Origin of the sequence: Streptomyces sp. NPDC057002 (assembly GCF_042673825.1) — a bacterium.
GTDB lineage: Bacteria > Actinomycetota > Actinomycetes > Streptomycetales > Streptomycetaceae > Streptomyces.
Window position 1 is genome coordinate 113,224 of sequence record NZ_JBHURZ010000001.1, and the last position, 55,718, is coordinate 168,941.

Sequence of the window (55,718 nt, forward strand, 5' to 3'; positions counted from 1 at the left end):
GCGGGCGGCCCGCCCGGCAGCGTCGCCACACTGCGCGACTCGACGGAGCTGCGTGCCCTGTCCGGCCGGGCCGAGACCGCGCGGGAACGGCTCAACATGCTGTACGACGCCGGGGTGGGCATCGGGACGAGCCTGGACGTGACCCGTACCGCCGAAGAGCTGACCGAGCTGGCCGTGCCCCGGTTCGCCGACTTCGTCACCGTGGACCTGTTCGACGCGGTGCTGGGCGGCGGGCAGCCGAACGCGGCCGCCGCGCTGAGCCGTACGGCGATGAGCGGGATCCGCAAGGACGCTCCGCTCTACCCCGTCGGCGAGCGGATCAGGTTCGTCGCGTCCTCTCCGCAGGGCCACAGCCTCGACACCGGGCGGGCCGTCCTGGAACCCCGGCTCGGTGAGGCCCCCGGCTGGCAGGCTCAGGACCTCGAGCGCTCCGCGCACATCGTGGAGTACGGCATCCACTCCCTGATCACCGTGCCGCTGCGGGCCGGCACCCTGGTGCTGGGCGTGGTGAGTTTCTGGCGCTTCGAGAAGCCCGAGCCCTTCGACGCGGACGAGCTGGTCCTGGCGGAGGAGCTGGTCGCGCGGGCCGCCGTCTCGATCGACAACGCGCGCCGCTACACCCGCGAGCACAGCATGGCCGTGACGCTCCAGCGGAGCCTGCTCCCCCGGAACCTGCCCGAGCAGGGGGCGCTGGAGATCGCCTACCGCTATCTGCCGGCGCAGGCCGGGGTGGGCGGCGACTGGTTCGACGTACTGCCGCTGTCGGGGGCCCGGGTCGCACTCGTGGTCGGGGACGTCGTCGGTCACGGGCTGTACGCCGCGGCCACGATGGGGCGACTGCGTACCGCCGTGCACAATTTCTCCGCCCTCGACCTCCCCCCGGACGAACTCATCGCCCTGCTGGACGAGTTGGTGGGCCGTATCGACCAGGACGAGACCGAGGAGGACGGCAGCGCCCCGGTCACCGGCGCGACCTGCCTGTACGCCGTCTACGACCCGGTCTCCCGGCGCTGCACCGTCGCGCGGGCCGGGCATCCCCCGCCGGCGCTGGTCCACCCCGACGGCAGTGTCGAGTTCCCGGAGGTGCCCGCCGGTCCCCCGCTCGGGCTCGGCGGTCTGCCGTTCGAGACGGCGGAGCTGGAGCTGGCCGAGGGCAGCCGGCTCGTGCTCTACACCGACGGGCTGGTCGAGGACCGGGAGCGGGACATAGACGTCGGCCTGGAGATGCTGCGCGAGGCACTGGGCCGGGCCGGTCAGTCCCCGGAGGACACCTGCCGGGTCGTGCTGGACTCGCAGCTCACGGCCCGGTCCAGCGACGACATCGCCCTGATCGTCGCGCGCACCCGGGCGCTCGCCGCCGACCAGGTCGCCGAGTGGCCGGTGCCGGCCGACCCGGCGGCCGTGGGCGAGGTGCGGGCCGCGGTCACCCGGCAGCTGACCGAGTGGGGGCTGGACGAGTTGTCGTTCACCACCGAGCTCATCCTGAGCGAGCTGGTCACCAACGCGCTCCGGTACGGCGACGGTCCCATCCATGTACGGGTGCTGCGCGACCGCAACCTGATCTGCGAGGTCTTCGACAGCAGCAGCACCTCGCCGCATCTGCGGTACGCGACGATGACGGACGAGGGCGGGCGGGGCCTGTTCCTCGTCGCCCAGCTCGCGGAACGCTGGGGGACGCGTTATCTGCCCGCCGGAAAGGTGATCTGGGCGGAGCAACCGCTGCCATAAGCAGCCATGGGGGGTGCTCATAAAATTGCCTTATGAGCTCATAGACCGGACCCGCGTACCGACTTAGGCTTGCCTTAGTTTAGGCTTCCCGACGAGATCGCTTGTCGCCGCTCGAAGGGAACCTGACCATGCCCCGCCCCCTGCGGGTAGCCATCGTCGGATCCGGCCCCGCCGGGATCTACGCCGCCGACGCCCTGCTCAAGTCCGAGGTGGCCGCCGACCCCGGTGTGTCCATCGACATCTTCGAGCGCATGCCGGCGCCGTTCGGACTGATCCGCTACGGCGTGGCGCCCGATCACCCGCGGATCAAAGGCATCATCACGGCCCTGCACCAGGTCCTCGACAAACCGCAGATCCGGCTCTTCGGCAACGTGGACTACCCCTCCGACATCAGCCTGGACGACCTGCGCGCGTTCTACGACGGTGTGATCTTCGCCACCGGCGCGACGGCCGACCGGGCGCTGCCCCTGCCCGGCATCGAGCTCGACGGCTCGTACGGCGCCGCGGACTTCGTGTCCTGGTACGACGGCCACCCCGACGTGCCGCGCACCTGGCCGCTGGAGGCGGAGAAGGTCGCCGTGCTCGGCGTCGGCAACGTCGCCCTCGACATCGCGCGCGTCCTGGCCAAGACGGCTGACGAGCTGCTGCCGACGGAGATCCCGGCCAACGTCTACGAGGGTCTGAAGGCCAACCGGGCCAAGGAGATCCACGTGTTCGGCCGCCGGGGCCCGGCGCAGGCGAAGTTCAGCCCGATGGAGCTGCGGGAGCTGGACCACTCCCCCAACATCGAGGTCATCGTCGACCCCGAGGACATCGACTACGACGAGGGCTCGATCGCCACCCGGCGCGGCAACAAGCAGGCCGACATGGTCGCCAAGACCCTGGAGAACTGGGCGATCCGCGACGCCGGCGACCGGCCGCACAAACTCTTCCTGCACTTCTTCGAGTCGCCGGTCGAGGTCCTCGGCGAGGACGGCAAGGTCGTCGGCCTGCGCACCGAGCGCACGGAGCTGGACGGCACGGGCAACGTCAAGGGCACCGGCACCTTCAACACCTGGGACATCGGCGCGGTCTACCGTGCCGTGGGCTACCTGTCCGACAAACTCCCCAAGCTGCCCTGGGACATCGACTCCGGCACCGTCCCCGACGAGGGCGGCCGGGTCATGCAGGAGTCCGGCGAGCACCTCCAGTCCGCATACGTCACCGGTTGGATCCGGCGCGGCCCCGTGGGCCTCATCGGACACACCAAGGGCGACGCCAACGAGACGGTGTCCAACCTGCTGGACGACTACGCGAACGGCCGGCTGCAGACGCCCGCCACTCCCGCTCCCGAGGCCGTGGACGCGTTCCTCGCCGAGCGGAACGTCCGCTTCACCACCTGGGAGGGCTGGTACAAGCTGGACGCCGCGGAGAAGGCGCTGGGCGAGCCGGAAGGCCGCGAGCGCGTGAAGCTCGTCGAGCGCGAGGACATGCTGCGGGCGAGCGGCGCCTGACGCCCGTCCTGTAGGCCTGTGGGGCGGGTCCGGTGGCAATGTCACCGGACCCGCCCTTATGCGTGCTTGAAGCGTGTACGATCCGGATGCTTCACCGAATCATCACGCGGCCTTCACAAGAAGGTCTTGCAAGGGGGGACGAACGTCCATGCACATACGCCTTGTCGCCACCACGGCTGCCGTCGCCGGAGCCCTGACCGCCCTGACGGCGGTTCCGGCCCAGGCCGCCGAGTACGACTCCGCACTGAAGATCCGCGGTATCCAGTACGACGCTCCGGGACGCGACTCGAACCGCTGCTCGACGGGAAACACCGACGAGGAGTACCTGACGATCGAGAACTACTCGCGGTCGACGACCGTGAATCTCAAGGGGTACGTCGTCAAGGACGCCGCGGGCAACAAGTTCACCTTCACCGCCAGTCACACGCTTCAGCCCGGTGACTACGTGAAGCTGCGCGGCGGCAACGGGTCCGACTCCGACACGAAGAACGTCGTCTACCGCGACAACTGCAACTTCATGTGGAACAACGACAAGGACACGATCTACGTGTACAAGCCGTCCGGCAGCCGCGCCGACGTGCACTCGTACACCAAGAGCGGCTACGACAAGGACGGCAACGGGTACATCACGTACCACGGCTGAGATGGCATGAACGTGAGGCCTGTTGCCGTTCCGGCAACAGGCCTCACGTCCTTCCCGCCGGGCGCAGCATGATCGGAGGGTCCGAGCATCCAGGGAGGATTCATGCCGCAGACGTCCGCCATCGGCCCGGCCCACCGTCTGGTGCCTTCACCGGCCGGTCGCACACACCTCGTGGAGCAGGGAGACGGACCTCTGGTTCTGCTGCTGCACGGGTTCCCCGAGTCCTGGTACACGTGGCGCCATCAGCTGCCGGCGCTGGCCGCCGCCGGCTATCGCGCGGTGGCCGTCGACGTCCGCGGCTACGGGCGCTCGTCCCGGCCCGCGACGGTGGAGTCGTACCGGATGCGGGAGCTGGTGGAGGACAACGTCGCCGTGGTGCGGGCACTGGGCGAGCGGTCCGCAGTGGTCATCGGACACGACTGGGGTGCGGGCATCGCCGCGACGTCCGCGCTGCTCCGGCCCGAGGTGTTCCGCGCCGTGGGACTCCTGAGCGTGCCCTACACCCCGCCCGGCGGCCCGAGGCCCGGCGAGATCTTCGCCCGGATGGGCGGCGACGAGGAGTTCTACGTCTCCTACTTCCAGGAAGCCGGCCGGGCCGAGGCCGAGATCGAGCCGGACGTACGCGGCTGGCTCGCCGGCTTCTACGCCGCCCTGTCCGCCGACACGATGCCCGGACCCGGCGCCCCCGACCCGCACTTCGTCGGCCGCGGCGGAAGGCTGCGCGACCGCTTCCCCGTCGGCCGGCTTCCGCACTGGCTGGACGAGGCCGACCTCGACGTGTACGCCGGGGAGTTCGAACGTACGGGGATGACCGGCGCCCTGAACCGCTACCGGAACATGGACCGGGACTGGGAGGACCTGGCCGGCCTCGCCGGCGCTCCGGTCACTCAGCCGTCCCTGTTCATCGGCGGCGGGCTGGACGCGTCCACGACCTGGCTGGCCGACGCGATCGAGGCGTACCCGACGACTCTGCCCGGCCTGACGGCTTCTCACATCCTGGACGGCTGCGGTCACTTCCTTCAGCAGGAACGGCCGGACGAGACCAATCGGCTCCTGATCGAGTGGCTCGCCGGTCTTCGCTGACCTAGAGGACCAGGCCCGGCAGCCAGCGCTCGAGGTAGGCGCGCAGACCGGTCAGGTCGTTGCCGCGCGCCACGTATCCCACATAGCCGTCCGGGCGTACGAGGGCGTGGGCGACGTCCGGCCAAGGGCTGTCCGAGCCGAGGTGGTGCACGCTGAGCAGGTCGTGGCGTCCGCGCTCCCGCACATCCGGTGGCCAGAGGTGGGCAGGGCCGGTGAGCAGGAGGTGATAGCCCCGCGCGGCGGTGCGCTCGTGGAGTCCGGGCGGGACATCGGGGAGCCGGTCTCCCGCCCGCGGGCCCTGTCGCGGTCGGTGCGGTCCGCTGGTGGAGACAGGTCCGCGGCGGTAGTGGATGCCGAGTTCGGAGACCGTGCGGAAGAGTCGTGCGCGGGGGCGGGTCGTGCGCAGCAACAGCGGGGCCAGGCGCGGGGCGAGCTGGGTGCGGGCGAACCGGAGGACCGGGCTGCCGCTCGTGCCGACGGTGAACGCGCGGTCGGTGAGCCGGCGCACGCCGTGGCCGACCGGGGCCCGCTCCGCCTCGTACGTCTCCAGCAGTTCCTCGGGCGCCGCGCCCCGGCAGACGTGAGCGAGCTTCCAGCCCAGGTTGAGCGCGTCCTGGATGCCGGTGTTCATGCCCTGTCCCCCGGCCGGGCTGTGGATGTGCGCCGCGTCCCCGGCGAGGAAGAACGGGCCGTTGCGGTAGCGGGTGGCGCCGCGGTTGTGGATGCGGAAGGCGGTCATCCAGACCGGATCGCGCAGGATCAGCCGTTGGTGGTTGTGCCCGGTGTGGTCGGTGCCGACGGTGGTCCAGTCGTCGGCGAGCCGCTGGAGGAGGTCCAGTGTCACCTCGCCCCCGCGGGAACCCGGCGGGCGCATCGCGATCATCCGCCAGGTGGCCGGCGTGCCGAGCGGGAAGAAGAACAGCATCCCGGCCGCGGTCAGGTACGTGTGCGCGGCACCCGGCTCCAGCCCTTCGACCTCGAGGTCGGCGAGGAAGAACGTCTGCGGATAGGCGTGCCCCTCGAAGGCGATGCCCGCCTGGGTGCGCACGGTGCTGTGGGCCCCGTCGCAGCCGACGACGTAGCGGGCCCGCACGGTCTCCTGGCTGCCGTCCGGGCACCGGAGTCGGCAGCTGACGTACCCGCCCTCCCGCTCGGTGCTCACCAGTTCCGTGCCTCGTTCGACGGTCACGTCCCGGGCGGCCAGCCGGGCCGTCAGGACGGCTTCGGTCTCCGACTGCGGGAGGAAGAGCAGGTAGGGGTACGGAGTGTCCTCGCAGCCGACGTCGAACACCGGCACCCGCAGCTCCCGTCGGGGCAGATGCAGGTGGAGCCGGACCGCCGTACTGCCCCGGTCGACCAAGTCGTCCGTCACCCCGAATCCGGCCAGCATTTCCAGGGTCCGGGGCTGGAGGGCCGGCGCGCGTGACTCCCGGGCACGGTCCAGTGAGCGGTCCACGAGCCGGAACGGGATGTCGTACGCGCGCAGTTGTGTCGCGAGCGCGAGTCCGGTCGGGCCCGCGCCCACCACCAGCACGTCCAGGGGTGCCGTCATGACCTCAACGGTAGTCGCGGCCGACCACGGGCCGGGGCCCTCCGACCCGTGTTGCGTCCGGAGGGCTCCCGTGGTGCCGGTTCAGGGTGGTGCTGGCTCAGACCTCCAGGTCGGCTTCGATACGGCGGAGCTGGTGGCGGGCCATCGCCAGGTTGGCCCGGCTCCCGTCGAGCACGAGGTAGAGGAACAGCCCGCTGCCTCCGCGCCCCTTGATCAGGCGGATGAGGTGGTACTGGGTGTTGAGGGTGATCAGGATGTCCTCGATGTCCTCCTTCAGTCCCAGGTGCTCCATGGTGCGCAGCTTGGCTCGTACGACGTCGGTGTTGCCGGCTGCGGCGATTTCCAGGTTGAAGTCCTTGGTACCGCCGAGGGTGCCGAGGGCCATGCCGCTGGTGTAGTCGACGAGGGCTGCGGCCGTGGCTCCCTCGATGGAGCTCAGACATTCCTTCAGCGCGGTCTCGGTGTTGGCCATGCGCTCGGTTCCTTTCGTTCCGTCTTGCTTCGGTGGGTCGTCGTGAGATTCAGCTGGTTCGGGTGGTTCGAACGGCTCAGATGCCGGTGTGCGGGCGTGGCTGGTGGGTGGGCCGCTGCGGTGTGCGGACCGGGAGGGTGCCAATGGGGCGGGCCGTGGCCGGGGGCGCTGCGGCGAGGTGTTCGGCGGGCGGGGGCCGGTCGGCGTGGCGGCCGGTGCCCGGCCCGACGCGCGTGGCCACCAGGTCCGCGATCCGGGCGCCGCTGCGTCGGCCTTCCAGGTGGAGGCGGCCGACGTTGACGCGGTCCTCGGCGAGGAGGGTGAGGACGGCGGTGGTTCCGGCCGCGTAGGTCGCGACGTAGCCACGGGAGCCGCGCACCAGCAGTTCGCGGAAGTCGCCGCGGCCGGCGGCGTCGGTCAGGCGGTATGCGACGCCCAGGGCGGCGGCGGTGAGCGCCGCGAGTCCCTCAGGCTCGGCCTCCGGCACGTCGTGGGCGAGGACGAGTCCGTCGACGGTGGCCGCGAGGGAGCCCGTAAGCCGGGGTATGCGGGTGCGGAGCCGACGCAGTTCGTCCAGGACGTCGGTCTCGACGGCCATGAGCATTCTCCTTTCGGCACGCTGTCTTCGCGCGCGGATCACAGTGCCTCCAAGGCGTGCAGAAGCCGTCGCAGCAGTGCGGTGTCGGGCTCGTCCTGTACCACGGAACGAGGGGCGGGGCCCGGCTCGGCGGACGCGGGGGCTGGGGCTTGGGCTGGGCTTGGAGCGGGGACGGGGGCCGTGGCTACGGGGACGACCATGCCGGCGGCGGCCAGGCGGCGGAGTTCGACGAGGGTGTGGAAGGTGCGGAAGGCGAGGGCCGTGGCTATCTGGACCGCGGTGCGGACGCCGTCGACCTGGGCGAGGGTGCGGCTGCGGCGGGCCGGCAGGTCCGAGGGATCCGCGTCGGGCACCCGGGCGAGCGGGGCGCGGTCGACACAGGGTTCGGGCCATATGCGGTGCAGCAGTTCGCGGCGGCGGCTCGACTCGCGCAGGACGGCGTCCACCGGTACGGAGCGGACCGCGCCGAGCCAGTGCGCGACTCCGGGGCGGAAGCGGAGTGCCGGTCCGTCGTGGGCGAGGACGAAGTACGCCGCGTCGAACAGGGCGCCCAGGTGACACAGTTCCAGCGCGCCGGCGGCGAGGTGGCCGCTGTCGACCAGTTGCCGGCCGACCCCGCAGCGGCGGCCGGCCTGGTCGATCGCGGCCCACCAGCCGTCCGGGGCGAGCGCACCGCTGTGGGTGAGCAGGTCGCCGAGGTCGGGTGTGACGGCGGATTCGACATGGACGACGTGTCCCGAGGCCAGGTAGACGATGCCCGACTCGGTGGACAGGGCGCCGCTCGCGCCCTGCGCGGCAAGGGTGCCGAGCAGGGCCGAGGCCGGTTGGTCCGTGCGTGAGGCGCGGGTCGGCGTGGTCATCCGAGCACCAGTCTGTCCGCCATCTCGGCCAGCCGGATGCGGGCCAGGGCCAGGTTGCCGTCACTGCGGTCGAGCCATAAGTGCACGAACACGGTGCTGTCGAACGTCGTGCTGACGAACCTGAGCAGGTGGTACGAGTCGGCGTTCGTGATGATCAAGTCCTGTACGGGTGGTTCTTTGTCGGACACCTCTCCCTCGTCGCCGGCCGGTGCGAGGAGGCCGCTCTCCGTGGCGAGCCGGGCGAGTTCGGCCGTCTCGGCCGCCGTCGCCTCCAGATCGCCGCCCGGTGCGTCACCCACCGCGCCCAGGGCGAGACCGCTGATCCAGTCGACCACCGATGCCCCTCGCGCGCCGGGCAACCTCATGGCCTCCAGCAGACTCTCGTCAATTCCGGGCACGCCGAATCCCCTCCCCTGCACGGCCGTTCCCGCGAACGTGAGCACGACACTACGGTGTGTGCTCGGTGCAGGTGAACGCTTTGGCATTTTCCAAAGGAATGTGCAGTGGAGTGGGCAAGGGGGCGCACGGGATCGATCCGAAGCGAGCAGGAGGCGCCCCGCCGCGCTCCGAGGCCCTCAATCGGTGTTTTGACCTGGGCTTCAGCGAGTCGGACTCATGTCGACGGGGCGCTTGAGCAGCCTCGTCGCTCGCCCAACCGCCCTGGTTGACCGCATCACTCGTCGTTCACCCAGCGCATGAGGCGTTGCAGTGGGTAGAAGCCGTCGTGGGAGAGGCCCGGCGGCATGCCGCCCGCTCTGCCGAGGGAGACCACGCGCTGGACTCCGGCGCAGGCGAGGGCGTCGCGCAGTTCGGCCTTGCGGGAGTCGGGGTACACGCCGACCGTCTGGGTGGCGACGCCGGCGTGTGCGACGGCGTCGGACAGATCGGCGACCGGGACGACGTCCACGATCTTTCCGTCGGGGTGGAAGTCCACCGGTTCGGGAGAGCGGATGACCAGGCCCCGGCCGTCGTAGCCGCCCCACACCCGGTACTCGGGCGCCAGGGAACGCAGCACGTCGATCTCCTCGCGGAGTTCCGTAGTGACCCGCGGACCGGCCGCCGAGCTGAACTCCCTTGACACGCCCAGGCGTTCGCACAGCAGAGCCGCGTAGCGGTCGGCGTCGTCCCGGGTGCCCTCGACGAACTGGAAGCGGCTGGCCACGCAGGCCTGCTGGTTGAAGAACGTGGCATCGGCTGCGCCCGCGTCGGCGGCCCGGGCCAGGGCCTCCGGCGAGGCGAAGGCCTCACGACCGATCACCGAGATGGAGGTCTTCGGGTCGAAGGAGACGAGCTCGAATCCCGGACCGACGTATCTCAGCGCCCCGCGGATGGTGGCCTCGCCGCCCCAGGCGACCAGCTTGTCGAAGAACTGCGGGCGGAAGAGGACGCCCTCCACAGATTCGTCGCCGCCGCGCCAGTACACCGCCGAGAACGAGCGGACCACCGGGTGGCCGGGGGCCACCGCGGCCATGGTGCGCAGGATCGCGGTCGTGGTGAACAGGTCGTTCGAGGGCAGCTTCAGCAGATTGACGCCCTTGGTGAGGGCGCCGCGCACGACGGACATCGCCGCGACGCCGGGTGCGTTGCCGGCGATGATGTGCACCAGCCTGGGCGGGAACGCGCGGATGGCCGCGGTCCGGTTCTCGGGCAGCCGCACCTCGCGCCAGCCGTCGAGCACGTCGGCACCGCCGAGTTCATGGTCGATCTGGGCGTACAGGCCGGGGCGCTGGAAGCTGCGCCAGAGTGCGGCGTAGGCGCGTTCGAGCACCTCCGCGGGCAGTGGGCTGACCCGGACCATCCGGTCCAGGGCCTCGGCGAGCAGGCCCTCGCGGTCGGCCTGGAGTGCCTCGCCGGTCTCCACCAGCAGGTCGACGATCTCCGCCACGGGCACATCGAAGGCGGGGCCGGGTTCGGTGCGGGGCCAGACGAGGCGGTCCAGGTCAAGGGCCGGTGCGGTGAAGGAGGCACCCGCGCGGCCGTGGGTGGTGTGCGGGCCCGCGTCGACCTCGCCGCGGATCACATGGGCGACGGCCACCGGGCCGGGTGCCGTGGTCGTGGGCGTCATTCGTGGATCATCCCCCGCACATAAGAGTCGAGCGTCGCGGCGCAGGTGATCTTGTCGTCGCCGCCGAGGTCGCCGTACCGCCGGATGTCGGGCAGGACGGTCGGTCCCGCTCTGCCGCAGTCACAGGGGGAGAAGTTCACGAGGACCCGGTCGCCGCTGATCAGCCCGCCCCAGCGGCCTTCCAGGGACACGTCCAGGAAGGCGAACCGGCCTTCCACGACGCCGTGTTCGGTGTTCAGCAGGGTCACGCCGGGCTCGTCCAGCACCAGCGGGAGCACCCACGGCGGCACATGGTAGTCGCCCTTCTCGCAGGCGAGGCAGGAGCCCTGAAGCTCTGTCATGCCATAGCTGCGGACCCGCCGTACCCCGTCGTAGAAGGCGGCGAACTGTGCCTGATAGTCGTCGGGCAGCACACGGCCCTTGTTTCCGCCGCCGCTGAGCACCAGGGTGTCCGGGTGGAGGCCGCCGTCCGGGACGCCGCGTGCGCGCAGGGCCTGGATCAGGGCGAACTGCTGGTTGTTCATCCCGGCGATCAGCAGCGGCTCGTCGCGGTGGGCCGCGATGTCGTCGACGATCCGGTCCACGGCCGCGCCCAGCTCCCGCTCGCGTGCCCCGGAGGCGGTTTCGAAGGAGCTGATCTCCTGCGGGGTCGCGGTGCCCTCCGCCATCCGTCGGCGCAGCAGCGCGCTGCTCATCAGCTCGGACACCCGCATCGGGTCCTCGGTGAGCAGCCGGGTCTCGCCGGGCCGGGCGAAGACCTCCGCGTGCCACCGGAAGCCGTCGATGGAGCGCATCGGGCCGCTCGCGGGTGCGAGCAGATAGGCGCGCCGGGTGGGCTTCGGCGGGAGCGGGTCGGGCCAGCAGGTGAGCTGTTCCAGGATGTCGTGCAGGAAACCCAGGTCGCTCGTGCCGCAGTTGAGGAAGGACACCTTCCCGGAGGTGCCGCTGGTGATGTACGGGCGGTGACCTGCGGCGGTGATGCGCTCGGTCCACTCGTCGATGTCGCGGACGCCGTCCATGTCGACATCGTCCGGTTCGACCGCCGAGACGGTGGTGTACCAGCGCAGGAGCCTGTCCCAGCGGCCGGCGTCGATGAGGGAGACCGGGTACGACTTGTAGCTGGTGTGCGAGAAGAGCAGCGGTACGAGGTCGTCGAGACCGGTGATCTCACGTACGCCGGTCTCCTCCGCCCTGGTGCGCAGCAGCGGGATGCGCTCGCGGTGGGCCGTGAACGCCTCCCGCGCGGCCTCCAGCTGCAACTCACGCAGTTCCGTGGCGGGCTGGTCGAAGGTGCCGGAGAAGACGAGGGATCGGAGCTGCTCACGTGCGCCGGGCACGGCGTTCACCTCAATCGGTTGCATAAGTTGTCTCTTGGGCGAGGTAGGACGACTCGATCGTGTCCAGGTGTCCTCGCAGTTCCTCCGGAGTGCCGGTGAGGGTGACGCGGCCGCGGTGCAGGACGTACACGCGGTCGGCGATGTCCAGCACCTTGCGGACGTGCTGTTCGACCAGCAGCGCCCCGAGGCCCCGGTCCGCCGCCTCGCGTACCGCGCGCAGGAGGCGGTCGACGACGAGCGGCGCGAGGCCGAGCGACAGCTCGTCCGCGAGGAGCAGCTTGGGGGCGCGGCACAGCGCGCGGGCCAGCGAGAGCATCTGCTGCTCGCCGCCCGACAGCATTCCGGCACCGGTCGTGAGGCGTTTTTCGAGCTCGGGGAAGAGTTCGAGTGCCTGCCGCGCCGCCACCCGGCCGACCCGCAGGTTGTCCGCGGTGTCGAGGCCGGTGAAGACCGCTCGTTCACCGACGTACGCCAGGCCTTGGCGGGCGCGGCGGTGCAGCGGTGCGCGTCCGGGCTCGCCCCGCCAGCGCACCTCGCCGTCGATCGGGGCCAGGGCGCCCGAGAGCGCCCTGAGTGTGGTGGTCTTGCCCGCGCCGTTGGGTCCGAGGAGGGCGACGACCTCGCCGGGGCGGACCTCGATGGCGAGGTCCCGTACGACGGGCCGGCCACCGTATCCGGCGGACAGGGCGCGGGTTTCGATCAGGGGTGGTCCGGTGTCGTGCACGGACGTTCTCCTTCGGTCAGCCGGCCGACTTCGCCGTCAGCACCTTGCGGACGTCCACGAAGGTCGCCCCCTCCTTCGCCCACTCGATCTTCCCGTCGCGGATGGTGAGTTCGGTGGCCGTCGTGTTGTGGATGCGGTTCATCCCCTCGATCGGCAGGGCCGTCGACTTGTTCCAGGTCAGGGGCGGGGTCAGTCCGCCGGTGTCGATGCCCGAGGTGGTGTTCAGCTCCTCGACCAGGGCCTTGGCCGTGATCGTCGGCAGCTTCTGGGCAGCCGCGGTGAAGACCTTGAAGGCCACCCAGGTCGTCCCGTTGGCGCCGTTGCTGGTGTCGATCTCCTTGTCGCCCTCGGCGGCCTCGACGAAGTTCTTCCAGGCGGCGTCGGAGGTCGGCGGGTAGTAGCCGGTGATCGAAGCTCCCTCCAGCGGGCTGCCACCGCCGCCGGTGGTCTCGGCCAGTTCCGGGGTGAGGTTGCCGACGACGCTGCCGAGTTCGGTCTTCGAGCCGGACTGCACGTACGCCTTGACGAAAAGGTCGGAGTGCGTGCCCAGGATGACACTCACGCAGTCGCTGCCCTTGGTCGCGGCGGCGACCTGCGGGGCGAGATCGGTGGCGGTGACCGGCACCTTGAGGTCCTTGGGCGCAGCCCCTCCGGCGGCGGTCACGCCGAGTGCGAGGAACTTCGAGACGATCGCGGCGGCGGCGACGTCGTACCGTACGCCGGAGATCTTCTTGCAGCCCTGCTCCACCAGTTGCTGCCCGTGTGCCGCGAACACCGTCGGGGTGCCGCCGTTGACGGGGAAGGACAGCGGGTTGGAGAACTCCGCTGCCGAAACGCCGGTCCCTCCGATGTACGGGATGCCGGCCTTCTGCAGGACGGGCATGTAGCGGTCACCGGCGAGGCTGTACGAGCCCACCACCGCGACCACCTTCTCGGCGACCGCCTGCTGGGCGCACTTCTCTGCCTCGTCGGGGTCGTTCTTCTCGTTGCAGGTGAGCACCTCCAGCGGGCCGCCCTTGATGCCGCCGTTGGCGTTGATCCACTTCTCGTAGGCCTGGGCTGTGTGCCGGACTCCGGGCTGGGCGCTGCCCTGGGTGTCCTCCGGTGCCCAGACCATCACCTTGACGGGCGTGCCCTTCAGGGAGGAGGTCTCCTTCGAGGTGCCGGCGGCCTCTCCCCCGCAGCCCGCGGCAAGCAGGGCTCCGGTCACCGCGAGACAGCTCGCTGCGGCAGTTCTGCGTCGGCGTGAGTCGTTCATGGTCCCTCCGCGGGGCTCGTCATCGAGTTGGCGAACAGCATGGGGTGCGTTTTTGGGTTAGTGAAGTACTCTCGGCACAATTATTTAAATAAATGCGCTGTCTGGCCCTGCCCCCTCGGAGGTTCCTCGATGGACGACATCCTGCGGTTCGCGCTGCTCGGCCTGGGGCTCGGCGCCCTCTACGCGCTCACCGCGCACGGCATCGTGCTGGTCTACCGGGGCTCCGGCGTCCTGAACTTCGCGCACGGCGCGATCGGGATGGCCGGCGCCTATGTGCAGTGGGAGCTCGCCGCCCACCACGGCGTCCCGTACTGGCCCGCCACCGCGTGCGGCGTGCTCGCCTCCGCGGTACTGGGCGTCCTCACCCATCTGCTGGTGCTGCGCCCGCTGCGCCGGGCGTCCACGCTGGCCCGGCTGGTCGGCACCCTGGCGGTGTTCATCGTGCTCACCGCGATCGCCGTCAAGCGCTACGGCGACAGCCTGCAGTTGGTACCGGGCCAGCTGCCCACCCGGCTGCTGACGATCGCCGGGGCGACGATCTCCGAGGACCGCGTCTGGCTGCTCGGCATCGCGGTCGTCGTGACCGCGCTCCTCCATCTCCTCTACAAGCGCACCCTGTTCGGCCTGGGCACCACGGCGGTCGCGGAGAACGAGGGCGCCGCAGCCGCGCTCGGCTGGTCCCCGGATCTGATCGCCACCGGCAACTGGGCGCTGGGCTCGGCCCTGGCCGGGCTGACGGGCATCCTGATCGTGCCGGTGATCGGACTGTCGGTGACCGGGCTGACCACCCTCCTGCTGAGCGCGCTGGCCGCCGCCCTGGTCGGCAGGTTCTCGTCGTTCCCCGTCACGCTGGCGGGCGGTCTGGTCATCGGGATCGTGCAGTCCGAACTGACCCGCTTCGGCTCCCACGTCACCGGACTCGCCTCGTCGGTGCCCTTCCTCTTCATCGCCCTGGTGCTGGTCGCCCGCGGCCGGGCGCTGCCGCTGCGCGGCACGTTCCTGGACCGGCTGCCGGCCCTGGGCACCGGCAGGGTCCGCCCCGTGCCGCTGGCTCTCGCCGTCGCCGTCGGACTGCTGCTGGTGGGCGTGTCGACGCCGTTGTGGGCCGACGCCATCACCACCACCCTGGTGCTGTCGCTGATCATCCTCTCGATCGTCGTGGTCACCGGTTACGCGGGGCAGGTCTCCCTCGCGGCGTACGCCCTCGCCGGGACGGGCGCCTTCATCGCGGGGCACGCGGCGGCCGACTGGGGATGGCCCTTCGAACTCGCCCTGCTGGCGGGTGTGTTGGGAACGATCCCGATCGGTCTGCTGTTCGCACTCCCGGCGGTCCGTACCCGTGGCGTCAACCTCGCGATCATCACGCTCGGGCTCGGCACCACACTCGAGGCGATGATCTTCCAGAACACCGATCTGTCGACGAGCCCGGGCAGCGACGGCATCGCGGTGGGCCGTCAGACGCTCTTCGGGATCAGCGTCTCCGGGGTGGATCACCCCCAGCGGTACGCCGCCGTGGTGCTCGTACTGTTCGTCGCCGCCGCCCTCGTGGTCGCCAACGTACGACGCAGCCGCACCGGCCGCCGGCTCATCGCCGTACGGGCGAACGAACGGGCCGCCGCCGCACTCGGCATCGACGTCCGCGCGGCCAAGCTCTACGCATTCGGCCTCTCGGCGGCCATCGCCGCGCTCGCCGGAGTGCTCACCGGCTTCCGTTCGACCTCGGTGGTCTTCGCCGATTTCGCCTCGTTCGACTCCATCACCGCGCTCGGACTCGCGGTCATCGGCGGTGTCGGCTTCCTCGTCGGCCCGCTGTTCGCCGCGACCTTCGCCGCCGGCACGGTGGGCGCCCGCTTCGGGGACCTGGTGCTCCCCGGGCTGAGCGCATGGATGCCGCTGATCGGCGGGATCATCCTGGTGCTGACCCTCGTGGGCAACCAGGACGGCATCGGCAGGAACATCGGACGGCAGGCGGAGGGCATCCGCCGCAGGCTGTCGCCGCGGCGCGGAGCCGTCACGGTCGCGGCCGCCATGACGGACGAGGCAGCCGTCCCCCGCGCCGCACCGCTCCCCCTCCAGGTCCGAGGCCTGACCGTGCGCTACGGCGGTGTCGTCGCCGTCGACGGACTCTCGCTCGACGTCGAGCCGGGCCGGGTCGTGGGTCTCATCGGCCCCAACGGCGCCGGCAAGACCTCCGCGATCGACGCCGTCACCGGCTTCACCCGGGCCGCGTCGGGCGGTGTCCGGCTCGGCGACCGGGAGGTCACCCGGCTGCCGGTGCACCGGCGGGCCGCGGCGGGGCTGAGCCGGTCCTTCCAGTCGCTGGAGCTGTTCGAGGACATGACCGTGCTGGACAACCTGTACGCGGCCTGCGACCGACCCGGCCGCTGGACGTACCTCACGGACCTGGTACGGCCAGGCACCCGCCCGCTGCCCTCCCATGTCCTCGTCGCCGTACGGGAGTTCGGGCTCCAGGACAGTCTGGACCGGCCGGTGGGCGATCTGTCGTACGGGGAGCGGCGGTTGCTGGCCATCGCCCGCGCGGTGGCGGCCTCGCCGTCCGTGCTGCTCCTGGACGAACCGGCCGCGGGGCTGTCCGACGACGAGACCCGGGAGCTGGCCCGTCTGGTGCGGCGGCTCGCCGAGGACTGGGGCATGGGGGTGCTGCTCGTCGAGCACGACGTCGACATGGTGATGGGCGTCTGCGACCAGGTGGTGGTGCTGGACTTCGGACGTCTGATCTGCGCCGGCACGCCGGAGGAGGTGCGCCGCGATCCGGCTGTCCGGGCGGCCTATCTGGGCGACCTGGAGCCGGAGACGCTGTCCTGAAACAGCTCGGAGGCGCTTCCCTGTACGGAAAGCGCCTCCGAAGCCCGCCGGGCAGCCCCCGAGTCCGCCCGGCAGACGTTCAGGCGTCCCGCAGATCCGCGACATACGGCTGGTGGGACAACAGCCCGCCGTCCACGCGCAGGGTGTGCCCGGTGATGAAGGCCGACTCGTCGGAGGCGAGAAAGACGACCGCCGAGGCGACGTCCTCGGGCCGGCCGAGGCGTGGCGTGAGGTGATGGCGCAGCATCGCCTCCCGGATCGCGCCGTGCGCCGAGCCGGAGCTCGCAGGAGTGACGATGAAGCCGGGCGCGATGGCGTTGCAGCGCACGCCCTGCTTGCCGTACTGGGTGGCGACGTACTGCGTGAGGTTGATGAGGGCGGCCTTGGACGCGCCGTACGCGGGGTTGCGCAGGTCGCCGGCGAGGCCGGACCCGGACGAGGTGTTGATGATCGAGCCGCCGCCCCGGGCGATCAGGTGCGGGACGGCGGTCTGGACGGCGACCATGGTGCCGCGGAGGTTGATCCGCATCGTGTCGTCCCAGACCGCCGGGTCGGCCTCCACCACGGCGAGGTCCAGGCGGGCGGCCAGGTGGGTGGCCGCAGCGTTGTTGTGCAGGACGTCGAGGCCGCCGTAGGTCTCGACCGCTGTGGTGACCATGGCCCGGACGCTGTCTGCGTCCCCCAGGTCGACGGTGACCGCCATTGCGGAGCCCCCGGCGGCACGGATCTCGTCCGTGACCGTCCCGGCGCCGTCGGGGTTCAGGTCGGCGACGACCGTATGCGCGCCCTCCGCCGCCACGCGTCGTGCGGTGGCGGCGCCGATGCCGGAGGCCGCTCCGGTCACGACGACGATCTTGTCCTGGAGTCGTCCCATGGCCGAACCGCCTTTACTGGTCGGTGAGTTCGCTGCCGACGACGGAGACGAAGGAGACGCATTCGCCGGGCCCGCCACCGAGGTTGTGGGTGAGGGCGAGCGAACGCCCCTCGGCCAGGGACTTCACCGTCCGCTCCGGCGGGGTCTCCCCCCGCAGTTGCAGCCACGCCTCGAACATCATGCGCAGGCCCGAGGCGCCGATGGGGTGGCCGAAGGCCTTCAGTCCGCCGTCCGGGTTCACCGGCAGCGAGCCGTCCAGGTCGAACGCTCCGCTGCTCACGTCCTTCCACGCCTGTCCGCGCTCGGCGAAACCCAGGTCCTCCATCAGCACCAGTTCGGTGGGGGTGAAGCAGTCGTGCACCTCGGCGAGGGCCAGTTCGGTGCGCGGGTCGGTGATGCCCGCCTGCCGGTATGCCTCCTGCGCGGAGGCGACGACCTCGGGAAAGGTGGTGAAGTCGTACTCCGGGTCGAGGAGCCCGTCCGCCGGACCGGCGACGAAGGACAGCGCCTTCACGAAGACCGGCTTGTCCGTGTACTTGTAGGCGTCCTCGGCGCGGACGACGATCGCGGCCGCCGAGCCGTCCGAGACTCCGGAGCAGTCGAAGACCCCGAGCATGCCCGCGATGATCGGCGCCGAGCGGATGCGCTCCAGCGGGACCTCCTTGCGGAACTGGGCGCGGGGGTTGCGGGCTCCGTTGACGTGGTTCTTCCAGGCGACACGGGTGATGACGTCCTTCATCTCCTCGTCGGAGAGCCCGTACTTGGCCGCGTAGGCGGGCGCGAGCAGGGAGAAGTTGGCCGGGGCGGTGATCTCGCCGCGGCTGTCGTCGCCCGCGCCCGGGATCGCCGTGCCGGACAGCCCGGACATGCCGGAGTCCTTGAGCTTCTCCACGCCGACGGCCATCGCCACGTCGTACGCTCCGGAGGCGACGGCGTAACAGGCGTTGCGCAGCGCCTCGGAGCCGGTGGCGCACATGTTCTCGACGCGGGTGACGGGCTTGTGGGGCAGGCGGAGCGCCCGGCTCAGGGTCAGCCCGGACACGCCGGAGGCCTGGGTGCCGAACCAGAACGCGTCGATGTCGTCGAGGGTGACGCCGGCCGAGGTCACCGCGTCGCCCACGGCCTCCACCAGCAGATCGTCGGCCGATCGGGTCCAGTGCTCGCCGAAGGGCGTGCATCCCATGCCGACGATCGCGACCCGGTCCCGGATTCCGTGCGAGCTCATACGGCCGTCTCCCCACCCTCGGCGTTCTCGCCCAGCCGCACGGGCCGGGCCTTCCAGAAGTAGTTGTGGACGCCGGCGGCCGTGACGGTCCGGCGGAACGTCATCTCCACCCGGGCGCCGATGACGGCGTCGGCCTCGGTCGCGTCGGTCAGCTGGCAGCGGAACCGGCCGCCGCCGTCGTAGTCGACGACCACGACGAGCATCGGCGGGCTCGGTGTGTGGGCCAGCCGGTCGACGGTGAACGTGGCGACCGTGCCGCGCACCTGCTGCATCGGCTCGTCGGTCATGGCGTCGACACTCCGGCAGGAGGCGCACACCCGGTCGGGCGGCAGCTGCCGGGTGCCGCACTTCCCGCAGCGGGCGGCGACGAAGCCGTACTTCCAGGCGGTGCGGCGGTGCGCGGGCGGCGCGTAGGGCGGCTCGGGGTCCGGCCGGCGGGGCGGTTCACGGTCGAGCAGGCCACGCCAGGAGAGGTAGGTGGCGTACGGCATCGGGGCACTGCCCGCGGCGATCTGGGCGGCGACCGGGCGGGCGGCGCGGTGGGCGGGGAGGGCGTCGGTGGTGCGCAGCAGGAGGACTCCGGCGCCGTCGCCGAGCACGACGAGCGCGATGATCTCGCCGGGCCCGGCCCGGTCGAGGACATCGGCGAGGAGCAGGCCTGGCTGGGCGGTGCCGGCGTTGCCGATCGTCGCGGTGAGGTCCGGGGCCGGCGTCTCGGGGCGTGTGCCCGCCGCGCGCCGGACCGCCGTGCACGCGCGCGCGTGCAGCCCGGAGACGACGAGGTGGTCGATCGCCCCGCGGTCCAGCCCCGCCTGGTCGAGGGCGGCGCTCAGCGCCCTGTCCGCGAGGGAGACGTAGATGCCCTCGGCGAAGCGCTCCTCCCAGACCCGGGAGGCCGGGGCGCCCGGCAGCCGCCAGCGTTCCAGGATCTCGTCGCTGACCGTGTCGTGGGCGAGCAGTTCGGCGATGACGGGCGCGCCGTTGCGGTGGCCGCCGAAGACGAAGGCCGCCGCGCCGTCCCCGCCCGCGATCTCGTCGCTGCCGCCGGGCAGCCCGGTGCGCAGGTCCGACAGCACGGCCAGGGTCGGCACCGCGGAGCGGGCGGCGGTGACCAGGGCGCCGAGGCCGGAACGTACGGCACCGGCCATGTCGACGGCGAGCACGTGCTCGCCGAGACCGAGCGCGGCGTGGACCGCGGTCGCGTTCGTCTTGTCGAGGTAGGCGGGTGCGGCCGTCGCGAGGAAGAGCTGGCCGACGCGGGCGCGCAGTCCGTCGCGGGTCAGGGCGCCGCGGGCCGCCTCGACGGCCATGGACGTGGTGTCCTCGTCGTAGCCCGCGACCGCGCGGGTGCCGCGTCCCGCCGGGGTGCCCAGCGTGGCCGCGACATCGGCGCGGGCGAGACGGTGGTACGGCACATGGGCGCCGTATGCGATCAGTCCGGCCATCAGCGTCCTCCATTGGCGTCGATTGCGTGCGTCGGCCGTTCGAAGACCGCGGCCAGGCCCTGTCCGCCGCCGAGGCACATGGTCTCCAGGCCGTAGCGAGCCTGACGGCGGTCCAGTTCGCGCAGCAGGGTGGCGAGGATGCGGCCGCCGGTGGCGCCGACGGGATGGCCCAGCGAGATGCCGGAGCCGTTGACGTTGAACCGCTCGAAGTCCGCCTCGGTCAGGTCCCATTCGCGGGTGCAGGCGAGCACCTGGGCGGCGAAGGCCTCGTTGAGCTCGATCAGGTCGATGTCGGCGAGCTTCAGCCCCGCGCGCTCCAGGGCCCTGGCCGTGGCGGGCACCGGGCCGATGCCCATCGTCTCGGGGGGCACCCCGACCACGGCCCAGGAGGCCAGGCGGCCCAGCGGGCGCAGTCCGAGTTCGGCGGCGCGCTCGGGGTGGGTGACGATGCAGAGCGAGGCGCCGTCGTTCTGCCCGCTGGCGTTGCCGGCCGTGACGGTGGCCTCCGGGTCCTGGCGGCCGAGGACAGGCCGTAGCTTCGCCAGTCCCTCCAACGAGGAGTTTGGGCGCGGGTGTTCGTCCGTGTCGACGACCGTCTCGCTCTTCCGGGTGCGCACGGTGACGGGCACGATCTCGTCGGCGAAGCGGCCTTCCCGCTGTGCCGCGACCGCCTTCTCGTGGGACCGCAGCGCCAGTCGGTCCTGCTCCTCGCGGGGGATGGCGTACTCGCGTCGCAGGTTCTCGGCGGTCTCCAGCATTCCCCCGGGGACCGGATGGTTGGCACCGCCTGACGTCACACGCCCACGGGCCAGCCGGTCGTGCAGCATGGTTCCGGCGCCGCGCACGCCCCAGCGTGCGTCGGTGGTGTAGAACTCGGCCTGGCTCATGGACTCGACGCCACCGGCCAGTACGAGATCACTCGCGCCGGTCTGCACCTGCATCGCGGCGGTGATGATCGCCTGGAGTCCGGAGCCGCAGCGACGGTCGATCTGGAGTCCGGGTACCTCGACGGGCAGTCCGGCGTCCAGGGCTGCGACGCGGCCGATGGCCGGGGCCTCGCCGTTGGGGTAGCACTGCCCGAGGATCACGTCGTCGACCGCCGTGGGCGGGACCCCGGTGCGGTCCAGGACAGCGCGGACGACGGTGGCCGCGAGCTGAGCCGCCGTGACGTCCCTGAAGACTCCCCCGTAACCCCCGACCGGGGTCCGTATCGGTTCGCAGATCACCGCGTCACGCATCCGTCATGCCTTTCATCAGCGGGTGCAGGGGGTCACATGTACCGGCCACCGGTCACCTCGACCACGGCTCCGGTGACGTAGCTCGCCAGACCGGAGGCGAGGAAGAGGACGACCTGGGCCACCTCGGCGGGTTCGCCGGCGCGGCCCATGGGGATCTCCGCGAGCTTCGCGTCCCAGGCGGCGGGGGGCATCGCCTCGGTCATGGCGGTACGGATCAGACCGGGCTGGACGGCGTTCACGCGGATGCCCGCTTTCGCGAGTTCTTTGGCGGACGCCTTGGTGAGGCCGACGAGGCCTGCCTTGGCGGCGCTGTAGTTGGTCTGGCCGAAGTTGCCGACCTTGCCGGCGATGGAGGAGATGTTGACGATGCTGCCGCCCTGTCCGTGGGCGCGCATCGCCTCGGCAGCGTGCCGGGTACCGTTCCAGGCGCCGGTCAGATGGACGTCGACGACAGCGCGGAAGTCGGCCAAGGGCATCTTGCGCAGGGTCGCGTCCCGGGTGATTCCGGCGTTGTTGACCATGACATCGACCGGTCCGAAGGCGGCGGTGCCATGGGCGACGAGGGCGGCGACCTCGTCCTCGTCGGTGACGTCGCAGCGCAGCGAGGTGGCGGCCACGCCGTTCTCGCTGAGGCGTACGGCGGCTTGTGCCGCTGCGTCCGCGTTGATGTCGCCGAGGACGACGGTCGCGCCCTCGGCACCGAGCACACCGGCGATCTCGAAGCCGATGCCCTGTGCGCCACCGGTGATCACCGCGTTCCGGCCGTCCAGCAGTCCCATGTCAGCCCGCCCCTGGCTCGGCGCTTCCCTCACTATTCCTTGTAAATAGATAACCTATTATGCTGAAACAATCAATACAGCGATCTGCTGTGCGAGCGGGGCCGGACGAGGAGAGTACGCAGGTGGACATCAGCTATCCCCCGGAGACCGAGACGTTCCGCACCGAGGTCGGAACGTTCCTCACCGAGGCGCTCCCGCCGGACTGGAAGGGCATCGGCGCCCTGGACGAGGAGGCGGCCCGCTCCTTCGCCCGTCACTGGCGCCGACGACTCGCCGAGCGCGGCTACCTCTCCCTCACCTGGCCCGAGCGCTACGGCGGCCGCGGGCTGTCCAAGCTCCACCAGGTCGTCCTGATGGAGGAACTCGCCCTGGTCGGCGTGCCGTTCGGGCTGCCGCAGGACACCTTCGGGGTGAAGATGCTGGCGAACACCCTGCTGCGCTGGGGCACGGAGGAGCAGAAGAGCCACTTCCTGCCCCGCATCCTCAGCGGCGAGGACACCTGGTGCCAGGGCTACTCGGAGCCGGACGCGGGCTCGGACCTGGCTTCCCTGAAGACCCGCGCCGAGCGGGACGGAGAGGATTGGGTGATCGACGGGCAGAAGGTGTGGACCTCCGGCGCCCACCACAGCGACTGGATCTTCGTCCTGGCCCGCACGAACCGGGACGCCTCCCAGCACCGCGGCATCTCCTTCCTCCTCGTTCCGCTCGACCAGCCCGGCGTCGAGGTGCGTCCGTTCCGCATGATGAGCGGGCAGCTGCACTTCAACGAGGTGTTCTTCGACGGCGCCCGCACCCGCGCCGATCTCGTCGTCGGCGGCGTCGACAACGGCTGGACGGTGGCCCAGAGCCTGCTGGGCGTGGAGCGCGGGGAGGAGGCGGCGACCAACCCGATCATGTTCAAGGCGGAGGTGGAGCGGCTGATCGAGCTGGCGCGCCTCCACGGCAAGGACCAGGACCCGGTCGTCCGGCAACGGATCGCCTGGTGCTGGTCCAAGGTGGAGATCATGCGCTATCTCGGCTACCGGACACTCACCGGCTGGCTGAAGGGCGCCGAGCCCGGCCCCGAGTCGTCGATCGCCAAGCTGTACTGGAGCGAGTACCACACCCAGGTCACCGACCTGGCGATGGACATCATGGGACTGCACGGCCAGGTACCGGTGGGCCGACCGCCGCTGCGCACCTACCGCGCCGACGATCCCGGCGCCGCCAACTCCTCGGCCTCCTGGTCGACGACGTACCTGATCGCCCGCTCCGGCACGATCTACGCGGGAACGTCCCAGGTGCAGCGGAACATCCTCGCGGAGAAGGTGCTGGGGCTGCCGCGCGAGCCCAGGTGACCCACTGGGTCGTTCTCGTCCGCGGCGCCGTCGTGGCCGGTCGCGCCCACGCGGCGGAGTCGCATATCCATAGCGCCCCGCGCCCCTCAGGGCGTCACCGAACCGCCGGCCGTATCGGTCGGGTCCGCTTCGGACATCTCGAAGATCCTCAGCGCGGGCACCGGACGCGGGCCGGTCCCCGGGCGCCAGCCCGCGTCGAGCTTGCGCAGTCCCACGCCGCCCGGTGCCCAGATGTGGCAGCTGTTCAGCACACCGGCGGTGGAGCGCGGGTCATGGGACGGCCGGCCGGCCATCCGGAGCCCCGCGTTGGCCGAGATGCCGGCCTGGACCACGGCCGGCCCGAGGACCCGCGCCAGCTCGTACAGGTGGGAGCACCCGGAGACACCGCGGAACCGGTCCTGGATGGCGCGGTTGTATCCGGCGGCGACACCGAGCCCGACCAGTCCGTCGAAGACGGGCGTGATCAGCGGGCACTCGGCGTGCGGGAAGCCGCGCATGTCGGCGTCGGCGGCCACGACGACCATGTCCGCGAGACGCACCCGCACCTGGAGCACCATGCTGTGGATGACGGCGGCCGACGGCTCGGCCCAGGGCCGCTCGTCGAGGAGCCGGGCCTCGACCGAGATCTCGTCGTCGCCCTCCCGGTACGCGGAGACGGTGATCGTCCGGCGGTGCAAAGGCAGTTCGCTCCGGGTCACGACGGCTCCTCCTCCCCCAGCGCCGCGAACACGGGCGTACGGTGCTCGATGAAACTGCGCACGCCCTCGCGGTAGTCCGGGGCGCGCTTGGCCACGGCGAGCAACGCGGCCGCGCTGTCGCGGCTCTCGGTGAAGGTCCGCGCCTGGTCGTCGGAGAGCTGCCGCTTGATGAGGGACATCGCGTACGGGCTGGCCGAGCGGGCCAGCTCGGTCGCGTACGCGAGCGCCGCCGGCAGGAGTTCCTCCGGCTCGGCCAGCCGGTTGACCAGGCCCATCGCATGGGCCTCCGTCCCGGTGATCCGGCGCGAGGACAGCAACAGATCGCTCGCGTTGCCGTGGCCGACCAGTCGGGGCAGCAGCCAGGACACTCCGTCCTCGGCCACCAGCCCGCGGGCGCTGAAGGCGGCGGCGAACTTGGCGTGCGGCACGGCGAACCGGACGTCGCACATCAGTGCCTGGTTGAAGCCGATGCCCGCGCAGGCGCCGTTGACGGCCGCCACGACGGGCTTCGGAAAGGACATCGGACGGGTGCGCGCGGGCAGCTGGCCGGTCGGCCAAGGGCGGGCGCCGGAGGACGCCCCGTCCAGCACGCTCATGTCCATCCCCGGGCAGAAGCTGCGCCCGGCGCCGGTGAGCACCACGGCCCGTACGCGTGGATCGGCCTCCGCCCGGTCGAACAGTTCGTTGTAGAGCAGCTCCATCTCCAGCGTCCAGGCGTTGTGCCGCCCGGGCCGATTCAGGGTGAGGAGCATGACCCCGTCGTCGGTGAGTTCGGTGAGGATCACCGGGGTCGGGTTCTCGGTCATCGGGGTCACTCCCACGGAAACCGTCGACTAATAGATAGATGAATCATCTATATCTTATGCACGACGATCATCCAACCCTTGACCTGGTATCCTCGATGCACTAAGACGATTCATTTGGCTATATGAGGAGAGCCCACCGTGGCCGAGGCAGCCCGCGCAGCAGAGACGGCGACCGTACCCGCCCCCTCCCGCAACAGCGTGGGACGCCAGGTACGGGTACCGAAGACCGCCGAACTGGTCGCCGCGCATCTGCGCCGCCAGATCGTCCGGGGCGAGCTCGAACCCGGTGACGCGCTGCCGCCCGAGTCGGGTCTCATGGAGCAGTTCGGCATCTCGCGGCCGACCCTGCGCGAGGCTTTCCGCGTCCTGGAGTCGGAATCCCTGATCACGGTCCGCCGCGGCGCCCACGGCGGCGCCCGGGTGAGCGCGCCCGACGCCGACGTCGCCGCCCGCTTCGCCGGTCTGATCCTCGAATACCGCGGGGCCACGCTGGGCGACATCTACCGCGCGGCCGCCCTCATCGAGCCGCCCTGCGCCCGCCAGCTCGCCGTCAAGCACACCGCGAACGACATCAAGCGGCTGCGCGACGCGGTGGCCGCCGAGAAGGCCGTCCTGGACGACCCGCTGGCCCTCGTCGAGGCCCAGGACGCCTTCCACGCCCTGCTGGTCGAACTCACCGGCAACCAGACCCTGATCCTGCTGTGCGGCATGCTGCGCAACATCATCGACCGGGCCAACGCCTCCTACACCGCGGCCGCCGCCGACGCCGAGACCCAGAAGGCGCAGGCCCTCAAGGGACACCGGGCCCATGTGCGAATGGTCGGCCTGATCGATTCCGGCAAGGCCGACGAGGCCGAGAAGCTGTGGCATCGGCACATCTCCAGCGCCGACGATGTCGTCAACGCCGCAGGCCCCAAGACGGTCCTCGAACTCCTCGACTGACCGACCGGACCGGCTCCCCCGCCCCGACCCCTTGCGCTCTATAAACAGTTAGATAATTATAGAAGGCGTACTGAATAGCTCCTGGGGTCCGGAGGCGACGGCCATGGCCGAACAGCGCAAGCGCATCTTCGACTGCGACCAGCACATGTACGAGGAGCGGGACTCCTTCACCCGCTACCTCCCGAAGGAGTTCCTCGGCGCGGCGGTCGCACCGGTGACCCTGCCGGACGGTCGGGAGGTGATTCTCGCCGGCGACCGGATCGTCGTCTGCCTGGAACCGGAGTTCGGGCAGGTGTACCGCCCCGGCTCACTGAAGGAGATGCTCAAGGCGATGGCGTCGGGCAATCCCGAGGAGACCTATCAGTTCGAGCCGATGCACGAGGCGTACCAGAACCGCGAGGCCCGGCTGCGGATCATGGACGAGCAGGGCCTGGATCAGACGATCATGTACCCGGGCGGCTGGGCACTGGTCGCCGAGGAGTACGTGAGCGGCGTCGAGCCGCTCTACGCCAACTACCACTCGTTCAACCGGTACATGAACGAGGTGTGGGGCTTCAACCACCAGAACCGCATCTACGCCCCGGCCCTGCTCTCGCTGCGCGACCTGGACCACGCGGTGCAGGAGCTGGAGTACGTCCTCAACGAGGGCGCCCGCTTCATCCTGCTGCCCACCGGGCCGATGTACGGCCGCTCCCCGGGCGACCCGTACTTCGACCCGTTCTGGAAACTGGTCAACGAGGCCAAGGCAAGCGTCTGCTACCACATCAGCGAGTTCTACTACAACTCGCAGGTGGCGCCCGCCTGGGGCTTCGACCCCAGTCCCATCCACTTCCGGATGTCTGCCTGGCAGTGGCAGAACACCTACGGTCAGCGGCCCGTCGAGGAGACGCTCTCCGCGCTGATCTTCGACAACCTCTTCGGCCGCTTCCCCGACATCAACATCCTGGTCTCCGAGTTCGGATCCGAGTGGGTGCCGCACTTCGTCCGCCACATGGACAAGAGCCGGGGCATGGGCCGCAACGGCCCCTGGATCGGCGGTCAGCTGGACGAGCGTCCCAGCCAGATCTTCCGCAAGCACGTGCGCGTGGTGCCCTATCCCGAGGACGACATCGTGAACGTGGTCAAGCGCCTCGGCTACCACGAGTCCATCGTGATGGGCTCCGACTTCCCGCATGCCGAGGGCCTGGCCAGCCCGGCCGACTTCCGCAAGCTCATCGCCGAGCTCGACGAGTCCGCCCAGGACGACATCATGTTCCACAACGCCCAGCAGCTGATCAGCCGCTGAGCCCCTGCGCACCATCCGCCTGGCGGCGGGCCCGGTCTAACGGACCAGGCCCGCCGCCAGGTTCGCGATTTCGGTGAGCAGAGCGGTACCGCGCGGGGAGTGGTCGTAGCCGGCGAGCGGGTAGCCGTTGCTCAGGCACGCGAAGGACAGGCCGGACTCCGGGTCCATGAAGCCCAGTTGGTAGGCCGCCCCGGCGCTGCCGAAGAGCGCCGGCGAGCCGGTCGACGGCAGGTTGCTGCCCGCGTCGGGGCCGGCCACGGTCACGAACAGCCCCATGCTCGTGCGGCGGCTGCCGCCGCCCCCGTAGATCTGCTCGCCGTACGGATGGGTGGTCAGCCGGATCCGGACGCCCTCCGCGACCGCCTCCGGCTTCCACAGGCCGGAGTGGACCAGCGCCTGGAAGTAGAGCGCGACATCGGCGGCGGTGGCCACCAGGGCGTGGCTGGGCTCACCGGCCGCCAGCACCCTCGGGTCGGACAGGTACCACGGCCCCCACGGGTCGGGGTCCTGGTCGTCGCCGGTGCGGTCGGTGGCGAGCATCGGAGCGACACTGCCCCGCTGCCTGTCCACCGGCACCCCGAGCTCGATCGACGACAGGCTCAGCGGCCCGGCGATCCGTTCACGCAGGTGGTCGGCGAAGGCCAGGCCCGTGCGCCGCTCGACGATCTCGGCGATCAGCCAGGTCGCCGATGTGAGGTGGAACTGGAAGCGGCTGCCCGGCGGGGAGTCCAGCCGCCAGCGCCCGAAGGCCGCCAGTCGCTGCTCGCGGTCGAGCATCTTCGGGTAGCCGAGCGGGGCGAAGGGGAAGCCGGCGGTGTGGGTGAGCACCTGCTCGACGGTCACCCCCTCCTTCCCGTTCGGCGCGAACTCCGGGATGATCGCGGCGACTGGCTCGCTCACGTCCAGCAACCCATCGCCGATCAGCTTCCACACCACGCCCGCGACGATCGACCGTCCGACGGACTGGAGGATGTAGCGGGTCCCTGGCTCGGCGTCGCCGTAGGTCTCAAAGGCCACCAGGCGGCCGTCGTGGGCGACGGCGACCTGAGCGGACGGCAGGGGGCCGTGGTCGACCTCCCGGCGGATCCGGCTCAGGAGGACGTCGAGTCGCTGCGGGTCGACATGGTCAGGCACGGATTCCTCCTCGGTACGGCTCCCGCAGGTCTCGGCGTAGGACCTTGCCGTTCGCGTTGCGCGGCAGAGCGTCCACGAACCACCAGCGGACGGGGACCTTGAACCCGGACAGACGGTCGCGGGCATGGCTTCTGAGCGCCGCCGGTTCCGGCGGGGCATCGGGGTCGGCCGGTACGACGAAGGCGACGACGGTCTGGCCGAGCCGCTCGTCCGGCACGCCGGTGACCGCCGCGTCCGCCACACCCGGGTGTGCGGCCAGAGCCGTCTCCACCTCCAGCGGATGGACGTTCTCACCACCCCTGATGATCATGTCGCTCTGCCGGCCGAGCAGGTAGAGATAGCCGTCCTCCGCCACCCGCCCCAGATCGCCGCTGTGCAGCCAGCCTTCGGCATCGGTCCGGAAGAGATGGCCGGCGCGGGCGTGGATCTCACCGACACCGTCCGGACCGGCGCCCTCGAGCCTGATCTCGACGCCGGGAGCGGGGCGTCCCACCGACCGCAGCAGCTCGGTGCGTCCCGCGACCGCCTCGCGGTGGTCCTCGGGGGTGAGCACGCTGATCGGCGAGCCCTCGGTCTGTCCGAACATGTTGAGCATGCGAACACCGGGCATCGCCTCGTACGTCCGTCGCAGCGTGCCGGGGCGGACGGGGGCGCCGCCGTACTGGAGGGTCCGCAGGGTCTCGTGGCGTGCCTCGCCGGCCGCCAGCAGGGTCTCCAGCATCGCCGGGACCATGCTGGTGTGGGTGATGCCGAGGTGCCGCAAAAGGGTCCAGCCCTCGACGGTGAAGCGGGGCAGCCCGGTGATCAGCGCGCCCGCGGCGAGGGCGACGGCGATGTTGCCGAGGCCGGCGATGTGATGAAAGGGGGCGCTGCCGCCGTAGAAGCTCTCGGGGTCGAGTCCGCACAGCCGCCCGTTGACGTGGGCTCGGGCGGCCAGGCGTCGCTGGGTGATGGAGACCGGCTTGGGCATGCCCGTGGTGCCGGACGTATGCAGGACGGCGGCGAGTTCGTTCGGCTCGGCGGTCAATTGCCTTGTACTGGCTGGCAGTTCGGGCGCGATGCAGAGCCGCTTGCCGGACAGCTCGGCGACCCGCTTGCCGAGGTCCGAGAACTCGGGTTGCGCCAGGAGAACTCCAGAGCCGGTCGCCTTGACGACTTCCGCGATCTCGTACGCGGTCATACGGACACCGAGCGGAGCGAGCGGGTGGCCCGATCCGGCGCCACCGATCACCAGGGCCAGGGCTTCGGCGGACGTGGCGACCAACGCCGGGACCGGCACGCCGGGTTCCGGGCCGAGGGTGTCCAGCCAGTCGGCGGCGCCGGCCGCACGGTCGAGGAGTTCGCGTCCGGTCCAGGTCAGGTCACCGAACCGGACCGCGGGGCGGGCGTGGTCGTAGGCGCGGCTCACCAGGGCGGTCCAGGTGGCTGCCGTCCCGGCCCGCTGCGCGGCGCCCACCGGCTCAGGGCTCCAGGCGGGCCGCCGCGGTGCCGGTGACCACCTCGACGCCGTCCTGGTTGACCGTGCGTACGGAGAAGTGGGCCACCGGGCCGGTCGGCGTGTCCTCGACCGACTCGACGGTGACCGTGGCCGCGAGGGTGTCGCCGGGCCGGACCTGGGCTTTGAATCGCACGCCGTAGCGCAGCAGTGCCTCGGTGCCGACCCAGTCGGTGAGGACCCGGCCGGTCATGCCCATCGTCAGCATGCCGTGGGCGAAGACACCGGGGTATCCCGCGGCCTCGACGGCGAACCGCTCGTCGGTGTGCAGCGGGTTGAAGTCACCGGAGGCGCCCGCGTACTGGACGATCCGGGTGCGCTTGAGGTCGTCGACGAGGACGCTCTCGCGGGTCTCGCCGGCCTTGATGCCGGCCACGCTCACGCTCATCGGGGGTCCTTCGGGGTCGCGGGGCCTTCGGGCACGACGGCCACGGTGACGGCGCTGACGACGCGTTCGCCGTCGGCGTCCCGGTATTCGGTGACGCGCTCGCTGAACAGCAGCCGGCCGCTGCGGCCCTGCTTCTCCCAGCTGCGTCCGGGGACGGTGCGCGCGTACAGCGTCTCGCCGGCGCGCACCGGACGGTGGTACTCGAAGTGCTGCTCGGCATGCAGCCCGCCGCCGCCCTCGGCCATCGTGCCGGGGCCGCCACCGGACCCGAACCACTCCTCGTCCGGCTTGGGCCGCAGATGGTAGTCCGGGTCGTAGTGGGCGCTCGCCATGGTGAAGGTGGGAGGCGCGAGGGCCGACTCGCCCTGATACGCCGGGTTCTCGTCGCCGATGGCCCGGGCGAACATCATGATGTGCCCGGCCTCGACGGGGAACGGTTGCCCTGTCATCGTCGTGCTCCTCGGTCGCAACAGCAGGTCAGTAGGGCAGGAACGCGTCGCGGGTGGCGTCGTCCGGATCGAAGTCCGGGGGCACTCCCTCGAACTTCGGCTCCCGCTTCTCCATGAAGCTCGCGACGCCTTCCCGGAAGTCCGGTGAGCCCGCGAAGAACTCCATGGCGGAGTAGGAGCGGGCGAGAGCGTCGGTGAAGGTGCGGTCGAGGTCGCCGTACACCTGATGACGTACGACGGCCATGGCGCGCGGTGAGCAGTTGCGGGCGATGTCCCGGGCGTAGGCGCGGGCGGCGTCGAGCAGGTCCTCCGGTGCGACGACCCGGCTGACGAGGCCGAGGTCCTTCGCCTCGTCGGCGTCGAAGACCCGGCCGGACAGCAGCAGGTCGAGCGCGTTCTCCAGACCGATGACGCGCGGCAGCACGTACGGCAGGTTGTACTCGCCTGCCAGGCCGCGGCGGGTGAAGGCAGTGGTGAACCGGGCGCCCCGGGCGGCGAAGCGTACGTCGCAGATGAGCGCCTGGACCATGCCGATGCCGGCGCAGGCGCCGTTGATCGCGGCGATCAGCGGCTTCGGCAGGGTGCGCCTGCTGTACATGGGCACGCGCGCGTGGAGGTCGAGGGACTGGCCGGGTCTGGCGTTCTGCTCCAGGCGCTGGACGTCCATGCCGGGGCAGAAGGCCCGGCCCGCGCCGGTGACGACGACCACGCGTACGGCGGGGTCCTGTGCGGCCTCGTCGAGAAGCGCGAAGAAGCGGTTCTCCATGGGGATGCTCCAGGCGTTCTTCCGCTCGGGTCGGTTGAGGGTGACGGTGGCGACTCCGTCCTCGTCGACTTCGTAAAGCACCAGGTCCTCGGCCATCACGTCACTCCTCGGTCAGCGGTTCGATGGGGTCGCCGACGCCCGGTCGCTCCCCGGAGATGGTCACCACCACCTGCCCCCGCGCGCAGATACGTCCGTCGGTGATCACGTCGACGTCGGCGAAGTGCACCCTGCGGCCGCGCTTGACGCAGCGCGCGTAGGCGACGGCCTCAGGGCCCCGGGCGGGCGCGAGATACTGCACCGATATCGACACCGTGCTGAGCCGGCTCCCCTTGCTGAAGTCGTGCCCGGCGATCACGGCTCCGGAGCCGGCGGTGTCGATGAGCGCCGAGATCACCCCGCCGTGGAAGACGCCCTCGTGGGCGGAGAGGGACTCGGCGAAGGGAAGCGCGATCTCCACCGCTTCCGGGTCCCAGCGGGTCACCCGGATGCGGCAGCGGCGGTTGAAGGCGACCCCGTGCTCCCAGCGGGCCCGGAACCACGCGCGGCGTTCGCGCTGCTCCTGTTCGGTGAGGGTCCTCGCCGCGACGGTCATCAGCACGCCCTCCGGTCTCGGCCTGTCGGCCAGGTCCATATAGTTACATGATTTGGATAGTTAAATCAATGAAGCGGGACTTGATCTCGATGCTAGATGTATTATTTATATAACTCATTAGCTGTCTGTGAACAGAGGGAGACCCCGATGCCGTCGACCGCCCTGGCCGGGATCCGCGTCCTCGATCTGTCCCGCATCCTCGCCGCGCCGCTGGCCACCCAGATGCTGGCCGACCTGGGCGCGGAGGTGATCAAGGTGGAACGGCCCGGTACGGGCGACGACTCACGGACCTACGGACCGCCGTTCGCGCGCGGGACGGACACCGCCGCCTTCTATCTCTCCTGCAACCGCAACAAGCGGTCGGTCACCGTCAACCACGCCACCGCCGAGGGTCAGGAGCTGATCCGCGCGCTCGCCGCCCGGTCGGACGTGCTGGTCGAGAACTTCCGCGCCGGGACTCTGGCGAAGTACGGTCTCGACCAGCAGAGTCTGCGGGAGCTCAACCCGCGGCTGGTCTACCTCTCCGTGACGGGCTTCGGCCAGACCGGGCCGTATGCCTCGCGGCCCGGCTACGACGGCATCTTCCAGGCCATGTCCGGAATGATGAGCGCCTCCGGACACCCCGAGGAACCGATGAAGGTCGGCGTCAGCATGGTCGACATCCTCACGGGCCTGTATGCCTCGACGGCCGTGCTGGCGGCACTGCGGCACCGGGACGCCACCGGCGAGGGCCAGTTCATCGACCTGTCCCTGCTTGACTGCGGACTGGCCTCGCTCTCCCACTTCGCGATGAACTACCTGGTCTCCGGCGAGGTGCCGCGGCGGCGCGGCAACGGCGGGTATGGCGGAATCCCCTCCCAGGCCTTCCTCTGCGAGGACAAGCCGATCTTTCTGGTCGCGGGCAACGACAAGCAGTTCGCCGGGTTCTGCGCGGCGGCCGACCGCACCGATCTGCTCCAGGATCCCCGGTTCGCCACGACGTCCGCCCGGATCGCTCACCGGGAGGAGATCCTGCCGGTGCTCGAGGCGATCCTGCGGACCCGGACGCGGGACGAATGGCTGGCCGTGCTCGACGAACACGACGTTCCGGCGGGGCCGTTCAACGAGCTGCCCGAGGTCTTCGCCGATCCGCAGATACGGCACCGGGAGATGCTGGTCGACATCGCGGACCCCCTGTCGGGGCGACTGCCGCTGCTTGCCAATCCGATCCGGTTCTCGGCCACGCCGGTCGAGGGGTACGGGGCGCCGCCGGCGCTCGGGGAGCACACGGCGGAAGTCCTCGCGGAGCTGGCCGAAGTGACGGACAGTCAGCTTGCGGGGTTGCGGGCGCGGGGTGTCGTGTGACGGCGTTTATCGCCCCCGCCGCCCCTACCCGTCCCATCCCTGGGGCTCCGCCCCAGACCCCGCTCCTCAAGCGCCGGAGGGGGCGACCAGCCACAAAGCCCTGCCCAGCGCCACCCGGTTCACCCGATCAGCGTCCGCCCGCCCTCGAGCATCAGCGTCGCCCCCGTCAGATACGCCATGTCGTCGCTGACCAACGCCGCCACCGCCCGGCCGATGTCCGTCTCCGGGTCGCCCATCCGCCCCAGGGGGATGCCGGCGAGCACGCGTTCGGCCTTCTCGGGGTGGGCCTTGAAGTAGGCCTCCGCCGCAGGGCTCAGTGCGGCCGGGCAGACGACGTTCACGCGGATCCCGTACGGCCCCCACTCCCGCGCGGCGACCCGCGTCAGGCCCCGGATCGCCTCTTTGGCCATGGCGTACGCCGCGAAGTTCACCTCTCCCTGCACCGCGGCCGACGAGCCGAGGTTGACGACGCTGCCCCGCGTGGCCTTCAGATGGGGCAAGGCCGCCCGCATGGCCTGAAAGGTGGCCAACGGGCCGCTGCGGTAGGCAAGTTCGACGTCCTCGTGCGACGTCTCCTCCAGCCGGCGCTGGACGGAGGTCTGCGCGTTGTTGACGAGGACGTCGAGGCCGCCGAACTCCCGTACCGTCTCGGAGACCATGCGGTCGACGTCCGCCCGCTCGCCGACATCCCCCACGACCGCGTGGGCCCGCCCACCGCGCTCCACGATCTCGGCGACCGCGTCCTTGAGTCTGCTCTCCGTACGGCCGGTGATCACCACGGCCGCCCCGTCGGCCGCCAAGGCGAGCGCGATACCCCGGCCCACGCCCTGCCCGCCCCCGGTGACCAGGGCCGTTCTACCCGACAGCCGCTGCATCACGTCTCCTTCCAGAAGGCCGCCCAGGAGGGGAAGGCGCCGGGCAGCGCCGGTTCCCCGGCCCCCTCCCAGCCCTTGAAGCCCACGTCTTGGGGGCGCTCGGTCGTGTCGGCCGCGTACCAGTGCTGCTCACGGCGCCGGGAGAAGTACCACTCGCCGTCCACGCGCGCGTACTCGTCGAGATAGCGGATGGCCATGACGATCCACCGCTCCCCCACCTCGTGCTCGGCCCGGCAGTAGACGGAGCCGGTGGCGGTGTCGCGGCCGGTGAACTCGATCCGGTGGCCGCAGATCTGGTGGACCGACCGGTGGAAGCCGCGGACGAGGGGTTCGATGTGCGCCCGTAGTACGTCTCTCCCGCGACCGTGGCGACCCATGTCGACGTCGGGCCGGAAGCAGCCCGCCCAGGCGTCGAGATCGCGGGCGTCCACGGCCAGGGCGTAGCGAACGGGCAGCTGCTGGACTGCCAGATGGGACTCGATCCGGTCGATGCGCTCCTCGATCGCCGTCACGGCCGTGGCTCCTTCGGCAGCCCGAGGAGCTGTTCCCCGATGATGTTGCGCTGGATCTCGCTCGACCCGCCGTAGATCGTCTCCGCCAGGGAGAGCAGGAAGGACCGCTGCCGGGTGTCCAGGCCGTAGTCCTCGCCCACGATCTGTCCGGCCGGACCGGCCAGCTCCATGGCGAGATGACCGAGTTGCTGGTGACGCGTGGAGGCGTACAGCTTGGCCGTGGTGGCCTGGGCGCCGGGTGCGCGGCCCCCGGTCAGTTCGGCCAGGGTGCGCAGGTTGGTGGTGCGCGTGATCCGTACGGAGATCCAGGCGTCGACGATCCGGCGGCGCAGCATCGGGTCGTCGAGTGCTCCCCGTTCGCGGGCCAGCTCGATCAGTGCCTCGGCCTCCCGTTCGAAGGTGAGCTGCTGGGGCAGGAGCGTGGTGCCGCGCTCGATCCCGAGGGTGGCCATCGCCGTGCGCCAGCCCTCCCCGGCCTCGCCGACGGCCATGTCCGCGCCGGTGCGCGCGTCGGAGAGGAACACCTCGGCGAACTCGTCCTGGCCGGCGAGGTTGCGGATCGGGCGGATCTCCACGCCCGGCTGGTCCGTCGGAAGGAGCAGCAGGGTGAGGCCCTTGTGACGTAGGGAGTCCGGGTCGGTGCGGGTGAGGACGTAGAGCCAGTCGGCGTGGACGCCGAAGGAGGTCCACAGCTTCTGGCCGTTGACCACCCACTCCTCGCCGTCGCGTTCGGCCCGGGTGCGGACCGACGCGAGGTCGGAGCCGGCGCCGGGTTCGCTGAAGCCCTGGCCCCACAGTTCCTCGACGGCGAGGATCGGTGGCAGGAAGCGCTTCTGCTGCTCCCCGGTTCCCATCCTGAGGAGCATCGGCCCCAGCAGGTCGAGGGCGTTGACCGTGGCCCGGTAGGGAGCGTTCACGCGGGCGTACTCGTACTCGAAGACGATCTCCTCGAGGAGTCCGAGTCCTCTGCCCCCGTACTCCTCGGGCCAGCCGACGCCCAGCCAGTGCCCGGCGGACAGCTCGCGGTCCCAGGCGAGGCGAACCTCCCAGGCCGCGCCGTCGGTGGGGCCGCCCACGCCCCGGTGCTCGGCGAACTCACCCACCAGGTGATCGGCGAGCCAGTCCCTCAGCTCGTCGCGGAAGTCGCGTACCGCGGGCCCGAAGTCCACTTCCATGTCTGCGTTCTCCCTGGGGTCTCAGAGGGGTCTCGGAGAGGGCTCAGATGCCGAGCCGGGCAGCGAGCAGTTCCCGGTGGTGCGACGGCGTGCCGAGCAGCACCTCGGAGCTCTTGGCCCGCTTGAGGTAGAGGTGGGCGGGGTGTTCCCAGGTGAAGCCGATCCCGCCATGGACCTGGATGTTGTCGCCGGCGACCCTGGTGAACGCCTCCGAGCAGAAGGCCTGGGCCAGGGCCGCCGCGATCGCGATCTCGGTCTCGTCGTCCGCGTCCAGGGCCCAGAGGCCGCCGTACGCGGCCGAGCGGGCGGACTCGATGTCCACCAGCATGTCGGCGCACTTGTGTTTGATCCCTTGGAAGGAGCCGATGGGCCGGCCGTACTGCACGCGGATCTTGGCGTACTCCACGGCGGCGTCCAGGGCGGCGGCCGCTCCCCCGGCCTGTTCGGCGGCGAGCAGGACGGAGGCGGTGGCGAGGGTGCGTTCGAGGGCGGGCCATGCCGTGCCCTCGGTTCCCAGCAGGCGGGCGGGGGTGTCCGTGAACTCCAGCCGTGCCTGTTTGCGGGTCTGGTCCAGGGTGGGGAGGGGCGTACGGACGAGGCCTGGCGCGTCGGCGCCGACCGCGAGGAGGCTGATGCCGGAAGGGGTCCGTGCGGCGACCAGGAGCAGGTCGGCGAGATGGCCGTCGGGGACGTAGGTCTTCGCGCCGGTCAGCCGCCATCCGGTGGCGGTCTCGCGGGCGGTGAGCCCGATGCCCGGCGCGTCCCAGCGGCCGCCGTCCTCGGTGAGCGCCAGGGTGGCCACCGTCGCGCCCGAGGCGATGCCCGGCAGGAGGTCGCGTCGTGCCTGTTCGTCGTCGCAGCGCAGCAGGGCCTCGGCGGCCAGGGCGACGGTGGCGAAGTACGGCCCGCACAGCAGGGCGCGGCCCGCCTCCTCGAAGACGATGCCGAGGTCGACGTAGCCGAAGCCCGAGCCGCCGTACTCCTCCGGCACGACGAGTCCCTGCAGGCCGAGTTCGCCGGCCATCCGCCGCCAGACGAAGGGGTCGTGGCCGCGCGGATCGGCGGCCAGCCGGCGTACGGCCGCCTCGTCGGAGTACTTGGCGAGGAACGACCGTACGACCTTGCGCAGTTCGTCCTGTTCCTCGCTGAAGCCGAGATCCATGCCGGGCTTCCCCTCCTCGCTTGCCGACCGCTTGCTCACTCACTCCACGATACAGTTAGATAATTATAGTATCCGCACTGATTGCACCAGGAGGGCGACGTGACCGATCCGTACGCAGCGTTCAGGAGCCTGACCTTCGAGCGGCCCACGCCGGGCGTGCTGCGCGTGGTGCTCGACGGACCGCACCTCAATGCGGTGGATCCGAAGATGCACGGCGAGCTGGCCGACATCTGGCGGGTGATCGACCGGGACGAGCAGACGCGTGCCGTGCTGATCCAGGGGGCCGGCCGCGCCTTCTCGGCCGGCGGGACGTTCGACTCCATAGAGGCGCTGACCGAGGACCACGCGGTGCGGGCCCGGGTCATGCGCGAGGCGCGGGACATGGTGTACGGAGTGATGAACTGCTCCAAACCCGTGGTGTCCGCCCTCCACGGTCCAGCGGTCGGCGCCGGGCTGGTCATCGGGATGCTCGCGGACATCTCGATCGCCGGGCGCACCGCGAAGATCGTCGACGGGCACACCCGCCTCGGGGTCGCGGCCGGTGACCACGCCGCGATCTGCTGGCCGCTGCTGTGCGGCATGGCCAAGGCCAAGTACTACCTGCTGACCTGCGAGACCCTCACCGGCGAGGAGGCCGAGCGGATCGGGCTGGTGTCGAAGTGCGTGGACGACGAAGACGTCCACGCGGAGGGCCTGCGTGTGGCGACCGCCCTGGCCGCCGGTCCCGCCAGCGCCCTCAGCTGGACCAAGCGGTCCCTCAACCACTGGTACCGCACCGCCCAGCCGATCTTCGAGGCCTCGCTGGGGCTGGAGTTCTTCGGGTTCGGCGGACACGAGGTCGTCGAGGGACTGGCGGCTCACCGTGAGAAGCGCGCCCCGGACTTCGAGGCGGTGGCGAGCAAGCACCCGCTCGATCTCTGACCATCTCCGAAAGGAACCGATCATGACGTCGGACCAGACCACCGAAGTTCCCCCACTGGTCCGGGGGCTGACCTACGAGGAGATGCCGGTGGGACAGGTCTTCAGGACCGCCCGCCGGACCGTCACCGAGACCGATCTCGTCAACTTCGTCACCTGGGGCGGCTTCACCGAGCCGCTGTTCTGGGATGCCACGCACGCGGCGGAGGGCGGGTACACCGGCCGGCTGGTCCCGGGCGGCCTGACGTACTGCCTCGCCGAAGGACTCGTCCTCCAGACGAACGTCCTGCACGGCACGGGCCTCGCCTTCCTGCACATGGAGCTGACCGTGCGCGGGCCGGTCTACGTCGGGGACACCCTCCACGCGATCGTCGAGACAACGGGTTGCCGGCCGTCCAGCAAGCCCGGACGGGGCGTGGTGACCAGCCGGATCACCGTACGCAATCAGCGGGACGAGGACGTCCTGGTCTACTGCCCGGTACGGCTGATCCGCGGCCGGGACTACGAGGCTCCGACGCCCTGAGCACGGGGCACGAGGGTCAGCCCGGCCCCGGGAGCCGCGGCGGGGGCGGTGGCGAACGCTCCCTGGTGCACCCAGTCGGAGGGCATGGTGGGCCGCGGCGTGAGCTCCTGGTCCGGGACCGCCATGGCGTAGAGGCGGGTGTAGCGGAACTTGGCCTCCAGGTTGTCGAGGACCGACCAGTACTCGTAGCCGCACACGTCCACTCCGGCCGCGATGAGCCGGGCCAGCCAGGAGAGCCGGGCCCGGAGCAGGGCCCGGCGCCGGGTGTCGTCGCTCTGTCCCGTGTCGTCGACCAGGTCCAGGTCGCCCATTCCGTTGTCGACGATCGACAGCGGCGGCAGCAGGCCCCCGTACAGGTCGCACAGACCTGCGACGGCGTCGGCGAGGCCTTCGGGGACGAGGGGCCAGCCGTAGGCGGTCGTCTCCACGTCGTCGAAGGGGACGATCGCGAAGCCCAGGCCCATGAGCAGGCGGTTCACCTCGTTGAGGGCGCTTCGGCACCTCGCGGTCGGCAGCACACGGGGCAGGTTCTCGGGCGCGGTGACACGGAACGGCGTGTGCCAGGACAGGCCCAGCAGGTCCTGATCGGTGGCGATGACCTCCAGGTCACCGGGGCGCACGCAGCCGGTGGCGGCCACCGGTGACACGTCCTCCTCGGTCACCATGTGTTCGCCGAGCAGCAGGGGATCCAGGAAGATGCGGTTGGTCCAGCTCTCCAGTCGCTCCAGGGCGAGGCGGTCGTAGGGGTCGTCGGTGGCCGCGTAGCCGCCGACGAGGGTGACCGTCGTGCCGATCCGGCCCCGGACGCCCACGGACCTGAGGGCATGGGTGGCGAGCCCGTTGGCGAGCAGGATGTGGTGGACCGCGGGCAGGCCCGCCCGGCCGACGCCCCGGCCCGGTGAGTACATTCCGGCCACGTGGTCCGCGAGCGTGGGGCCGGCCAGGTCGGTGGAGGTGATCCAGCGCTCCACCCGGTCGCCGAAGCGGCGGCCCAGCTCGGCGGCGTACGCGGCGAAGTGCTCGGCGGTGTCGCGCGCCAGCCAGCCGCCGGCCGTGTCGAGCCAGGGCGGCAGCGTGCGGTCGAGCAGGGTGAGAGCGGGCCGTGTCCCGTGTGCGAGCAGGGCATCGAGCGCGCGCTCGCAGCGGTCCAGGGCCTTCCGGTCCCAGCTGCCCGGCCCGTCGGGCTGGAGCTGTGGCCAGCCGGCGACCATGCGGTGCGTGTCCGCGGTGACACCGAGCAGCTGCCGGATGTCGTCGGTCCACTGCCGGAAGTGTCCGCCGCGCTCCGGCCGGGGTGCGGGCGGGGCCGCGATGGTGTCCGCCGTGGCGACCCCCCAGTCGACACCGCGAAGGGATGCATGCAGGAAACCATCGCTCATGGTTACCGTCCAGGCGGTCAATGGTTTAGCGCATTCAACTGAATGTCCGCCGACGGGACGCTAACACTTCGAGCAAACTACGACAATGTTTCGGCCAGGTTCATCGGAGCGCAAGCTCGCGGCGCTGGAGATCGCAGCGCAGGATAGGAGGGTGGCGGCGGCACGGGCGGCGCCTATTCTCCGAAGGGCCGGAACTCCTCCTCCCGCCACCAGGGGTAGACGGGTGGCATGTCCGTGCTGACGCGGCCGGGGAACTCGGGCGGTCGCTTGGCGAGGAAGGACTCGACGCCCTCGACGGGGTCCGGGCCGCCGCCGATCTGGCCCATGATGCGGGAGTCGAGGCGGTGTGCGGTCATCGGGTGAGGCTCGCCGAGCATGCGCCACATCATCTGGCGCGACAGGGCGACGGAGATCGCCGAGGTGTTCTCGGCGATCTCGCGGGCGAGTGCGTACGCCGCCGGAAGCAGTTCCTCCGGCGGATGGACGGAGCGGACGAGTCCGGCCGCCAATGCCTCCTCGGGGCCGAAGACGCGGCCGGTCGCCACCCATTCCATGGCCCGCTGGATACCCACGGCCCGCGGCAGGAACCAGCTCGCCGCCGATTCCGGCACGATGCCGCGGCGCGCGAAGACGAACCCGAACCTGGCCGAGGTCGACGCCAGCCGGATGTCCATGGGCAGGGTCATGCTGGCCCCGACTCCCGCCGCCGGGCCGTTGACCGCACCGATGACCGGTTTGGCACTCGAGAAGATCCGCAGCGCGACCCGGCCGCCGGTGTCCCGGTGCCATGCTCCCGCTTTGCGGTGGTCGAAGGACGAGCCGCCGGAGCTGACGTCGGCACCGGCGCAAAAGCCGCGCCCGGCACCGGTCACCACGATCACCCGCACCTCGTCGTCGCCGTCGGCCGCGTCCAGGACGTCCAGCAGATCCCGCATCATCTGCGGATTGAAGGCGTTCAGCTTCTCGGGCCGGTTCAGCGTGACGGTGAGGATCCGGTCCGCCACCTCGGCCCGCACGCTCTCGTACTCCTGCTCCGGCATACGCGTCGTCCTCCGTCAGCCTCGTCACCCGGCGAGCCGTTCCCAGTAAGCTGAATTAGTTATACCATTGAACTCTACTGACTCATTCATGGACTGCGGCGGTGGATGTGGAATGGCGGATCTGGTGGTGACCTGCCACGGGCCGGTGCGACTCATCGAGCTCAACCGGCCCGACGAGCTCAACTCGATGAGCGAGGAGCTGCACTCCGGGCTCGCCTCGGTCTGGGACACGCTCGCCGACGACCCGGAGGCACGGGTCGTCGTGCTCACCGGGCGCGGCCGGGCGTTCAGCGCAGGGGGCAACTTCGACATCATGATCCGCGTCCAGCGCGACCGCGCCTTCCGGGAGCGGAACGTCGACGAGGCCCGGCGGATCATCACCGGCATGGTCCGCTGCCCGTTGCCGGTGATCGCGGCGGTCAACGGCCCCGCCGTCGGCCTCGGTTGCAGCCTGGCCCTGCTGAGCGACCTCGTGCTGATCGCCGACGACGCGTACGTGGCCGACCCGCACGTCCAGGTCGGGCTGGTCGCGGGCGACGGCGGCGCGCTGGTCCTGCCGCTGCTCGTCGGTCTGACCCGCGCGAAGGAACTGCTGTTCCTGGGCGACCGGGTGAGCGCCGAGGAGGCGGTCCGGCTGGGTGTCGCCAACCGTGCCGTACCGAAGGAGACGCTCCTGGACGAGGCCATGGACCTGGCCGGACGGCTGGCCGCCCTGCCCGCGCAGGCGCTGCGCGAGACCAAACGGGCGGTGAACCTGCATCTGGAGCAGGCGCTCGCCACCGTGCTGGAACCCGCCCTGCTCGCCGAGCGGGACAGTATGCGTTCCCCGGACCACATCGCCCTCGTCGAGCGGATCATCGCGTCGCGCGCCCGCCGCCGGGCCGGCGGGGAGGGCTGAGACATGGACTTCGCCTTCAGTGACGAGCAGGAGGAACTACGGCGCACGGTGAGGACGTTCCTCGCGGACACCTCGCCCGAGACCGAGGTCCGGCGGCTGATGGAGACCCCGGAGGGCTTCGACCGGGCGCTGTGGCGCCGGATGGGCACGGAGCTGGGCCTCCAGGGGCTGGCCGTTCCGGAGGAGTACGGCGGCGCCGGGTGCGGACCGGTGGAGGTGGGCGTGGTCATGGAGGAGATGGGGCGGGCGCTGTTGTGCGCGCCCTTCCTGTCCTCGGCCGTACTGGCGACGACCACACTGCTGCGCAGCGCCGACGAGGACGCCCGCAAGGCCCTGCTTCCGGGCCTCGCCTCGGGCGAACGTGTCGGGACACTGGCCCTGACCGAGGACTCGGCACGCTGGGACGCGGCGGGTGTGCGGCTCACCGCCCGTGAGAACAAGGGCAGTTGGCTGCTGACCGGGCACAAGATGTTCGTCCTCGACGGAGCCGCGGCCGAGGTGGTCCTCACCGTGGCCCGTGCCGACGACGGCATCGGCGTCTTCCTGGTGGACGGCGACGCGGCCGGGCTGACCCGTGAGCCCTTGCCCACGATGGACCCGACCCGCCGCCAGGCACGCCTCGGCTATCAGGGCGTCAGGGCGACCCGGCTGCGGACGCACGGCGACGGCTGGGACCTGGTCGCCGAGGTGCTGGACCGGGCCGCGGTGGCGCTGGCCGCCGAGCAGGTGGGGGTGGCCCACCGGGTCCTCGACATGGCGGTGGAGTATGCCAAGACGCGACACCAGTTCGGGCGGCCCATCGGTTCGTTCCAGGCCGTGAAGCACCTTCTCGCCGACGTGCTCCTGGAGGTGGAGTCGGCACGCGCCGCTGCCCACTTCGCGCTGCTCGCCGCCGAGGGCGAAAGCTCGGAGCTGCCCGCCGTGGCGAGTCTGGCCAAGGCGTTCTGCTCGGACGCCTGTCTGCGGGCGACGGCGGAGAACATCCAGGTGCACGGTGGCATCGGCTTCACCTGGGAGCACCCGGCCCATCTGTATCTGAAGCGGGCCAAGACGTCACAACTGCTGTTCGGCGACCCGGCATACCACCGGGAACTGCTCGCGCGGCGCATCGGACTGACCCCGGTCACAGAAGAAGGAGCGGCATGAAGGTCGACGGCAAGCTCAATGTGTGGGGCACCGCGGAGGTCGTCGAGGAGGCGAGACACCACGAGAAGGCCGGCTACGACGGCCTGTGGGCGTCGGAGTCCAAGCACGACCCGTTCCTGCCCCTGGTGCTGGCGGCCGAGCACACCGACCGCCTCGAGGTCGGCACGGCCATCGCGGTGGCCTTCGCCCGCTCCCCCATGCAACTCGCGTACACCGCACACGACGTGCAGACCTATGCCGGCGGGCGCTTCTCGCTGGGCCTCGGCAGCCAGATCAAGCCCCACATCGAGCGGCGCTTCGACATGCCGTGGAGCCGGCCTGCGGCCCGCATGCGGGAGTACGTGAGTGCGCTGCGCGCCATCTGGGCCGCCTGGAACGAAGGCGAGCGGCTGGACTTTCGCGGCGACTTCTACTCGCACACCCTGATGTCGCCCTTCTTCTCTCCCCCGCCCGCGCCCGGCGGCGCGCCCGACGTGTTCGTGGCCGCCGTCGGTGAGGCGATGACGCGGGTGGCCGGCGAGGTCGCCGACGGGCTGCTCGCCCACGGCTTCACTACCGAGCGGTATCTGCGGGAGGTCACCCTGCCGACCGTCGAGGCCGGGCTGGCGCGGTCCGGCCGTACCCGGGCCGGCTTCTCCGTCTCCCATCTGCTGCTGACCGCAACCGGCCGTACGGAGGAGGAGATGGCCCGCGCGATCGACGGCACCCGTGGCCAGATCGCCTTCTACGGCAGCACTCCCGCCTACCGCGGAGTGCTGGAGCTGCACGGGTGGGGCGAACTCGGCGACGAGCTGCACGGGTTGTCGACGTCCCGGCGCGAGGACAAGTGGGAGGCGATGAGCCGGCTGGTCGACGACGAGGTGCTGCACACCTTCGCGGTGGTGGCGGAGCCGGACCGGGTCGCGGGCGAGATCCGGCGCCGGTACGGGGCGCTCGTCGACCGGGTGTCCTTCTACACCGCGTACGAGATCGACGCCGAGGTGTGGGAGCCGATCGTGCGGGAGCTGCGCGAGAGCTGACGGGTCAGCCGAGCAGGTCCAGGACGGTCGTCATGGACCTGTTCTGCAGCAGGTAGTCCTCGGCCTCCTGAAGATGCACGCGCCACAGCTCCTCGGCGGCCTCGGCCCTTCGCGCGGCCACCAGCTCGACCAGCGCGCCGTGGGCACGGAAGCCCCGGCGGTTGGCCCGGATGTTCTCGGGGCTGCCGGCGTCGAGGTCGACGTGGGACCAGTTGGCCTGGTCGATGATGTGCCGGACCATGCCGTTGAGGACGCCGAGCGTCTCGTTGCCCGCCAGTTCGACGACGAGGGCGTGGAACTCCATGTGGGCGCGGATGAAGGCCGACGGGTCGCCCATCAGGGCCTCCGCCTCGGCGACGGCGGCCCGCAGCCGCCGAAGGTCCTCGTCCGTGCGCCGCCCGGCCAGCAGTCCGGCACACGGCGCCTCGATCACCGTACGGGCGTCGTACACGTCCTTGAGGGTCGTGCCGCGGTACTCCAGGACGACCCCCGCGTAGCGGGCGGCCACCGTGCCCTCCGGGACCTGTACACGCGCCCCGCCCCGGGCGCCCCGGCGCACGCTGATCAGCGACTCCGACTCGAGCACCCGGAACGCCTCGCGCAGCGTCGGCCGGGAGACGGCGAACTCCGCCATCAGCGCCGTCTCGGCGGGCAGCGCCTCCCCCTCCGCCAGTTCGCCGCGCACGATCTTGCGGCGCAGCTGTGCCGCCACCAGCTCGGCCATCTTGGGTACCCGTACCGGCGTGTTCGCCACGGCGTCCATCTCCTTCAGTCACCTGCGTCCGGTACGAAATACGGCAGTGCGATCTCGTCGGTGAGCGGGCGGAAGTCCACCCGGACGCGCAGGCCGATGACCACATCGTCCGGATCACCCGCGTCTACATGGGACAGCAGGGTGCCGCCGTCGTCCAGATCGATCACGGCGAGCGCGAACGGCGTGTCGAAGCCGGGACCGGGCGCGCGGTGCACCGCGGTCACGGAGTAGACGGTGCCCCGGCCCGCGCTGGGCACATACCTCCAGTCCCGTGCCAGGCAGCCCGGGCAGGCGGGCTCGGGGACGAAGAAGCGCAGGCCACAGGCCGGGCAGTCCGGGACGACCAGTTCGCCGCGCCGGGCCGCGTCCCAGAAGGGCCGGGTCAGCGGGGTGGGGGCGGGTACGGGTCTGCTCATCATGTCCTCCCCAGGACGCTCATCTCGTAGTGCTGCGCCCCGGATCCGGCGTTGCCGACGACCGCCAGGTCCGCGCCTTCGACCTGGTGCACGGCGGTACCGCGCAACTGCCGTACGGCTTCGACGACTTTGAGCGTCATCTGCTGCGTCCCGTTCCAGGCGTACGACAGACAGCCGCCGTCCGGATTGACGGGGTGCTTGCCGCCGACGGCGATGGCTCCGCTCGCGGCCAGCGGCCCGCCCTCGCCCTCTGAGCACAGCCCGAGGATCTCCAACTGGCGGATGATCTCGAAGGAGTTGGGATCGTAGAGGGAGAAGACGTCCACGTCGTGCGGGCTCACGCCGGCCATGGCGTACGCGCGCACGGCGGCGTCCCTGCCGAGCTGCCCGACCTCCCGGTGCAGGGCCGGGTTGGCGTACGCGGCCTGGTGGTACTCCATGCCGCCGCCGAGTACGGCGACGGGCGGGTGCGGCAGGTCGCGGGCTCGTTCGGCGGTGGTCACCACGAGTGCGGCGCCGCCCTCGCCGACGATGCAGCAGTCGAGCAGATGGAACGGCGTGGCCACCATACGGGAGGCGAGCACGTCGTCGGCGGTGTACGGGCCGCGCCCGTACATCATCGCCTCCGGGTTGGTGGTGCCGTTGTTGCGGATGGTGGCGGCGGCCTCCGCGAGCTGGCGGGAGGTCGTCCCGTACTCGTGCATGTGCCGGGCCGCCACCAGCGCGAACTGGGCGACCACATAGCTGCCCCAGACATCGGCGAACTCCAGCTGCACCCCGGCCCCGACCGGGCCGGCCCCGCGCGACACCAGCTTGCAGCCGCCGACCACGACGGTGTCGGCGAATCCGGCGCGGATCGCCGCCGCCGCCTTCAGCAGGCCCCGCGAGCCCGCGTTGTCGAGCATGGAATCGCTGGTCCAGCGCAGGTCCCGGCCGAGCATACGGGCCCAGGAGCTGCCCTCGCCGGGGACGCCGCCCGGGCCGGGCCAGTCGACCTGAGCGCCGTCCACGTCCGCCGGGGTGAGCCCGGCGTCCGAGATCGCTCCACGCACCGCTTCGAGGGCGAGGCCCATCGCGTCACGGTCCGGGAGGGACAGCGCCTGCTCGGTGGCGTACACCCCTGCGACCACGGGCAGGCGGCCGTCCTTCACCGCGTCACCGACCCGCGCCGAGCTGGTCGCCGCCGGGGTAGCCGCCCCCGCCGAAGCGCTCGTCCAGTGCCGCGTAGTCCTTAACGAAGTCCTTGGTGCGCGGCAGGGCTTCGACGAACTCCACCGTCTTCGGCTTCTTGTACGAGGCGATCCGTGCCCGGCAGTGCTCGATGACGTCCTCGGCCGTGACCGCGTCGGCGTCCGGGTGGAGCACCACGACGGCCTTGACGTCCTGTGCCCAGCGCTCGTTGGGCACACCGATCACGGCGGACTCCTTGACCGCGGGGTGCGACTCGACGCAGTTCTCCACCTCGGCCGGGAAGATGTTCTCGGCCGCCGACTTCAGCATGCGGGTCGTCGTCCCGAGGAAGCTGATCGTGCCGTCGCCTTCGCGCCGTCCGAGGTCGGTGGTGTGCCACCAGCCGAAGCGGAAGCGGGCCTCGTTGATCTCCGGCCGGTTCCAGTAGCCGAGGTGCACGAGATCGCCGCGGACGCAGATCTCGCCGGCCTCGCCGACCGCGCACTCCTCGCCGGTGTTGTCGAGGACGCGTACGGCGGTGAAGGGGCCCGGGCGTCCCGCGTTGCCGGTGCCGGTGCCGCCGTAGGCACCGGTCACGGCGAAGCCGGTCACCTCCGTCTGCCCGTAGCCACGGCCCTCGCCGCCCCCGTTGCGGGTGAAGCGGCTCTGGTCGGTGGGTACCGTGCCCTGCCACAGGGGTGCGGCGACGCTCGCCCTCAGGTGGGACAGGTCGTGCCCGGCCTCGCGGTTCAGTGCGACGAGCTGGGCGATGGTGGGCGGCATCAGATAGGCGTGGGTGCACCGCTCGGCCGCCAGCAGCGGGAGCAGTTCCTCGGCGACCACACGACGGACGATCACGTTCTTGCCGCCGTGGACGAAGGCCGGGACGCCCCAGAACTGGTAGTTGCCGATGTGGAACATCGGTCCGGCGCCGAGGAAGGCGGTCTCCGTGCCGATGTCCCCCATCCACGCGGCACTTGCGCCCATCGCGATGAGGTTGCGGTGCGAGAGCATCGAGCCGGACTGCCGTCCGGAGATGGCCGCGGTGTAGATGACCAGGAGCGCGGAGTCGGGGTCGACCTCTCCGGCCGCCGGGTCGTCGGGCGCGCCGGAGGCCAGGAACGCCTCGTACGAGTCCGGGCCCTCGGCATCGTGGCGCAGCCACAACGCGTTGTTCTCGGTGCCGAGTTCGGCCCGCGCCTTGGCGACCGTGTCGCCGATCTCCTCGTCCTGCCAGACGACGACCTTGGGGTCGAAGTCCTCCACCGCGAACGCCATTTCGGGGGCGGCCCAGCGCCAGTAGCCGGGGCACACCATGGCGCCGATCTTCGCTGCGGCGCCGAGCAGCTCCCAGATACGGAAGGAGTTCTGGCCCAGCCACAGGACGCGGTCGCCGGGTCCGACGCCCGCAGCGGTGAGGGCGTTCGCGAGCCGGTCGGTGCGCTCGTCCAGTTGCGGCCAGGTCAGGCGGGCGTCACCGTCGACGAGGGCGATGCCTTCGGGATACGACCTCCGGTGCTCACGGATGATGTCGCCGAACGTCAGGCGGCGGATGCGGGGGTCCGGGGAGGTACCCCCGGGAGGATTCAGCACGTCGTTGCTCCCCATGATCGGTCAGACGCGGCCGATGCCGACGCCCTTGACGTTGATGAACTCGTCCAGGCCGGCCTTGCCGCCCTCCCTGCCGAACCCGCTGATGCCGACGCCGCCGAAGGGTGTGGCGGGCGAAGTGATCGGATTGGGGCCGGGATTGACGTAGACCGTCCCGGCCTTCAGGCGTGGCACCAGGCGGTTGACGCGCCCGATGTCGCGGGACTGGATGTAGGCGGACAGGCCGTACGCGGTGTCGTTGGCCAGGGCGACGGCCTCGTCCTCCGTGTCGAACGGGGTGATGGCCAGCACCGGCCCGAAGATCTCCTGCTGGGCGAGGTCGCTGCGGTTGTCGACGTCGGCGAAGACGGTCGGGGCGACGAAGTAGCCTTCGGCGTCGATGCGTTCGCCTCCGTAGACCAGTCGGCCCGCTCGTGTCTCGACCGCCTTGTCGATCACTGCCTGGACGCGGTCGCGGGCGGCTGCGTCGACGAGGGGGCCGATGAACGCCGCCGGGTCGAGCGGGTCGCCGACGGGCAGGTGGGCCACGACGCCGGTGACCCGGGCGACGACCTCGTCGTAGGCGGACCGCTCCACCAGCAGCCGGGTCGGCAGCGCGCAGCCCTGGCCGGTGTTGCTCATGGCGAAGGCCGCGCAATAGGGCACGACGGTGTCGAGGTCGGTGTCGGCGAAGAGCAGGTTGGCGGACTTGCCGCCCAGTTCGAACAGGACGGGCTTGAGGCTCCTGGCGGCGGTCGCCATGATGCGGCGCGCGGTGGCGGGTCCGCCGGTGAAGGAGATCTTGTCGACGCCGGGGTGTGCCACCAGGGCCTCGCCTGCGTCACCGAGTCCCGTGACGACGTTGACGACGCCGTCGGGGATGCCCGCCTCCCGGGCCAGATCGGCGAAGAGCAGCGCGGAGAACGGCGTGGACTCGGCCGGTTTGATGACCACGGTGTTGCCGGCGGCGAGCGACGGCGGCACCTTCATGGCCAGCGACAGCGCGGGCGAGTTCCAGGTGATGATGTGGCCGATGACGCCGTACGGCTCCGCGAGGGTGTACTCGAAGTTCTCGTGCGGGCTGCAGGCCGCGCCGACCATGCCCTCGATCTTGTCGGCCCAGCCGGCGTAGTACTCGGTCCACTCGGCGACGTGCGGTCCGACGTTCTCGGCCCAGCCGCCTACGCAGACGCCGTTCTCCAGCGGGCAGACGGCGGCGAAGTCGGGGATGTGGTCGCGCAGGAGCCCGGCGAAGCGGGTGAGCAGGCGACGGCGCTCTGCGGGCCGCATGGTTCCCCACACCTCGAAGGCGCGACGCGCGGCGGCCACCGCCCGGTCCACCTCGGCAGGCCCCGCGAGCGGGATACGGGCCTGGACGAGTCCGGTCGCGGGGTTGCGGTGCTCGTGCAGGCCGCCGCTCGCCTCGTGGAGATCCTTGCCGCCGATGACGAGCCGGGGGCGCGGCAGGTCCCGCTCGGCCCGTTCCTGGTGCAGCTTCACGTCGACCGTGACCACGGTGCCTCCCGGAGCCCGCTGCCCTCACATCCGTACAGCTTAAATAGATAACCTATTTAGCCAAGCCAATCAATGGCCCTCACAATCCGAGCGAGCGCCCGATGATCTCCTGCATGATCTCCGAGGTCCCGCCGAACACCCGCTGCACCCGGCTGTCACGCCAGATCCGGGCGATCTCGTACTCATTGACATAGCCGTAGCCGCCGAAGAGCTGCATACAGCGGTCGATGACCCCCCAGCCGGTCTCCGAGGTCCAGTACTTGGCCGCGGCGGCCTCCTCGGGCGTCAGATCGCCTTCGACCAGGGCCATGATGCAGCCGTCCACATAGACCCGGGCGGCGCCCAGCTTGGCCTTGATGTCGGCGAGGGCGAACCGGTTGGCCTGGAACTCGCCGATCGGCTGCCCGAAGGCCGTACGGGTCCTGGCGTACTCCAGCGCCAGCCCGTACGCCCGCTCGGCGGAAGCCAGGGAGGAGACGGCGATGGCGAGGCGCTCGGTGGGGAGGTTGCCCATCATGTGGTAGAAACCCCGCCCCTCCTGCCCGAGCAGGTTCGCGGCCGGCACGCGGACCTCGCGGAAGAAGAGCTCGGCGGTGTCCTGGGCCTTCATCCCGACCTTGTCGAGCTTGCGACCGCGCTCGAAGCCCTCGGTGCCGCGCTCGACGGCGATCAGGCTGATGCCCTTGTGCCCGGCGGCCGGGTCGGTCTTGCAGGCGACGATGACCAGGTCGGCCAGGATGCCGTTGGTGATGAAGGTCTTCGACCCGTCGATCACCCACTCGTCGCCCTCCCGGCGGGCGGTGGTGCGGATGGCCTTGAGGTCGGACCCGGCGGCCGGCTCGGACAGCGCGAGCGCGCAGATCGTCTCGCCGCTGATCACTCCGGGCAGCCAACGGGCCTTCTGCTCCGGGGTGGTGAGGTTCATCAGGTAGGGCGGCAGGACGTCGTTCTGCAGCCCGAGCCCGATGCCGACCGAGCCGGTGGCGGCCATCTCCTCCGCCATGATCGCGTTGTAGCGGAAGTCCCAGATCCCCTGACCGCCGTACTCCTCCGGGAACTGCCAGCCGATGAGCCCGGCCTTGCCCGCGGCCGCCCACGCGGCCCGGCTCACCTGCCCGTCCTGCTCCCACTGCTCGGCGTACGGGGCGCATTCGCGCAGGTAGTAGGTGCGGGCGGTCTCGCGGAACAGCTCGTGCTCCTCGGTGAAGATCGTACGGCGCATGCTCGACTCCACTCAGGCATCTCGCTTATTTAGCTGAAGTAGTTATACGATAGCGCTGTATCGAGAGTCGGGCGAGGGAGGGCGCGTGAGCGTACGGGACAAGGTGGCGCTCGTCACCGGGGCGGGCCGTGGCATCGGTGAGGCGATCGCCGACGCGCTGGCCGCCGCCGGCGCCTCGGTCGCCGTCTGCGACGTGGACGCGGAGGCCGCCGCGAAGGTGGCGGCCGGTCTCACCGAGCGCTACGGCGTGCGTGCCACGGGAGTCGGCGCGGACATCTCCGACAGCGCGGCCGTACGCGCCGCTGTGGCACGCGTGAGCGCCGATCTCGGCCCGGTGGACGTCCTGGTCAACAACGCGGCCGTCGACGTCATCGGCCGGTTCGTCGACAGCACCGAGGAGACCTGGGACCGGATCATCGCCGTCAATCTGCGCGGCACGATCACGGTGACCAGGGCGGTGCTCGACTCCATGATCGAGCGCGGCGGCGGCCGGATCGTCCACATCGCCTCGGACGCCGGCCGGGTCGGCTCGTCCGGCGAGGTCGTGTACTCCGCGACGAAGGGCGGCGTCATCGCCTTCGGCAAGGCCCTCGCCCGCGAGGTCGCCCGGCACGACATCACGGTGAACAGCGTCTGCCCCGGACCGACCGAGACCGCGCTGCTCGGGCAGGTCGCCGAGTACAGCCAGAAGATGTACGACGCGACCGTGCGGGCGATCCCGCTGCGCCGCGTCGCCCGGCCCGCCGAGATCGCCGGTGTGGTGGCCTTCCTCGCGTCCGACGACGCCGCCTATCTGACCGGGCAGACGCTCTCGGTCAGCGGCGGCCTCACGATGGTGTGAGGTGATCTCCATGAGCAGCGTGCTGCGCGTCGAACTTCGCGACGGGATCGCCGTGTTGACGCTGAACCGGCCGGAGCGGCTCAACGCCGTCGGCTCCGAGACCGTGGACCGGCTGACGCAGGCGCTGCACAAGGTCCGCCACAACGACGACGTCCGCGCCCTGGTCGTGGCCGGAGCCGGCCGGGCCTTCTCGGCCGGTGCGGACCTGGGTGAGATCGAGTCGTTCACGACCCCCGGCCAGTTCCGTGCCTTCGTGGGGCGTCTGACCGAGGCGTACGCGCTCCTCGAGGACTTCCCGAAGCCTTCGGTCGCGGCCGTCCACGGGTTCGCCTTCGGGGGCGGGCTGGAGCTGGCCCTCGCCTGCGACCTGCGAGTGGCGGAGCGTGGCGCCCGGCTCGGTCTGCCCGAGATGAAGCTCGGCGTCCTGCCGGGCGCCGGCGGCACCCAGCGGCTGCCGCGCCTCGTGCCGCCCGCGATCGCCAAGCAGATGATCCTCACCGGCGAACCGATCGGCGCGGAGCGGGCTCATGCCCTTGGACTGGTCAATGAACTGGCCGCGCCGGGTGAGGCGTTGAGCGCCGCCGAGGCTCTCGCCGGCACGCTGGCGGCCGGGGCGCCACTGGCCCTCGCCGCAGGCAAACGGCTGATCGACCACGGGCTCGGCATGGGTCTGGAGACGGCGATCGCATACGAGCGCGAGACCGTCTCGGTGCTGTTCTCGACCGAGGACCGGGCCGAGGGACTCAAGGCCTTCCGGGAGCGCCGTCCCGGCGACTTCCGCGGCGTGTAGCGGGCGTACCGACGAACCGTGCGCCGGGACCGGGCGTACCGACGAACTGGGAGGTGGGCCGTGCGGCCACTGGAGGGCATCGCCGTCGTCGAGCTGGGCATGTGGGTGGCGGCACCGGCCGCGGCCACCATGCTCGCCGACTGGGGCGCGGACGTGGTGAAGGTGGAGGCGCCGACCGGGGACCCCAACCGGTACACCCTGCGGCATGTCGGCCAGGACATCGACAGCGCTCCCCCGTTCGAGACCGACAACCGCGGCAAGCGCGGGATCGTCCTCGATCTGCGCTCGCAGGAGGGCAAGGACGTACTGACGCGGCTGCTGGAGCGCGCCGACGTGTTCGTCACCAACCTGCGCCCCGGCGCCCTGGAGCGGCTGGGCCTGCGGCCGGACGAGCTGCGGGCCCGCCATCCCCGCCTGGTCGTCGGCACGTTGACCGGCTACGGCTGGTCCGGTGCCGAGCGGGACCGGGCCGGGTACGACGTGTCCGCCTTCTGGGCGCGGCCCGGCATCGCCGCCATGCTCAACCCGGCCGGGGAGCCGCCGCCCGGCATCCGGCCCGGGCTCGGCGACCGTACGGCCGCGTCGAACCTGGTCGCCGGTGTGCTGGCCGCGCTGCTGCGCCGCGAACGCACGGGCGAGGGAGGGGTGGTCGACGTATCGCTGTTGCGCTCGGGAACGTACGCCAACGGCAACGACCTCGCCCTGCAGAACTTCTTCGGCAAGCGCGGTCGCACCCGCCACCGCGCCGAGCACGAGTCCCCGCTCTACAACTGCTACCGGGCCGCCGACCACCGCTGGTTCTGGCTGGTGGGTCTGGAGGGCAACCGGCACTGGCCCGGTGTGGTGAAGGCACTCGGCCGCGAGGACCTCGCGCAGGACGAGCGGTTCGCGACGGGCAAGGCCCGGCGCGGGCACGTACGCGAGCTGATCGCCGCCTTCGACGAGGAGTTCGCCAAACGGCGACTGGACGAGTGGGCGGCACGCTTCGACGCGGAGGGCGTGTGGTGGGCGCCCGTTCAGACCCTCGCCGAGGTGGCGGCCGATCCGCAGGCGGAGGCGGTGGGGGCGTTCGTCGAGCAGCCCGGCATGGGCGACGCGTCGCCGCTGCGGACCGTGGCGACGCCGGTGAGCTTCTGGGGCGTGGACGACAAGCCTCGTACCGGCGCGCCGACACTCGGCGAGCACACCGACGACGTACTCGACGAGCTCGACCGAACTGGGAGGTAGGGGCATGGGCATCCTCGACGACAAGGTCGCCATCGTGACCGGCGGCGGACGAGGCCTGGGCCGGGCACACTGCCTGGCACTCGCCGAGGCCGGCGCGACCGTGGTGGTGAACGATCTCGGCTCGGGCGTGCACGGCGAACGCACCGGCGACTCCCCCGCCGACGACGTCGTCACCGAGATCACCAAGCTGGGGGGACGGGCGGTCGCCGACCACGCCTCGGTGACGGACTGGGCGGCGACCGAGCGCATGGTCGCGGACACCGTCGCGGAGTTCGGACGCCTCGACATCGTCGTGAACAACGCCGGCATCGTGCGCGACCGGATGCTGTTCTCGATGACCGAGGCCGAGTTCGACGCCGTGATCGCCGTCCATCTGAAGGGCACTTTCGCACTCACCCGGCACGCCTGCGCGTACTGGCGCGAGGCTTCGAAGCGGGGCGAGCGCGTGGCCGGCCGCGTGATCAACACGACGTCCGGGACCGGTCTGTTCGGCAACCAGGGCCAGTCCAACTACGGCGCGGCGAAGGCCGGGATAGCCGGACTCACCGTTCTCACCGCCCTGGAGATGCGCAAGTACGGTGTCACAGCGAACGCCGTCTCACCGATCGCGGCCACCCGGATGACGGACGGCCTGTCTGTCGGCGCGTCCCTCGGGGCCACCGACGGTTTCGACCCGCGCGATCCCGCCAACGCCTCCGGTGTCGTCGTGTACCTGGCCTCGGACAGCTCGGCATGGCTGACCGGCCAGGTCCTGCGCATCGAGGGCAACCGGCTGAACCGGCTCCAAGGCTGGACCGTCGCCGGCGTCCACCCCAGCGAGTCGGGCAAAGCCCTCTCCTACGACGAACTCGTCGACGCAGTACCGCGGTTGTACGGGGTCGCCCCCGCCGGCCGCGCCACCGGAGTCGGGCAGTGAGGGCTCACGGCCAGGACGTCGCAGCTCTCGTGCTGCGCGCGACGCTGGGCCCGATGCTCTTCGCACACGGCTGGAACAAGGTCGCCGGGCCGGGTGGGCTCAAGGGCACGACGGGCTGGTTCGACGCGCTCGGCCTGAAGCCGCCCGAGGTGCACGCCCGGATGGCCGCGGGGACCGAGATGGCGGCGGGTGTGGGTATCACCCTGGGCGCGGCCAGCCCCCTCCCCGCGGCGGCAGCCGTCGGCCTGATGGCCGTGGCGGCCCGGACCGATCACCGGGGCAAGGGCTTCTTCGTCTTCAAGGGCGGCTGGGAGTACGTGGGCGTCGTGGGCGGCGCGGCCGTAGCGCTGGCGGCGCTGGGCAACGGCAGGTACTCGCTCGACGGGCTGCTACGACGCGGGCGTGGGGGCGCTGGTCCCGCGTTGCTGGCCGCGGGAATCGGCACGGCGAGCGCGGCGGCGCTGCTGGCCGTGTGTTACCGGCCGGAGCGGCAGCCGGACAAGGCAGAAACGGATCACTAAGTGCGACCAGGGGTATCAGAACTATCAGGGAGTCGACATGGACGCGGCTGACTTCAGCGCGGTGCTGTCCGAGGTCCGGCGCTTCGTCCGCGAACGCGTCGTGCCCCTCGAAGGGGAGATCGACGAGAAGGACGAGATGCCCGCGGACATCCGCGAGGCGGCCAAGAAGATGGGGCTGTTCGGCTTCGCCCTGCCCGAGGAGCACGGCGGGCTGGGGCTGTCGATGTACGAGGAGGCCCGGCTGATGTTCGAGCTGGGCTACACGACGCCGTCCCTGCGCTCGATGTTCGGTACCAACAACGGTATCGCCGGACACGTTCTGATGGTCGGCGGCACCGAGGAGCAGCGGGCCGAGTGGCTGCCCAGGATCGCCTCGGGCGAGGCACTGGCATCGTTCGCGCTCACGGAGCCCGAGGCCGGGTCCGACCCGTCGACGCTCACCACACGCGCCCACCGAGACGGCGACGACTGGGTGATCAACGGCGCCAAGCGGTACATCACCAACGCCCCGCTCGCCGACGTCTTCATGGTTTTCGCCCGCACCGACCCCGACGCCCCGCGCACCCGCGGCATCTCCACCTTCCTGGTCCCGGCCGGCACCCGGGGCCTCACCGTGGCCCCCAAGGACCACAAGATGGGCCAGTTCGGCGCCTGGACCGCCGATGTGTACTTC

At 71.0% G+C, this 55,718-nt stretch carries 54 protein-coding genes (2 of these 54 only partly in view); 20 read left to right on the plus strand and 34 right to left on the minus strand.

The window, feature by feature from the left end:
* The 4 genes from ACFT32_RS00560 to ACFT32_RS00575 form a co-directional block, all read left to right on the plus strand.
* Positions 1-1,728: the 3' portion of a SpoIIE family protein phosphatase gene (locus ACFT32_RS00560; protein ID WP_382484109.1), read on the plus strand. 903 nt of this gene lie to the left of the window's left edge; 1,728 of the gene's 2,631 nt are visible here — the last part of the coding sequence; its start codon lies beyond the left edge, outside the window; the stop codon is at positions 1,726-1,728.
* 128 nt (positions 1,729-1,856) lie between these two features.
* Complete coding sequence (locus ACFT32_RS00565; protein ID WP_382484111.1) at positions 1,857-3,221, plus strand: FAD-dependent oxidoreductase; 1,365 nt, start codon at positions 1,857-1,859, stop codon at positions 3,219-3,221.
* A 148-nt stretch (positions 3,222-3,369) separates the two neighbouring features.
* Positions 3,370-3,864 carry a lamin tail domain-containing protein gene (locus ACFT32_RS00570; protein WP_382484114.1) on the plus strand — a complete coding sequence of 165 codons (495 nt, stop codon included), beginning with the start codon at positions 3,370-3,372 and terminating at the stop codon, positions 3,862-3,864.
* Positions 3,865-3,966: 102 nt separating this feature from the next.
* Positions 3,967-4,947, plus strand: a complete 981-nt coding sequence (locus ACFT32_RS00575) for an alpha/beta fold hydrolase (protein WP_382484115.1) — start codon at positions 3,967-3,969, stop codon at positions 4,945-4,947.
* 1 nt (position 4,948) lies between these two features.
* Here ACFT32_RS00575 and ACFT32_RS00580 read toward each other — a convergent pair whose 3' ends face one another.
* From ACFT32_RS00580 to ACFT32_RS00620, 9 genes are all read right to left on the minus strand, one after another.
* Positions 4,949-6,499, minus strand: coding sequence for an FAD-dependent monooxygenase (locus ACFT32_RS00580; RefSeq protein WP_382484117.1), 1,551 nt, complete (start codon positions 6,497-6,499; stop codon positions 4,949-4,951).
* Positions 6,500-6,596: 97 nt separating this feature from the next.
* Positions 6,597-6,971, minus strand: a complete 375-nt coding sequence (locus ACFT32_RS00585) for a hypothetical protein (RefSeq protein WP_382484119.1) — start codon at positions 6,969-6,971, stop codon at positions 6,597-6,599.
* 76 nt (positions 6,972-7,047) lie between these two features.
* Entirely contained in the window at positions 7,048-7,569 is a 522-nt protein-coding gene (locus ACFT32_RS00590) for a roadblock/LC7 domain-containing protein (protein ID WP_382484121.1), read from the minus strand.
* A gap of 38 nt (positions 7,570-7,607) precedes the next feature.
* A complete protein-coding gene (locus ACFT32_RS00595; protein WP_382484122.1) occupies positions 7,608-8,429 on the minus strand; it encodes a hypothetical protein in 822 nt (273 codons plus the stop codon).
* Entirely contained in the window at positions 8,426-8,827 is a 402-nt protein-coding gene (locus ACFT32_RS00600; protein WP_382484124.1) for a hypothetical protein, read from the minus strand. The genes ACFT32_RS00595 and ACFT32_RS00600 overlap by 4 nt, the downstream gene beginning before the upstream one ends.
* A 275-nt stretch (positions 8,828-9,102) precedes the next feature.
* The gene (locus tag ACFT32_RS00605) at positions 9,103-10,494 is read right to left on the minus strand and encodes an acyl-CoA reductase (protein WP_382484127.1); all 1,392 of its coding nucleotides are present in this window, start codon (positions 10,492-10,494) and stop codon (positions 9,103-9,105) included.
* On the minus strand, positions 10,491-11,831 hold the full coding sequence (locus ACFT32_RS00610) for a hypothetical protein (protein ID WP_382484129.1): 1,341 nt from the start codon (positions 11,829-11,831) through the stop codon (positions 10,491-10,493). Before ACFT32_RS00610 ends, ACFT32_RS00605 begins: the two co-directional genes overlap by 4 nt.
* Positions 11,832-11,841: 10 nt before the next feature.
* The gene (locus tag ACFT32_RS00615) at positions 11,842-12,555 is read right to left on the minus strand and encodes an ABC transporter ATP-binding protein (protein ID WP_382484132.1); all 714 of its coding nucleotides are present in this window, start codon (positions 12,553-12,555) and stop codon (positions 11,842-11,844) included.
* 16 nt (positions 12,556-12,571) lie between these two features.
* The gene (locus tag ACFT32_RS00620; RefSeq protein WP_382484134.1) at positions 12,572-13,813 is read right to left on the minus strand and encodes an ABC transporter substrate-binding protein; all 1,242 of its coding nucleotides are present in this window, start codon (positions 13,811-13,813) and stop codon (positions 12,572-12,574) included.
* A gap of 129 nt (positions 13,814-13,942) precedes the next feature.
* Between ACFT32_RS00620 and ACFT32_RS00625 the strand changes: the two genes are divergently transcribed.
* Positions 13,943-16,639 carry an ATP-binding cassette domain-containing protein gene (locus ACFT32_RS00625; RefSeq protein ID WP_382484137.1) on the plus strand — a complete coding sequence of 899 codons (2,697 nt, stop codon included), beginning with the start codon at positions 13,943-13,945 and terminating at the stop codon, positions 16,637-16,639.
* Between the two features lie 79 nt (positions 16,640-16,718).
* On the opposite strand, the gene ACFT32_RS00630 is transcribed toward ACFT32_RS00625, so the two are convergent.
* The 5 genes from ACFT32_RS00630 to fabG are packed head-to-tail and all read right to left on the minus strand — an operon-like array spanning position 16,719 to position 22,200.
* Positions 16,719-17,513: an SDR family NAD(P)-dependent oxidoreductase gene (locus ACFT32_RS00630; RefSeq protein WP_382484139.1), complete on the minus strand. Its 795-nt coding sequence runs from the start codon at positions 17,511-17,513 to the stop codon at positions 16,719-16,721.
* A gap of 13 nt (positions 17,514-17,526) precedes the next feature.
* Positions 17,527-18,738, minus strand: coding sequence for an acetyl-CoA acetyltransferase (locus tag ACFT32_RS00635; protein WP_382484142.1), 1,212 nt, complete (start codon positions 18,736-18,738; stop codon positions 17,527-17,529).
* Positions 18,735-20,183, minus strand: coding sequence for an OB-fold domain-containing protein (locus ACFT32_RS00640; RefSeq protein WP_382484143.1), 1,449 nt, complete (start codon positions 20,181-20,183; stop codon positions 18,735-18,737). The genes ACFT32_RS00635 and ACFT32_RS00640 overlap by 4 nt, the downstream gene beginning before the upstream one ends.
* The gene (locus tag ACFT32_RS00645; RefSeq protein WP_382484146.1) at positions 20,183-21,421 is read right to left on the minus strand and encodes an acetyl-CoA C-acetyltransferase; all 1,239 of its coding nucleotides are present in this window, start codon (positions 21,419-21,421) and stop codon (positions 20,183-20,185) included. Before ACFT32_RS00645 ends, ACFT32_RS00640 begins: the two co-directional genes overlap by 1 nt.
* A 32-nt stretch (positions 21,422-21,453) precedes the next feature.
* Entirely contained in the window at positions 21,454-22,200 is a 747-nt protein-coding gene (gene fabG / locus ACFT32_RS00650) for a 3-oxoacyl-ACP reductase FabG (RefSeq protein ID WP_382484149.1), read from the minus strand.
* A gap of 122 nt (positions 22,201-22,322) precedes the next feature.
* Here fabG and ACFT32_RS00655 point away from each other — a divergent pair, with 122 nt between their 5' ends.
* Positions 22,323-23,537: an acyl-CoA dehydrogenase family protein gene (locus ACFT32_RS00655; RefSeq protein WP_382484151.1), complete on the plus strand. Its 1,215-nt coding sequence runs from the start codon at positions 22,323-22,325 to the stop codon at positions 23,535-23,537.
* Between the two features lie 86 nt (positions 23,538-23,623).
* Here the strand turns inward: ACFT32_RS00655 and ACFT32_RS00660 are convergent, their stop codons facing one another.
* Both ACFT32_RS00660 and ACFT32_RS00665 read right to left on the minus strand, forming a co-directional pair.
* Complete coding sequence (locus ACFT32_RS00660; RefSeq protein ID WP_382484154.1) at positions 23,624-24,235, minus strand: DUF2889 domain-containing protein; 612 nt, start codon at positions 24,233-24,235, stop codon at positions 23,624-23,626.
* On the minus strand, positions 24,232-25,041 hold the full coding sequence (locus ACFT32_RS00665; protein WP_382484156.1) for an enoyl-CoA hydratase-related protein: 810 nt from the start codon (positions 25,039-25,041) through the stop codon (positions 24,232-24,234). The genes ACFT32_RS00660 and ACFT32_RS00665 overlap by 4 nt, the downstream gene beginning before the upstream one ends.
* A 138-nt stretch (positions 25,042-25,179) precedes the next feature.
* Between ACFT32_RS00665 and ACFT32_RS00670 the strand changes: the two genes are divergently transcribed.
* Together ACFT32_RS00670 and ACFT32_RS00675 are read left to right on the plus strand one after the other, a co-directional pair.
* Complete coding sequence (locus ACFT32_RS00670; RefSeq protein ID WP_382484159.1) at positions 25,180-25,983, plus strand: FadR/GntR family transcriptional regulator; 804 nt, start codon at positions 25,180-25,182, stop codon at positions 25,981-25,983.
* 103 nt (positions 25,984-26,086) lie between these two features.
* Positions 26,087-27,268 (plus strand): amidohydrolase family protein, encoded by a 1,182-nt coding sequence (locus tag ACFT32_RS00675; RefSeq protein ID WP_382484162.1) that lies wholly within the window; start codon positions 26,087-26,089, stop codon positions 27,266-27,268.
* Between the two features lie 36 nt (positions 27,269-27,304).
* Here the strand turns inward: ACFT32_RS00675 and ACFT32_RS00680 are convergent, their stop codons facing one another.
* Genes ACFT32_RS00680 through ACFT32_RS00705 form a run of 6 tightly spaced genes read right to left on the minus strand, consistent with a single transcriptional unit; the run spans position 27,305 to position 32,131 of the window.
* Positions 27,305-28,402, minus strand: a complete 1,098-nt coding sequence (locus tag ACFT32_RS00680; RefSeq protein ID WP_382484164.1) for a serine hydrolase domain-containing protein — start codon at positions 28,400-28,402, stop codon at positions 27,305-27,307.
* Positions 28,395-29,858 carry a class I adenylate-forming enzyme family protein gene (locus ACFT32_RS00685; protein WP_382484166.1) on the minus strand — a complete coding sequence of 488 codons (1,464 nt, stop codon included), beginning with the start codon at positions 29,856-29,858 and terminating at the stop codon, positions 28,395-28,397. Before ACFT32_RS00685 ends, ACFT32_RS00680 begins: the two co-directional genes overlap by 8 nt.
* Before the next feature lie 4 nt (positions 29,859-29,862).
* Positions 29,863-30,285 carry a MaoC family dehydratase gene (locus ACFT32_RS00690; protein WP_382484168.1) on the minus strand — a complete coding sequence of 141 codons (423 nt, stop codon included), beginning with the start codon at positions 30,283-30,285 and terminating at the stop codon, positions 29,863-29,865.
* Positions 30,282-30,734, minus strand: coding sequence for a MaoC family dehydratase N-terminal domain-containing protein (locus ACFT32_RS00695; protein WP_382484170.1), 453 nt, complete (start codon positions 30,732-30,734; stop codon positions 30,282-30,284). Before ACFT32_RS00695 ends, ACFT32_RS00690 begins: the two co-directional genes overlap by 4 nt.
* Before the next feature lie 28 nt (positions 30,735-30,762).
* The gene (locus tag ACFT32_RS00700; RefSeq protein WP_382484173.1) at positions 30,763-31,596 is read right to left on the minus strand and encodes an enoyl-CoA hydratase-related protein; all 834 of its coding nucleotides are present in this window, start codon (positions 31,594-31,596) and stop codon (positions 30,763-30,765) included.
* Positions 31,597-31,600: 4 nt separating this feature from the next.
* Positions 31,601-32,131, minus strand: a complete 531-nt coding sequence (locus tag ACFT32_RS00705) for a PaaI family thioesterase (protein ID WP_382484176.1) — start codon at positions 32,129-32,131, stop codon at positions 31,601-31,603.
* A gap of 108 nt (positions 32,132-32,239) precedes the next feature.
* Between ACFT32_RS00705 and ACFT32_RS00710 the strand changes: the two genes are divergently transcribed.
* Positions 32,240-33,436: a CaiB/BaiF CoA transferase family protein gene (locus tag ACFT32_RS00710; protein WP_382484178.1), complete on the plus strand. Its 1,197-nt coding sequence runs from the start codon at positions 32,240-32,242 to the stop codon at positions 33,434-33,436.
* 119 nt (positions 33,437-33,555) lie between these two features.
* Here the strand turns inward: ACFT32_RS00710 and ACFT32_RS00715 are convergent, their stop codons facing one another.
* From ACFT32_RS00715 to ACFT32_RS00730, 4 genes are read right to left on the minus strand one after another with little or no spacing between them, the layout of a single operon-like run.
* The gene (locus ACFT32_RS00715) at positions 33,556-34,311 is read right to left on the minus strand and encodes an SDR family NAD(P)-dependent oxidoreductase (RefSeq protein ID WP_382484180.1); all 756 of its coding nucleotides are present in this window, start codon (positions 34,309-34,311) and stop codon (positions 33,556-33,558) included.
* Complete coding sequence (locus ACFT32_RS00720; RefSeq protein ID WP_382484182.1) at positions 34,311-34,823, minus strand: nuclear transport factor 2 family protein; 513 nt, start codon at positions 34,821-34,823, stop codon at positions 34,311-34,313. Before ACFT32_RS00720 ends, ACFT32_RS00715 begins: the two co-directional genes overlap by 1 nt.
* Entirely contained in the window at positions 34,820-35,998 is a 1,179-nt protein-coding gene (locus ACFT32_RS00725; protein WP_382484184.1) for an acyl-CoA dehydrogenase family protein, read from the minus strand. The genes ACFT32_RS00720 and ACFT32_RS00725 overlap by 4 nt, the downstream gene beginning before the upstream one ends.
* Before the next feature lie 43 nt (positions 35,999-36,041).
* Positions 36,042-37,160 (minus strand): acyl-CoA dehydrogenase family protein, encoded by a 1,119-nt coding sequence (locus tag ACFT32_RS00730; RefSeq protein ID WP_382486987.1) that lies wholly within the window; start codon positions 37,158-37,160, stop codon positions 36,042-36,044.
* A gap of 99 nt (positions 37,161-37,259) precedes the next feature.
* On the opposite strand from ACFT32_RS00730, the gene ACFT32_RS00735 reads away from it, so the two are divergent.
* The gene (locus ACFT32_RS00735; protein WP_382484185.1) at positions 37,260-38,081 is read left to right on the plus strand and encodes an enoyl-CoA hydratase/isomerase family protein; all 822 of its coding nucleotides are present in this window, start codon (positions 37,260-37,262) and stop codon (positions 38,079-38,081) included.
* Between the two features lie 22 nt (positions 38,082-38,103).
* Positions 38,104-38,601, plus strand: coding sequence for a MaoC family dehydratase (locus ACFT32_RS00740; RefSeq protein WP_382484187.1), 498 nt, complete (start codon positions 38,104-38,106; stop codon positions 38,599-38,601).
* Here the strand turns inward: ACFT32_RS00740 and ACFT32_RS00745 are convergent.
* Complete coding sequence (locus ACFT32_RS00745; protein WP_382484189.1) at positions 38,580-39,980, minus strand: family 1 glycosylhydrolase; 1,401 nt, start codon at positions 39,978-39,980, stop codon at positions 38,580-38,582. The genes ACFT32_RS00740 and ACFT32_RS00745 overlap by 22 nt on opposite strands.
* 173 nt (positions 39,981-40,153) lie before the next feature.
* Positions 40,154-41,020 carry a crotonase/enoyl-CoA hydratase family protein gene (locus tag ACFT32_RS00750; protein WP_382484190.1) on the minus strand — a complete coding sequence of 289 codons (867 nt, stop codon included), beginning with the start codon at positions 41,018-41,020 and terminating at the stop codon, positions 40,154-40,156.
* Positions 41,021-41,132: 112 nt separating this feature from the next.
* On the opposite strand from ACFT32_RS00750, the gene ACFT32_RS00755 reads away from it, so the two are divergent.
* Genes ACFT32_RS00755 through ACFT32_RS00765 form a run of 3 tightly spaced genes read left to right on the plus strand, consistent with a single transcriptional unit; the run spans position 41,133 to position 44,083 of the window.
* Complete coding sequence (locus ACFT32_RS00755; RefSeq protein WP_382484192.1) at positions 41,133-41,918, plus strand: enoyl-CoA hydratase/isomerase family protein; 786 nt, start codon at positions 41,133-41,135, stop codon at positions 41,916-41,918.
* 3 nt (positions 41,919-41,921) lie between these two features.
* Complete coding sequence (locus tag ACFT32_RS00760) at positions 41,922-43,064, plus strand: acyl-CoA dehydrogenase family protein (protein WP_382484195.1); 1,143 nt, start codon at positions 41,922-41,924, stop codon at positions 43,062-43,064.
* Entirely contained in the window at positions 43,061-44,083 is a 1,023-nt protein-coding gene (locus tag ACFT32_RS00765; protein WP_382484197.1) for a TIGR03617 family F420-dependent LLM class oxidoreductase, read from the plus strand. Before ACFT32_RS00760 ends, ACFT32_RS00765 begins: the two co-directional genes overlap by 4 nt.
* A 4-nt stretch (positions 44,084-44,087) precedes the next feature.
* On the opposite strand, the gene ACFT32_RS00770 is transcribed toward ACFT32_RS00765, so the two are convergent.
* The 6 genes from ACFT32_RS00770 to ACFT32_RS00795 all read right to left on the minus strand — a co-directional run bounded on the left by ACFT32_RS00770 (position 44,088) and on the right by ACFT32_RS00795 (position 50,750).
* On the minus strand, positions 44,088-44,846 hold the full coding sequence (locus ACFT32_RS00770; RefSeq protein WP_382484199.1) for a FadR/GntR family transcriptional regulator: 759 nt from the start codon (positions 44,844-44,846) through the stop codon (positions 44,088-44,090).
* 5 nt (positions 44,847-44,851) lie between these two features.
* Positions 44,852-45,253: a Zn-ribbon domain-containing OB-fold protein gene (locus tag ACFT32_RS00775; protein WP_382484202.1), complete on the minus strand. Its 402-nt coding sequence runs from the start codon at positions 45,251-45,253 to the stop codon at positions 44,852-44,854.
* Entirely contained in the window at positions 45,253-46,404 is a 1,152-nt protein-coding gene (locus ACFT32_RS00780) for a thiolase family protein (protein ID WP_382484205.1), read from the minus strand. The genes ACFT32_RS00775 and ACFT32_RS00780 overlap by 1 nt, the downstream gene beginning before the upstream one ends.
* Before the next feature lie 4 nt (positions 46,405-46,408).
* Complete coding sequence (locus tag ACFT32_RS00785; protein WP_382484208.1) at positions 46,409-48,016, minus strand: AMP-binding protein; 1,608 nt, start codon at positions 48,014-48,016, stop codon at positions 46,409-46,411.
* Positions 48,017-48,037: 21 nt separating this feature from the next.
* Positions 48,038-49,528: an aldehyde dehydrogenase family protein gene (locus ACFT32_RS00790; protein ID WP_382484211.1), complete on the minus strand. Its 1,491-nt coding sequence runs from the start codon at positions 49,526-49,528 to the stop codon at positions 48,038-48,040.
* Positions 49,529-49,607: 79 nt separating this feature from the next.
* Positions 49,608-50,750 carry an acyl-CoA dehydrogenase family protein gene (locus ACFT32_RS00795; RefSeq protein ID WP_382484213.1) on the minus strand — a complete coding sequence of 381 codons (1,143 nt, stop codon included), beginning with the start codon at positions 50,748-50,750 and terminating at the stop codon, positions 49,608-49,610.
* Positions 50,751-50,835: 85 nt separating this feature from the next.
* Here ACFT32_RS00795 and ACFT32_RS00800 point away from each other — a divergent pair, with 85 nt between their 5' ends.
* The 6 genes in view from ACFT32_RS00800 to ACFT32_RS00825 are tightly spaced (at most 60 nt apart) and all read left to right on the plus strand, a layout consistent with a single transcriptional unit that may run on beyond the window.
* Positions 50,836-51,591 (plus strand): SDR family NAD(P)-dependent oxidoreductase, encoded by a 756-nt coding sequence (locus ACFT32_RS00800; RefSeq protein WP_382484215.1) that lies wholly within the window; start codon positions 50,836-50,838, stop codon positions 51,589-51,591.
* Between the two features lie 10 nt (positions 51,592-51,601).
* Positions 51,602-52,381 carry an enoyl-CoA hydratase/isomerase family protein gene (locus ACFT32_RS00805; RefSeq protein ID WP_382484217.1) on the plus strand — a complete coding sequence of 260 codons (780 nt, stop codon included), beginning with the start codon at positions 51,602-51,604 and terminating at the stop codon, positions 52,379-52,381.
* Between the two features lie 60 nt (positions 52,382-52,441).
* Positions 52,442-53,608, plus strand: coding sequence for a CaiB/BaiF CoA transferase family protein (locus tag ACFT32_RS00810; protein ID WP_382484219.1), 1,167 nt, complete (start codon positions 52,442-52,444; stop codon positions 53,606-53,608).
* Between the two features lie 4 nt (positions 53,609-53,612).
* The gene (locus ACFT32_RS00815; protein WP_382484221.1) at positions 53,613-54,524 is read left to right on the plus strand and encodes an SDR family NAD(P)-dependent oxidoreductase; all 912 of its coding nucleotides are present in this window, start codon (positions 53,613-53,615) and stop codon (positions 54,522-54,524) included.
* The gene (locus tag ACFT32_RS00820; protein WP_382484223.1) at positions 54,521-55,045 is read left to right on the plus strand and encodes a DoxX family protein; all 525 of its coding nucleotides are present in this window, start codon (positions 54,521-54,523) and stop codon (positions 55,043-55,045) included. The genes ACFT32_RS00815 and ACFT32_RS00820 overlap by 4 nt, the downstream gene beginning before the upstream one ends.
* A gap of 37 nt (positions 55,046-55,082) precedes the next feature.
* Positions 55,083-55,718, plus strand: the 5' portion of a protein-coding gene (locus ACFT32_RS00825; protein WP_382484225.1) for an acyl-CoA dehydrogenase family protein. It continues 522 nt past the right edge of the window; the window shows 636 of its 1,158 coding nt (coding positions 1-636); the start codon lies at positions 55,083-55,085; its stop codon lies beyond the right edge, outside the window.

Excerpts from the sequence above, each read along its gene's own strand:
- ACFT32_RS00760 (WP_382484195.1), top strand. The coding sequence starts at position 41,922 with ATGGACTTCGCCTTCAGTGACGAGCAGGAGGAACTACGGCGCACGGTG.
- ACFT32_RS00700 (WP_382484173.1), bottom strand. The coding sequence starts at position 31,596 with ATGGCCGAGGACCTGGTGCTTTACGAAGTCGACGAGGACGGAGTCGCC.
- fabG (WP_382484149.1), bottom strand. The coding sequence starts at position 22,200 with ATGGGACTGCTGGACGGCCGGAACGCGGTGATCACCGGTGGCGCACAG.
- ACFT32_RS00765 (WP_382484197.1), top strand. The coding sequence starts at position 43,061 with ATGAAGGTCGACGGCAAGCTCAATGTGTGGGGCACCGCGGAGGTCGTC.
- ACFT32_RS00745 (WP_382484189.1), bottom strand. The coding sequence starts at position 39,980 with ATGAGCGATGGTTTCCTGCATGCATCCCTTCGCGGTGTCGACTGGGGG.
- ACFT32_RS00805 (WP_382484217.1), top strand. The coding sequence starts at position 51,602 with ATGAGCAGCGTGCTGCGCGTCGAACTTCGCGACGGGATCGCCGTGTTG.
- ACFT32_RS00755 (WP_382484192.1), top strand. The coding sequence starts at position 41,133 with ATGGCGGATCTGGTGGTGACCTGCCACGGGCCGGTGCGACTCATCGAG.
- ACFT32_RS00740 (WP_382484187.1), top strand. The coding sequence starts at position 38,104 with ATGACGTCGGACCAGACCACCGAAGTTCCCCCACTGGTCCGGGGGCTG.
- ACFT32_RS00575 (WP_382484115.1), top strand. The coding sequence starts at position 3,967 with ATGCCGCAGACGTCCGCCATCGGCCCGGCCCACCGTCTGGTGCCTTCA.
- ACFT32_RS00730 (WP_382486987.1), bottom strand. The coding sequence starts at position 37,160 with ATGGATCTCGGCTTCAGCGAGGAACAGGACGAACTGCGCAAGGTCGTA.
- ACFT32_RS00635 (WP_382484142.1), bottom strand. The coding sequence starts at position 18,738 with ATGAGCTCGCACGGAATCCGGGACCGGGTCGCGATCGTCGGCATGGGA.
- ACFT32_RS00640 (WP_382484143.1), bottom strand. The coding sequence starts at position 20,183 with ATGGCCGGACTGATCGCATACGGCGCCCATGTGCCGTACCACCGTCTC.
- ACFT32_RS00595 (WP_382484122.1), bottom strand. The coding sequence starts at position 8,429 with ATGACCACGCCGACCCGCGCCTCACGCACGGACCAACCGGCCTCGGCC.
- ACFT32_RS00585 (WP_382484119.1), bottom strand. The coding sequence starts at position 6,971 with ATGGCCAACACCGAGACCGCGCTGAAGGAATGTCTGAGCTCCATCGAG.
- ACFT32_RS00605 (WP_382484127.1), bottom strand. The coding sequence starts at position 10,494 with ATGACGCCCACGACCACGGCACCCGGCCCGGTGGCCGTCGCCCATGTG.
- ACFT32_RS00580 (WP_382484117.1), bottom strand. The coding sequence starts at position 6,499 with ATGACGGCACCCCTGGACGTGCTGGTGGTGGGCGCGGGCCCGACCGGA.
- ACFT32_RS00750 (WP_382484190.1), bottom strand. The coding sequence starts at position 41,020 with ATGCCGGAGCAGGAGTACGAGAGCGTGCGGGCCGAGGTGGCGGACCGG.
- ACFT32_RS00725 (WP_382484184.1), bottom strand. The coding sequence starts at position 35,998 with ATGGAAGTGGACTTCGGGCCCGCGGTACGCGACTTCCGCGACGAGCTG.
- ACFT32_RS00695 (WP_382484170.1), bottom strand. The coding sequence starts at position 30,734 with ATGACAGGGCAACCGTTCCCCGTCGAGGCCGGGCACATCATGATGTTC.
- ACFT32_RS00570 (WP_382484114.1), top strand. The coding sequence starts at position 3,370 with ATGCACATACGCCTTGTCGCCACCACGGCTGCCGTCGCCGGAGCCCTG.
- ACFT32_RS00630 (WP_382484139.1), bottom strand. The coding sequence starts at position 17,513 with ATGGGACGACTCCAGGACAAGATCGTCGTCGTGACCGGAGCGGCCTCC.
- ACFT32_RS00815 (WP_382484221.1), top strand. The coding sequence starts at position 53,613 with ATGGGCATCCTCGACGACAAGGTCGCCATCGTGACCGGCGGCGGACGA.
- ACFT32_RS00675 (WP_382484162.1), top strand. The coding sequence starts at position 26,087 with ATGGCCGAACAGCGCAAGCGCATCTTCGACTGCGACCAGCACATGTAC.
- ACFT32_RS00565 (WP_382484111.1), top strand. The coding sequence starts at position 1,857 with ATGCCCCGCCCCCTGCGGGTAGCCATCGTCGGATCCGGCCCCGCCGGG.
- ACFT32_RS00775 (WP_382484202.1), bottom strand. The coding sequence starts at position 45,253 with ATGAGCAGACCCGTACCCGCCCCCACCCCGCTGACCCGGCCCTTCTGG.
- ACFT32_RS00770 (WP_382484199.1), bottom strand. The coding sequence starts at position 44,846 with ATGGACGCCGTGGCGAACACGCCGGTACGGGTACCCAAGATGGCCGAG.
- ACFT32_RS00690 (WP_382484168.1), bottom strand. The coding sequence starts at position 30,285 with ATGAGCGTGAGCGTGGCCGGCATCAAGGCCGGCGAGACCCGCGAGAGC.
- ACFT32_RS00715 (WP_382484180.1), bottom strand. The coding sequence starts at position 34,311 with ATGCAGCGGCTGTCGGGTAGAACGGCCCTGGTCACCGGGGGCGGGCAG.
- ACFT32_RS00620 (WP_382484134.1), bottom strand. The coding sequence starts at position 13,813 with ATGAACGACTCACGCCGACGCAGAACTGCCGCAGCGAGCTGTCTCGCG.
- ACFT32_RS00705 (WP_382484176.1), bottom strand. The coding sequence starts at position 32,131 with ATGGACCTGGCCGACAGGCCGAGACCGGAGGGCGTGCTGATGACCGTC.
- ACFT32_RS00625 (WP_382484137.1), top strand. The coding sequence starts at position 13,943 with ATGGACGACATCCTGCGGTTCGCGCTGCTCGGCCTGGGGCTCGGCGCC.
- ACFT32_RS00645 (WP_382484146.1), bottom strand. The coding sequence starts at position 21,421 with ATGCGTGACGCGGTGATCTGCGAACCGATACGGACCCCGGTCGGGGGT.
- ACFT32_RS00795 (WP_382484213.1), bottom strand. The coding sequence starts at position 50,750 with ATGCGCCGTACGATCTTCACCGAGGAGCACGAGCTGTTCCGCGAGACC.
- ACFT32_RS00665 (WP_382484156.1), bottom strand. The coding sequence starts at position 25,041 with ATGACCGAGAACCCGACCCCGGTGATCCTCACCGAACTCACCGACGAC.
- ACFT32_RS00710 (WP_382484178.1), top strand. The coding sequence starts at position 32,240 with ATGCCGTCGACCGCCCTGGCCGGGATCCGCGTCCTCGATCTGTCCCGC.
- ACFT32_RS00590 (WP_382484121.1), bottom strand. The coding sequence starts at position 7,569 with ATGGCCGTCGAGACCGACGTCCTGGACGAACTGCGTCGGCTCCGCACC.